Here is a 57,671-nt window from a genome sequence, read left to right on the forward strand (position 1 = left end):
AGGCAAAAACCACATATTCCAGTCCATAATAGGTGATGGCGCTATTACCTTCTACGATAAGCGCGGTAATGGCCAGCAGATATACGATGACAAAACCAGCCGCATAATTTTTCAGGCTGCCGCCCGATAAGCGGATGGCCAGCCCCGAAAGCAGCAGGAAGATCAAACCGGTTTGTATGATCAGTAAAATATTCTTCCCCGACAACACTTTATTTACCAGGTCGCTGCTGTTTTGCCATTGATAGCCGGGTAAAGGCAATGTAAAACCGGTCACAAAAATGGTCAATGCCAAAATAGTCACAATGACGATACTGCCGATAATGATGGCCCAGATGTCTTCGGAAAGATCATCCAGTTTAGTTTTCTTTACAGGAAGCGGTTGACTGGTTTCATTGGCTGTTGTGCTGTCAGCGGGTTGGTACGACATGTTATAATTATTTATCAGCTGTTCAGGAATCCCGCAAACAATTTACATAAAGTTTGTAGTCTATCATTTAAATGGACTTGCTAATAATTGTATTTTAATGCCCCGGGCCTGCGTTATTTCTCTTTGTTGTATTTATTGCGGGCCACTTCCCTTAAACGGGCAGCAGGATCTGCCTTCACCAAATTCGTACACTTTTGTTGTAAAAATGCCCTGGCCAGGCTGCTACTTTTGATTTTACAGACCGGTTGCCAATATACCACCCGGCATACAACTCTTTCATTTTGAAATGGTATCTGCCAAATGAAAAGCATTGTAATAATTACTGCCCCGCCTATACTAATAATAAGCCCGAAAAAGATAAATTCGCGACCATTACATAATATCAGAAAGTTTACGGCTTTTTCGGCTTGGTTTAAACTATAAAAAAATGAGTGCATCTACTTCACCGGCTGTATTTCACAAAAAGATCACTGGCGCAGGAATCCTGATCGCTACCGGCATTGTGTTTGGCGACATTGGTACATCTCCTTTATATACATTGAACGCGGTTTTCCATGACCGGGTTATTACCGAAGACGTGGCCCTGGGTGCCTTATCTGCCATCTTCTGGACCCTCTTTTTTCAAACAACATTGAAATATGTGATCATTACCCTGCAGGCTGATAACAACGGCGAGGGTGGTATCTTCTCCTTGTATGCCCTTATCCGCCGCTTCTGGGGAAAATGGTTATTGATACCGGCTATGGCCGGTGGCGCTTTTTTAATGGCCGATGGCATTATAACGCCGCCCATCTCAGTGGCTTCGGCTATTGAAGGGTTGCAAAAAATAAATCCGGAGATCAATACAGTGCCCATCGTGATCGTGATCCTGATCCTGCTATTCGCATTTCAACAGTTCGGCACTGATAAGATCGGTAAAATATTCGGTCCCGTTATGGTGGTGTGGTTCACATTCATTGGCGTGTTGGGTGTTATGTCGCTTAGCCATGCACCTTCTGTATTAAAAGCCCTGAACCCTTATTACGCCTATGTGATGTTGAAGGAAGTGCCCGGCAGTTTCTGGTTGCTGGGAAGCATCTTCCTGTGTACGACCGGTGCCGAAGCCTTGTATAGCGACATGGGACACTGCGGCCGGAATAATATTCGCATAAGCTGGATCTATGTCAAGATCATGCTCATTCTGAGTTATGCCGGACAAACAGCCTGGTTATTACAACATACCGGCCAGGAGCTGGATGGCATCAGTCCATTCTACCATATTGTACCCGAAGCGATCTATTTACCGGCATTGGGTATTGCCACCCTGGCTACCATTATCGCCAGCCAGGCCCTGATCAGTGGTTGCTTTACGCTGGTAAATGAAGCCATCCGCCTGGATATATGGCCCCGTCATCGCGTATTGTTCCCCGGGCATATAAAAGGACAGTTATACATTCCTTTTTTGAACTGGTTACTGATGGCGGGTTGTATTGGCATGGTATTACATTTCAGGGAGTCAACTAAAATGGAAGCGGCTTTTGGTTTAAGCGTTACGCTTACCATGCTGATGAGCACCGTGCTCATCAATTTTTACCTGTATACGAAACGGGTACCAGCCGTATGGGTGGTGCTGGTGACCGGTTTGTTCGTAGTGATCGAATTGTCTTTCCTGGCTGCCAACATGCAGAAAATAAAAGAAGGCGGTTATATTACGCTCATCATCGGTTCCATCCTTTTTTTCATCATGTATGTATGGCGCAAGGGCCGCCGCATTACCAGTGGGCTGAAGAAAATGGTGCCGATAGAAGATTATATTCCGCTGTTAAAGCGGCTGAGCATGGATGAAAAGATCACCAAATATGCTACCAACCTGGTTTATCTTACCAGTTCGGGCACTTCGCGCAAAATTGAGAAGACAGCCATTGATTCTATCCTGTCGAAGTCACCTAAACGGGCCGATATTTACTGGTTTGTGCACGTGAATGTGCTGGATGAACCCTATGCCATGCGTTACCGCGTTGATACGATTGTGAAAGACGATATCTATTTCATAGAATTCAACCTCGGTTTTCGGATAGAACCGCGCATCGATTATTATTTCCGGCAGGTAGTAAGTGAACTGGTGAAAACCGGCGAAGTGGACGTGTCGGACAGAAGTGAGCAATTGTACCAGGAAAGCAAGATCGGCGATTTTCGCTTCCTGGTGATGGAAAGCTTTTTGTCGTATGAGAACGATATGCCTTTCTGGAAGAACTTTCTGATGAAAAGTTATTACAACCTCAAATACCTCGGTGTTAAGGAATCTATCAATTTCGGCCTCGACCCCAGCAACGTTACCATTGAAAAATATCCCATGGTGGTAAATGCCGTTCAGCCGCAGCCGCTGGAGAGGCAGAAGTGATGATCAATAGAAAGTGCGTCCCTTGTCAAAGAACTTATCCATGGCTGATGACACAAATCTAATGCAACACCGGACCCCTTTGTTCAAAAATGTAACGCTGCCCGGAAACTGATGTGGCGGGCTTCTCAATGGTGTGACGTTTGGTCATTTTTCCTCGAAAAAAAGTTTTCAGATGTGACGGACCGGGGAAAACGGTGTGACGAATGGTCGAGATCGTGGGACGTTTGGCAGTGAAACATCCGTTTCTCCTCATTGCTTCCTCGGCTTGTCCCCAATGCCTCCTCATTGGGTCCTCGGAGCCCGAGGAAGCAAAGAGGACCCAAAGAGGAGAATACGAGGTTTCATCGAGGTTCCATTGAGCAAAAATCTCTTCATCCCTGAAGCAGTCGACAGTTTTAAAGAATATCTGGAAAAGCGGTTTACAAGTAATGTGTTTGTGCTGGCGTGCCAAATTATAGTTCCGGAGATGCTGCTGAAATGAAAAAGTCCCCCGACATTCGGAGGACCTTTTCTATACCTATGAAGACTAATTCCTTATTTGTATATCAATATGGCAAGCGCCGTACCATGCCCGTCATAAAAAGGGAACAGACAGGGCACTTATTCACCATTTCACACACGACTACCTGATTTCCAACTGCTTGAAATCATTTACGGGAGCATGAAAATAGATAAAATGTTACAAATACACCAGCGTAAGACTACGCAAAATGGTTTCAAAACCGGAATTAACACATCTTTTTGGGAAATTAAATCAACAGTTACCCTATTGTTTTGAGTTATACACCCCATATTTGTGGGCAAACCATAATCTGGTTGTAAACGGGGCATACCCCCTTTCTTATTATTTTTGGCCATCAATAACAAGCAATGACGTTAAGTATTACCCTGATCATTATTATCATTACAGTTCTGGTTTCAATTGCAGCATTTACCAACGATAAAGTATACAACGATTTCATATTTGACCCGCCAGCCGTCACCTACAACAAACAATGGTATCGTTTTTTGACCTGCGGCCTTATTCATGCCGATTACGGCCACCTGTTCTTCAATATGTATGCATTTTACATGTTTGGCGATAATGTGGAAGAGAATTTTATCCTCCTGTTTGAACAAAAAGGAAAACTGTTTTACCTCTTGTTATATGTGACGTCGCTTTTTGCGTGTTTAATACCTACCTATCTCAAACATAAAACTGATAATTATTACCGCAGCCTGGGCGCTTCCGGCGCCGTGTCGGCCGTGATCTTTGCATATATCATGCTGAATCCGCTGCAGAAGATCGGACTGATCTTTTTACCTCCGCAATGGGGTTTGCCGGCATTTGTTTTTGGCTTTCTGTATATCGTGATCTCTTCTTACCTCGATAAGCGGGGCGGTGGAAATATCAATCACTCCGCGCATATCTTTGGCGGCTTATATGGGATCGCCTTTGTGATCGCCACCAGTTATCTGTTCTCTGATTATCCCGTACTGGAAGCGTTTATAGAAAAAGTAAGGAATTTTACGAACAGGTTTTAGGAAAGCAACAGGTTACAGGTTTCAAGTTACAGGTTTCAGGGTCTTTACAATTCGGGCACCCGACACAACCGGCAACTCGCAAACCGGCAACCGGTAACTGGCAAACCGGTAATCGGCAACCGGTAACTGGCAAACCGGCAACCGGTAACCTGTAACTGGTAACCGGCAACTGGCAAACCGGTATCAGCTTTTTTCAAATTGTATCTTAAGAATCTTTTTCGTAGCATCCGTGATCTTAAACCGGTCATCTATGCGCAGTCCTACCACCCAAACGATCTTTTTATTACTTTCAAGCACCCATACCTTCTCCTTGTCTGTGAGGGATAGCTTCTGATCAATGAAGAAGCGGGCCAGCTTCTTTTTCTTTCTTAAACCCAGCGGATAAAAATAATCGCCTTTTTTCCATCTGCGCAGGAGCAGCGGAAATTGAATGGCAGACCTGTCTATCAAAGCAGTTGCGGCGTCAGTGAATATTTGCAGATTTTTATTGGCTAACTGCTCAAATAGCAGGGTTCCGTTCTCAAACACTATTTTACGCTCTTCTTCATCGATGACCATCGTTTGCGCCTGTTCCGATTGAACCGGGGCAATGATGAGCCAGCGACGGTTCCTGATAATGCGATGGGTAGCCGATTGCACATAACGTCCCGATTCGCTGTCCAGTAAACGGATCACTTCTTCTACCTGTGCCGCGGAATAGCCATACTCTTTTATGATCTCATATACGATAGTATGTAAGGGCTGGGATTGCTGCAGTTTAAGTACAGGGATGTGTACTTCCTGGCCTTTATATTCCAGCAGCTTTTTCTTATGCTCGTGTACAGCCTGATCATACAACAATTCCATTTCAGCAAAACGCCGCAGGTTGGCAGCCAGGTTGTTTTCTGCTTCGGGAAAGATCTTTTGCACCAGGGGAATGAGCTGGTGGCGGAAGTAATTGCGGGAATATTTGTCAAGCGCATTGGAGCTGTCTTCCACCCATTGCAAATTATGCTCTATGGCGAATTGCTGCAACTCCTGTTTGCGGGCAAACAGCAAGGGCCGAACGATCTGTGACTGCTTTGGTAACATACCGCGTAAGCCATGTACACCGGTGCCGCGGAAGAAATGCAAAAGCATGGTCTCTATGTTGTCATCGAGGTGGTGCGCTGTGAGCAGGCAACTGGCGAGTGGCGCCTGGCGAGTGTGCATTTCACCTTGCAGCAATTCCCTAAACCAACTATACCTGAGGTCCCGGGCTGCTTCCTGTATCGATAACTTATGGCTTTCTGCATAAGCCTGCGTATCGAATTCTTTTATGAAAAATTGAACATTGTATTTTTCTGCCAGTTCCCCTACAAAAGCCGCATCGCGCTCGCTTTCTGCTCCTCTTAATTTGAAATTACAATGGGCTATTATAAACGAAAACCCGCACTGTTTGCACAATTCGCAGAGGACCACCGAATCAAGACCACCACTTACGGCCAGAAGTAATGTATCTTTCGGCGAAAAAAGACGATGATCCAAAATGTATTGCTGAAATCGTTGCAGAAAATGCATGCAGAAAATTAAAAGCTCAATGAGAAAAACCAAATCTCAAAATCAATAATCGGAAACCGGAGATCAAAAAGTGAGTTCCTCATACGCACTCCTGAGCTCACCGTAGGCATGTTTATCACCGGCTTTTTGCGCCGCCGTCATTCCCTTTTCATACCACTGTATCGCCGCCTCGGTTTCGCCCGTGCGTTCGAGTAATTTGGCCAAATGATAATAAGAACCAATATAACCGGGGTCCTGGGTAAGTATTTCCTCAAAAACAGTGCGGGCCGTTTTATCGTCGCCCACTTTTATATATTCCAGCGCCAGTGCATGTTTTAGAAAATTGTCTCCCGGGGTGGCCTGCAGGAACTCCTTTAAACGGGTTATGCGATCCATATTCCTCAATTAAAAAATCCATAAAATATCAAAATGTATCTTTATGGCACTTATATTTGTATACACGATGGTTGCATAAACAACCAATGAATCAAATTAAAACAATTGCCAATGAAGATCTTAGTTTGCATCAGCAAAACGCCGGATACCACGGCAAAAATAGCTTTCACCGATAACAATACGAAATTTGCACAGGACAACGTACAATGGATCATCAATCCATATGACGAATGGTATGCGCTGGTTCGCGCCATTGAACTGAAAGAAAAAGATCCTTCTACTGTTTTACACCTCATAAATGTAGGTGGCGCCGATGCCGAGCCGGTGATCCGCAAGGCACTGGCCCTGGGTGGCGATGAAGCCATCCGCGTGAACACCAGCAGCACCGATAGTTTTTATATTGCGTCCCAGATCGCGGAAGTAGCGAAGCAGGGCAATTACGACCTTATTTTCACCGGCAAGGAAACCATCGACTTCAATGGTTCTTCTATCGGCGGCATGGTGGCCGAACTGCTCGATATGCCTTATGTTTCCCTGGCCATAAAATTTGAACTGAATGGTACTACCGCTACCATTACCCGTGAAATTGAAGGAGGCGAAGAAGTTTGTGAAGTGAATTTACCCGTGGTGGTTAGCTGTCAGAAAGGGATGGCCGAACAGCGTATCCCAAACATGAAGGGTATTATGAGCGCCCGCACCAAACCTTTAAAAGTGCTGGAACCCGCTGCGGCTGATACCCTCACCACGGTATCGAGCTTTGGCTTGCCGCCGGCTAAAGCAGGCGTGAAACTCATCCCTGCCGAGAACGCCGCCGACCTGGTACGTTTATTACACGAGGAAGCCAAGATCATCTAAGGTGCTGATGTGCTGATTAGCTGATATGCTAATTGGCCCGGCAGCCGGATAACTATTAAACTTCCGTTGCGTCGCACTCTTGTACGTTCGGTTCTTTATTCATCAAAAACAATTTGCTGAAGACTGCGTTTTTTCCATTAGCGCATCAGCAAATTAGCTAATTATCAAACTATGGTTTTAGTTTTTATAGATCAGGCCGATGGCCAGGTAAAAAAAGCTTCTTATGAAGTATTAAGTTATGGCGCCAAAGTAGCTGAACAATTAGGTACTAGCGCCGAAGGCGTGGTTTTGGGATCCGTGCCCGCAGATCAACTATCGGCCTTAGGTAAATATGGGGTAAAAAAGATACACCATGTGGCCAATGATGCCCTTAATCACTTCGATGCGCAGGTCTTTACCAAGGTTATTGCGCAGGTGGCGCAGGCTGCCGGCTCAAAAGTCATTATCTTTTCGAACAACGTTGATGGTAAAGCTATTGCTCCCCGCCTGGCAGCCCGCCTCAAGGCCGGACTGGTTCCCGGCGCCGTTGCCCTGCCGGAAACTGCGAACGGATTCACGGTAAAGAAAAACGTTTTTTCAGGTAAAGCCTTCGCCAACTATACCATCAATTCCGATATCAAGATCATTTCGCTCAATCCCAATTCCTACCAGGTAACGGAAGGCAGCGGCACCGCTGAAGTGGCTCCTTTCAATGCTACGGTAGATGCGCCTAAAGTGAAAATAAAAGCGGTGAAGAAGGCTTCCGGCGAAATTCCCTTAAGCGAAGCCGAAGTAGTGGTCAGTGGCGGCCGTGGCCTGAAGGGCCCCGATAACTGGAGTTTGATCGAAAACCTGGCCCATGCGCTGGGTGCAGCAACTGCCTGCAGCCGGCCGGTGGCTGATGAACACTGGCGCCCGCACCATGAACATGTTGGGCAAACCGGTCTTACTATTGCGCCTAATTTATATATTGCAGTTGCCATTTCGGGGGCCATACAGCACCTGGCCGGTGTAAACCGCAGCAAGGTGATCGTTGTTATAAACAAAGACCCCGAAGCCCCCTTCTTTAAAGCAGCCGACTATGGTATTGTGGGCGATGCGTTTGAAGTACTGCCCAAGATAACGGAAGCGGTAAAAAAGCTGAAAGGGAAATAAGCCGAATGAGTCAGGGAGTCAAAAGAGTCAAATTGGTCAAACAGGTCAAAAGAGTCAAATGAGTCCGATGGGTCAGATGACTCAGGGAATCGCAAGAATCAGGAATAAAAAACAAGCGCTAAATTACTATATGATTGATATGACTGCTTTTGACTGCTTTAGGCTCATTTTTTGAATAAAAACCCTTAGTTTCGTGCTTTCGTTATGAAGAAAATAGAGTTGGAAATAGTTGCCTTGTCACATAGCATCACGCAAACGCATTCGTATGCTGTTGTGTTGGGAGAAGTAAACGGATTGCGCCGGCTTCCAATTGTTATTGGCGGCTTTGAAGCGCAGGCAATAGCTGTGGCGCTCGAAAAAATGCATCCCAGCCGTCCGCTTACACATGACCTGATGAAGAATTTCATGAATGCCTTCAACATCGATCTGCAGGAGATCGTCATCTGCGACTTACAGGAAGGCATTTTTTATTCGAAGCTGGTTTGTGTAAGTGAGCACGATACTGTAGAAATTGATTCCCGAACATCCGATGCGCTGGCCCTGGCCGTCCGCTTCGGATGTCCCATTTATACCTACGACAATATTCTGGAAAGTGCCGGTATATTGATGGAAGATCCATCGGGCAAGAAAAAACAGCCCCGAGAAGCGGTAGCTGCCGAATCTTCCGCCGGTACCGATGACTTAAAAACGCTTACTCTCGATGAGCTGAACACCCTGCTGAACGAGGTGCTGGAGCAGGAAGATTATATCAGGGCCATTGCGATCCGTGATGAAATCAACAGCCGCAAACGCAATAGAGGATGATCGCAGATTGCTGATCTCCGGATTTCGAGATTTTAAATACGTGAAACATCATAGCTGATTTCAGGATTTTGAGATTTCGAGATTTCAAGATGCAAATCTCAAAATCATCAGATCTCAAAATCCCAAAATCTCTTCCCTTGGTCGTTTTTCCCAATTGTAAAATAAACCTGGGTCTTCATGTGACCCGCAAGCGCGAAGATGGTTACCACGACCTGGAAACCATTTTCTACCCTTTGCCTTTGCGCGATGCCCTGGAGATCGTAACTCGTCAATCGGCAATCGATCATGCCGCCACCGAAACCAGCTCACAAGAACAACCGGGGCCGGTTACACTGCATATGAGCGGCCTGCCCGTGCAGGGCAAACCAGAAGACAATCTTTGCATCAAAGCTTATCACCTGCTCAAAAGAGATCATCCACAGTTGCCTGACGTTCACCTGTACCTGCATAAAGCCATTCCCATGGGCGCCGGCCTGGGAGGCGGCTCTGCTGATGGCGCATTCACCCTGCAATTACTGAACGATAAATTCCAGTTGAATGTATCGCGCGAAAAACTGCTCGATCTTTCCCTGCAGCTGGGCAGTGACTGCCCCTTTTTTATTATCAACAAACCCTGTTATGCAAGCGGCCGCGGTGAATTGCTACAGGGTATCCAGCTCAATCTGTCGGCTTACTCCTTTCTTGTAGTGCATCCGGGTGTTCACATAAATACCGGCTGGGCTTTTTCACAACTCTCCCCTGCCCCATCACCACAACCATTACAGGAAATCATTCAACTACCGGTTAGCGGCTGGCGGGCTGCACTTAAAAATGATTTTGAAGCCCCGGTATTTATGCAGTATCCCGACCTCAAGGCGATCAAAGAAAAACTCTATGAGGCCGGCGCCCTGTATGCATCCATGACGGGCAGCGGCTCCTGTTTTTTCGGCATCTTTCCCAAACAGCAACTGCCTGCCATCCAATGGCCTGCGCATTATGCAGTATTTAACCTCGCATGATTTGTCTATTTACTTAGTGGCTTAATACATTCATCATTTTAACGCTCGCCTGAAATTGATTATATTTGCAGTATTAAATCTATTGCTATCAACAGCAAGGCGCACATATTACACTTTCTTCACAGTAACCTCGATTTTCTGAACCATCGAGGATAAATTAACCGGTCCCGACACTGTCGGGAGGTTACAGCTATTGTATCTGCTGATCTTACTAGTATCCTGACTTCTATTTCAACATTCATCGCATAATTCTATTCATTCCATTACTTATGGTTTACACGTTATCTGACAAAACGAAACATTACCTCGATCTTGAAGAAAAATATGGCGCACACAATTACCATCCCCTGCCGGTAGTACTGCAAAAAGGCGAAGGGGTGTATGTATGGGATGTTGATGGCAAACGGTATTACGATTTCCTGAGCGGTTATTCTGCCGTGAACCAGGGACATTGCCATCCAAGGATCATCGCGGCCTTTATGATGCAGGCCCAACAGCTCACGCTTACCTCACGGGCATTCTACAACGATGCACTGGGCGAATATTCCGCATTCATCACGAATTATTTCGGCTACGATAAGGTGTTACCTATGAATACCGGTGTGGAAGCCGTTGAAACCGCTATCAAACTATGCCGCCGCTGGGGATATGCCGTAAAAGGCATTCCTGACAACAAGGCGAATATCATTGTATGCAGCGAAAATTTTCATGGCCGTACCAGCACCGTTATCTCCTTCAGTACCGATCCTTCATCACGCAGCCGCTTCGGCCCCTATATGCCGGGCTTTACGGTTATTCCCTACAACGACCTGCCCGCTTTGGAAAAAGCTTTACAGGATCCGAATGTAGCCGGTTTTCTGGTGGAACCCATTCAGGGGGAAGCCGGGGTGGTAGTGCCCGATAATGGTTACCTGGCGCGTGCAAAACAATATTGCGAAGCGGCGAATGTACTGTTCATAGCCGATGAAATACAAACCGGTCTTTGCCGTACCGGCGAAATGCTGGCCTGTGATCATGACAATGTACAACCCGATATCCTGATCCTGGGCAAAGCCCTGAGCGGTGGCACCATGCCGGTATCGGCCGTGCTGGCGAATGATCCTGTTATGCTTACAATACAACCGGGCGAACATGGTTCCACCTATGGCGGTAATCCGCTGGCATGCCGTGTAGCCATTGAATCGCTGCGGGTGCTGAAAGACGAGCACATGGCAGCCAATGCCGCGGCCATGGGAGAGCTATTAAGAAAAGAATTACAGCACTTGCAATCACCCTACATTTCAGTAGTACGCGGCAAGGGGTTATTGAATGCCATCATTATTGATCACCCAGACAAGAACGCCGCTTGGAATTTATGCCTCACTTTAAAAGATAATGGATTGCTGGCCAAACCCACCCATGGCGATAAGATCAGGTTTGCACCGCCGTTGATCATTAACAAAGAGCAGATAATGGAGTGTGTTCAGATCATCAAAAAAAGCCTTGAGAGCTTTGAGAAAAGTTATTGAGTTATTTAGTTATTCAGTCTCGCGATTAATTGTAAACGTAAAAACTTAGGAACCCAATAACTTAAGAACTTAGGAACTTAAGAATTCAGGAAGAACTTAAAACTATGAACTTTGAACAATGAACGACCACCAGGAAGAACATTTAGAGAGCGCTGAATGGCTTAGAGATATTGTGATCGGCATGAGCGATGGCCTTACCGTACCATTCGCACTGGCTGCGGGTTTAAGTGGTGCCGTACAGTCAACCGGCATCATCATTATTGCAGGTATTGCAGAAATTGCCGCCGGTTCCATTGCCATGGGACTGGGCGGCTACCTGGCTGGCAAAACCGAAATAGACCATTACAACAGTGAATTGAAAAGAGAGCACGAAGAAGTAGAGTTGGTTCCCGAAAAAGAAAAAGAAGAAGTGAGGGAATTTTTCCAAAACCTGGGATTAAGCGAAGAAGTGCAGCAAAAGGCCGTGGAAGAAATAGCGCAGGATAAGCAGAAATGGGTCGATTTCATGATGAAGCATGAACTCGGGCTCGAAAAGCCCGACCCGAAAAGGGCAACCAAGTCGGCTTTGAACATCGGTCTATCATATGTGATAGGCGGACTGGTTCCTTTAAGTCCGTATTTCTTCATCGATACGCCTGTTGAAGCATTGAAGATCTCCTCACTGGTCACCCTGCTGTGCCTGTTTACTTTTGGCTATTTTAAAAGCCGTATGACGGGTGTACATCCCTGGGCAGGTGCATTAAAGGTGATGCTGATAGGTGCTGTAGCAGCCAGTGCAGCCTTTGGTGTGGCAAAGATCTTTGAAGGGTAATGATCAGTGCTGCTCTGTTGCCTTCAATTTCATATCAGGAAATAAAGACATTGCCATCATCAGAATGGCAGCCAGTAACATGATCCATAATCCGGCTTTTTTATCCGGACAAATACCGCGGTAACAGCCGGAATAAACAATAAAGCTTTTTATGGCAAAAGCCAGGGTGATCGCGCACATGAACATGTTCCATCGTTTGGCCCAGATCCGTTGCACGGCAAAAAATATAATGGAGATGGCCGATAATACGATAAACACGCGCCCGGGTTTTCCGTATACATTATTTTCAGTAAAGAAGCCGGTAAAGTTTTTATCAAGATCAGGATGGTAGGTCCAGGGGAAAAAACCAGCAATAACAAGAATAATAGCCGCTGCAATACCTATCCATTGTGAATATTTCATACCAGTTCTTAGTTTTAATAGAAAGGGAGCGCAAACATACTAAATTCAATTTACTTCGGGCAGGAAGGCCGGAAACCTGCCTTTCAACGCTATTGTAAGCATCTGCGGTCCTGGCGGATTCGACGCAAAGCGTTTGCCGCCGTTACAAGGTACTTATGACCTCTACTTCCTCTTTTTCCACAGCTTCTGCCCTTGCCCGCTGGAAGATGATATTTCTTCCCAACATCAGCACCGTGAATGCCGTAATGGCGCAAAAGGCCATTACACCGGTCATAGGTAATGCGGTATTGTTTTGCAACACACTTACCAGGGCCGATGCACAGGCGCCAATGCTCATTTGTATAGCACCCATCAGTGCAGAAGCGCTGCCGGCATTATGGCCAAAAGGCGCCAGCGAAAGCGCCGATGAATTGGGAAAGGTGAAGCCCTGGCAACACAAAAAAAGAAAGATCAGAAAAATGGTCAGAAAAAGATCGCCCCAGCCGGCCAGCGTAATGATCACCAGCACCAGGCCGATGATACTTTGACAGGCCAATGCCACTTTAATGATCTGTTCACTGCTATAACTGCGCAGCAGCACGCTGTTGATCTGCGTGGCGCCGATGAGCCCCATGGCGATCAATGCAAATATCCACCCGTACTGTTTTTCAGTTACATGAAAAATACCCATGAACACCGAAGGCGACCCGCCTATATAAGCGTACAGGCCGGCAGCGGAAACAGCGGCGGTCAATGCATAGGTATAAAATTGCGGATGCACAATGATGCTTGCAAAACTATTGAGTATCCGTTTTGGCTTCAGGGAGAAATTCGGATCAGGCTTTTTGCTTTCGGGTAACAGGAAATATATCCCGGTGAGAATGATCACTGCTACGATCATCAGCAGCACAAAGATCCAGCGCCAGCCGGCTACCGCTGTGACATAACCACCAGCTGTTGGCGCAATAATAGGCGATACGGCCACCACCAGCATCAGCATCGAAAATACCCTGGCATTTTCTTTTACTTCGAACATATCGCGCACCATGGCGCGTGCGGCTACCATGCCTACACAACCACCCAGCGCCTGCAACAGGCGGAAACCGATCAGCATTTGCACCGATGCCGACATGGCGCAACCCAGTGAAGCCAGTAAATAAATAGTAAGTCCAATATACAAGGGTCTTTTTCTACCAAACCGCTCGAGCAGGGGGCCATATATCAATTGCCCCACAGAAATGCCGATAAAAAAGCTCGATAATGATAACATCACCTGTGATACAGTTGTTTGCAGTCCTTTGGCAATATCCGGAAAGGCCGGCAGATACATATCTATTGAAAAAGGCCCGATGGCCGATAATAAACCCAGAATGAGGATCAGATAAAATTGCTTGTTGGGTTTTTGGTTATTCATACAGGCAAAGCTACAAAAATGAAGCCCTGCCTCATAGACCTTAAGATCGCAGCCACATTTTGAGCAGGAGAATTCGTGACAAACTGCATTTTTCAGGGCTCTTGGTTAATGGTAATTTACAGTGTCAATTACCATTAACCATAAGTATTCGTTAAGGCTCGCCTTATCCTTTCGAGTGGTGTTCTGTCTTCTCATTGTGATGTTCTTATTTATGTAAGACCAGCTTTGTAAAGGCAAACCCAAAAGGGTCGCTTAACAGCGATCCTTTTTTCAAACGCTACTATTAACCGTTTCGGATACGCGAAGAACAACAGCCGTTTTTTGTGAGTTAAAAGGATCGCGTTCCCGCGATCCTTTCTGTATAACGGCACCAAATGAATAACCACAAACTGAGATGACAGCGCCGATATTTGTAATAATCAGAAAATCAATTCAGTCTAATATTTATTTTGATTTCAATTATTAATGCCTGATACATAAAGTCCTAATAACTCCACACAATTCCAGGCGGAACAGATTTTGCAACTGATAGGGAAACATTGTTCACTAAAATGGAATAACCATGAAAAGAATGCTTTTAATTCTCATGTCAACATTTTTAACCATTACCGCATTGAAAGCGCAGCAACCCGAAGTAATAGCAAAAGATAAAGCCGGATGGAGCAAGATCGGGGATGCGAAAGTAGATTTCAAATCAGACAAGGATAAATTCATTTTAATTGGTAAAGATAAATTTAAGGCGCTTCAGGTAAGAAATCAGGATGCCGCCGTTCATATTGAAACGATGATCGTGGAATTTGAAGGCGGTACCAAAGAAGAGATCTCACTGGCCTCTGAATTAAAGTCAGGAGAAAAGAGCCGGGAAATTGAATTGAAAAATGGCAATACAGAGATAAAGAATGTGACATTCTTATATCGCACCGCCGGAGAATCGGGTAAGAAAGCCAAGATAGAGCTATGGGGCTTAAAGTGATAATTTAAGATTATCAGTTTATTACTTTACTAACAGCAGTCCCGGCCTTACCGCCGGGACGCTCTTTTTATTGAGTGTACCGGGAAGCTGGCTGTAATGGGAATTGATAAATAAAATAGCCCCGCTAATTTCTATTGGGGCCAAGAATTTCATTAACTACTTTCCGCAGTTCGTCTAGTGAAGGCGGCTTTAGAATATACTTCAACGCACCCGCTTTAACAGCCTGTTCCATGTGGGCCGGCTGGCCTGCCGTTGAAAATATGATCACCGGGATATGATGCAGGGCCACTTCCTTTTTAATGTTTACAAGGCAGGAATGCCCATCCATTTTAGGCATATTCATATCCAGTATGATCAGGTCCGGCAGATCAGTTTCATTCCGCAGGAACTTTAAGAGCGCATCACAGGTCTGGAACCAGGTAAGTTTTACGGCGTTATCTGTTTCCTTGAGGACTTTTGAAAATAAAAAAAAGTCATCAGGATCATCCTCGGCCATACATATGTGTCGGATCTCTCCATGCATGTTTTTGAGCTGGTTTGGTAAAATAAAAAGGGGGCACATATAGACATAAGGCCCCGCTCATCCATTCAATAAAAAACCGGTGTAGTAATGCAAATCGTGTTCCATGGAATCTGTTGTGGGGTAGTAAAGAAAAAACCCCGGCATTAAGCGGGGTTCACCGTTTTTGTACCCTGAAGTAGAAAATTCATAGGCAGCTGGCAAGAAAACATCGCTCAATAGCTACCAATACGCATTTTACCGATCATTCTCAACAAGTTTTTGGTCTGCATTACCTGTAACGCCCTTTTTCCGGGAGGTAATTTCCTCAACGAGGGCATTGATAATTGCACGTTGTTGCTCCACTTCTTTTGAATTGCCACTAATAAAAGCCTTGGTGTACTTTTGCGTTTCTTCTGCCAGCAAATCAATTAATGTCTGCAATTCTATTTGCTGGTAGTTTTGATACATAATCCCGATTCACCACAAACTTGAATCCAGTTTATTGTAAATTATTGCCACAGCCTTCTAATAAGTGTTAGCACTTATATTACAATAGGTGTTTTTATAAAATTACAGTTCGGAGACCGAACGAAGATCAGATACGCAGCAATAAAAAAAAGGGCAAGTAGAAACAAACCCTTTTTTCTGTAGACAAACTAATTGTCACTAGAGAACCCTATTATAATACATAAGAACTTCATCATTTTGGCTCAAGCGCTCGTATCAATCGTTCGTGCAGGTCTTTTAAATGGTCTGTTGAGGCAGCATCGGGGTTAAGCGTTATGGCGCGTTTAAGATCGGCCGCCAGTTGCCGCGCGTTGGCCTTCACTACAGAGCTGGCTTCATTTTCAGCAGGGATAGCCGTTTGACCCGGTGGCAGCAGGGTCAGCAGTTTAACAACATACGTTTTTTGCAGATTACGCCGGTTGAGGGAGATCGCCTTACCAGCAGCTAATTCAGAAAAAATGCCTTTTTTCAGATCGGCAAGCATCTCTCGGGCCGTATATGCTTTTACGGGCGCCTGCGCCTCCTGGATACCAAGGCGCAAAATATATTTTGCATCGAGCAACTGAATAAGGATCGACCGCTGCACATTTTCAACACTGCTGAAGCTGGTTGATGTGAGATTGTATAATTGTTCATTGCGCAGCCATTCGGGCGTAGCAAACAGTTCCTTTTGCAAAAAGGCCATGGCGCGCTTTTGCTTTTCTTTGGGCACAAAGCTATATACATCGCCCGCTTGTTCAACCGTTTTTGGTGTTGTAAGCACACCGCCAATGTTCATGAGCACATGCCCCATGTACCGTTGGAACTGGCGTACCAATTCTTCATACATTTCGCCTGCCCGGGTATAATCTTCATCGGGCTCCTGCGTCCATTTAATAAGATTGGGAATTATTCTTTTCAGATTTTTGATCCCATAGGCGCTGGCCAGCATGGCATCATCGCCCAGGTCTTCGTTCTGGTTCCGGGGATCGAGGGCTGTAGTGGGCTCGCCCTGTACAGCTTCGATCCCGAAAAAGTATTGCGGGCCTTCTTTTAATTTATTGACGATCCATTTATTCAAAATACTTTTTTCCTCGGCCGCAGTTTTGTTACCGGGTATCATGCGGTAACCCCATTCGATCGCCCATTTGTCGTAGTCGCCAATGCGGGGGAAGATCCCCTTTGCAGTAATATGATCTTCCGGCTGGGCTACATAATTGAAGCGGGCATAATCCATAATGGAGGGCGTATGGCCATGCGCTTCCACCCATTTTTTATCGCGCAGCTTCTCCACAGGCACAGTAGATGAAGCGCCCCAGTTGTGCCGCAAGCCCAGCGTATGACCAACCTCGTGGGAAGAAACAAAACGGATCAGCTCACCCATCAGGGAATCGTTGAAATGCGGCTTGTTGGCCCGGGGATCAATAGCGCCCGCCTGGATGAAATACCACTTGTACAAAATGTCCATAACATTATGATACCAGTTGATATGCGTTTCGAGTATTTCGCCGCTGCGCGGGTCTTTTACACTGGGGCCGCTGGCATTCGGAAAATCAGATGGTTTGTATACCAATGCAGAGTGCCGCGCATCATCAATGCTCCAGGTGCTGTCTTCTTCTCTGGCAGGCGCTTCCCTGGCCATTATGGCATTTTTAAAACCAGCCTTTTCAAAAGCTGCCTGCCAGTCGTTCACCCCCTGAATGAGGTAAGGAACCCATTTTTTCGGCGTAAGCGGATCAATATAAATAATGATCGGCCTTTGTGGCTCCACCAGTTCACCGCGATTGTATCTTTCAACATCTTCCGGCTTTGGTTCCAATCGCCAGCGCCAGATATTACTGATCTTTTTTACACCCTGCGGATTGGCATCGAAATCAACATAATCGGTTGGCCATAATCCGAAGAAACCCACCCGTGCATCGTATGGTCTTCCCTTCATCGGTTCTTTGGGAAGCAGCACGATAGAGTTGTTATATTCGAATGTAACGGGCGTTACCATTGTACTCCCTGGCTTGGGCATCCCGTATGTTTTTACAGTTTTAATTTCTATATTCATCGGAAAGGCCCTGATGGTATCGATATAACTTCTGTCGGGCAGTACAGCACCCAGGTTGGTATACCCTTTCAGGTCGCTGAGATAACCAAACACCGCATTATCGCTGTTCAGATAATCAGTCACATCGATCACCGTTGCATTCTTTTCCTTGTTGACCGTTTTAACGGGGAAGGATGCATAAATGGGTTGAATATTATTGCTCTCTACCAGCTTCGACAAGCCGTTTGCTGAACTGTCGCCTGACCGTTCCCTGTAAGAGACCATCTTCAGCATGATCTTATTATTTGGCGCTTTTTCGAAACGGATCACACTCTCCCCTATCCAGTCGCCGGAATAGCTCATCAAGCGATTCAGGGGATGCCGGAACTGGGAGGAAGAACGCGATATGCGGTTAACGGTTAACAGATCACGGCCCAGGATGGAATCGGGCAATTCAAATAAACAGCGGTCATCTATCTTATGCACATTGAAGAACCCGGTAGCCGTTTTAGCATCGGCGGTAATTATATCTTTATATGGCTTGAGGGCATCCGGTTTAGGCAATGTTTTCAGTAAAGCAGCTGCAGTGTCAGCCTTTTTGCTTTTGGCGGTGTCGGCTTTCGGCGCTTTTTGCGCAATGGCTGAAAGCCCCAGGACACATAAACAACAGACCAGTAAAGGAAGCTTTTTGTTGATATCCGTAAACATGAATTTTTGTCTTTATAAAATGATATGGCAATGCATTCGAATGCTAACGCGCTATGGTATTTAAACCATGATATGGAAGTCTCATCAATTATTGATAACCAAAAGTTTGTTCAAGCCGGGGATTGTTTTGTATATCCGAGAGCGGGATGGGCCACCATGCTTTATAACTGATCCAGTTACCGCCCCTGGTTGCACTGATCTTCGTCATCAGGGGGTCGAGCATACCCGTACGGCGCAGATCGAAATAGCGGTGGCCCGACTCTGCAAAAAACTCTACCCGCCGTTCTCTTTGAATGGCGCCCATTATTTCCGCCTGGGTGCCAGCGGTGGAAGCCGGCAAACCAGCCCTGGTGCGAACAGCATTGAGGTCGGCCAGCGCGCCAGTAAGATCATTCAGTTTTGTTCTGGCTTCAGCCCTGATGAGGTATTGTTCTGCCAGGCGCAGCATCACCACAGTTTCCTGGGCGGTGGTGTAATTGCCATTGGCCTTGTATTTATGGGCAAAATAATATACGGCTGCGGGCGTAGATGCGCTGGCCGGCACCGAATCAATACCCACCCAATGGGTATAACGCAGATCATTGGGCTCAAATGCCTTCACCAGCGAATCACTCAACGCTACCGAAACAAATGCCGCTATTGGCGTTCTGCCTTTGGGGATAATATAGGTATGAACATCTTTCACTTTGTAGTTAGTCGTTGCGTTCTGCACCGGCACAATGCCCCAGATGATCTCTTGTGAATTGACTAAAAATGCCGACGCCGGTTGCACCAGCTGGTAAGTCGCATTGGCGATCACATTCCCGGCGCGATCAGCCGCATTTTGCCAGTCGCCCCTATACAGATATACCCGCGCCAGCAGGGCTTCAGCGGCAGAACGGTTGGGCCTTGACCTGTTGTTGTTTACAACGAGCCCGTTATTATCCCTGTATTGAACGCTTAACAAAGATTCCGCCTCCTGCAGATCAGCTATGATCTGGTTATATACATCATCCTGGGAGCTGCGGGCCAGGCCATTATTATGCAGGTAGTCTGAGCTTAATACCAGGGGTACGTCCCTATACATATTGGTAAGATAGAAATAGATCAACCCGCGAAGGAAATAAGCTTCCCCCAGCCACTGGTCCCTGTAAGTAAGATTGCCGGCCGGCGTTAGTCCTTCAATGGCCAGGTTAACCGAATACAGCTGTTTATACAAAGAGACCCAGGCGCTGGAAACATTGCCTAACGAACTGCTTACGCTGTTGGAATACAGGGCGATGTTGTTAACGTTGGCAGAGTAATTCGTAAATTCATCTCCATAGATGCCCGACAGATACGCTATGCCATTTGGCCCGTCAAAATTGCCCTGCAGGTACAAATTCACATATATGCTGTTCAAGGCAGCGGCCGAAGAATAATCATTTTCAAATACAGCACTGCCTGCTATGGAATTGATCGGTACAGGCACCTGAAGATATTTTTTACAACCCGCTGAAACCATCAGTAAAAGAAAGCAACAGCTTACTAATTTGCCCCGCAGCATGGATCTATATTGAAGTGGATGTTTCATGATTCAATGATTTTAATAAGTGACGTTAATGCCCATGGTATACACCCGCAATGGCGGCATCCGGTTGGCCTGCATATTCTCCGGATCGAGGTTGTCATACTTTGAGATAGTATACAGGTTCTGTCCTGCTACGTATACTGACAAACCAGCCATTCGCGCCTTTTGCAGGAGCCTGGCGGGCAAGCGGTAACTAAAGCTCAGGTTCTGCAAACGTGCATAAGTGGCATTACTGTAGGCTCCTGTGCTATTCACGTAGAGGCCTTGTGTAAGACCAGCTACAGGCGAAGTACTTACTTTAGGCACCCTGGTAACATCACCCGGTTTCCTCCACCGCTGATTGGAAATATCCAATGGATAATTGCCAACCTGGAAACCCATTGGCAGGCTGTTGAATGCGAGGTATTCGGGCCCCATCCGGTTCGTTATTGTAACGGAGAAGTCCATACTGAAATTCTTATAGGTGAGCGAGTTCAGCACACCGCCATAATATTTGGGCGCGAGGTCAACGAAAGCAACCCTGTCTTTGACCGGGTCAAGCTGAACCGGACTGAGGAAAGGTGTAAATTCACCTCTCACGCCCTGGGCATTGTAAAAATTGTGTGTTCCCGTGGCAGGGTCAACACCTGCATAATTGTACAACTTAATGCCAGTAATTGGTTTCCCGATCTCGTAGTTCACATTTGTGACCAGGTTCTCAATGCCTGGATAGGCTTTCAGTTTTGTACGTGGCAATGTCAGGTTGATGCGGGTGCTCCAGCTGAAATTCTTGTTACTGATATTTTTTGTATTGAGTGTTATCTCTGCTCCATAGCTGTGAATATTGGCCGGCGAATTAATGGTGAATGCGGTGAAGCCGGTAATACTGGCCAGGGGCTGGCTGGTTAACTGGTCGCCTACCCTGTTATGATAATACATGGCATCTATGTTGATCCGGCCTTTCAGCAGATCTATTGTAAGGCCGGCTTCCATATTCTTATTGGTTTCCCAATGCAGGTAAGGGTTCGCGAGATTTTGGGGGGTAAGCGAAATTCCACCTCCATACGAATTGGTGGAAAGCCCATAGGTATTGATGTAATTATAAGGACCAATGGAACTTCCGCCCACCAATGCGTACCCTGCTTTCAGTTTCAGGAACCCTATGATGTTCTTCAGCGGTTCAAACCAGGGTTCTTCGCTAAGGATCCAGGCGCCGCTGACAGATCCGAAATTGCCGAACTGCTTATTATTTCCAAACACAGACGAACCATCACGGCGGCCGTTAAGGGCAAGAATGTACTTATCGGCCCAACGGAAATTCAGAATGGCAAAAGCCCCAATGTATCGCCGGGGCAGGATCCTGTAAACGGTAGAAATATTGGCTGCGCTTGCATTGGCCGGACTCATCAGCAACTGATCGGTAGGATAGCCATTGCCACTGATAAAGGTGGTGTGTTCTTCCGCATCGCGCAAACTGCCGCCGGCAGTAAGGCTCAGGCGGCCTTTGCCCCACAGTAACTGATTGTATTCAACCCGGGGATCGGCGCTGAATGTTCGCAAGCGGTACTGGTTAACCGAACTGTAGGTTTGAGCGGTAGTAAAGGTTACCGGGTTAAAAAAAGAAGAAGGTTTGGCGGCAAACTCTTTTGCGGTCAACAGGTTAAACCCACCTGCCAGAATGAAGTTGAGCCCTTTTACAGGTGTAAAGGTCATACTGGTATTCGCCACCAGGTTATCGGTGGCATTACGATAAATAGAATTCAAGACAGCTGCCGGGTTGGTTGGATTGTTCTCCCAGTTCAACTTTCCGTCTTCCAGGAAAGGATAGGGCGCATTAGGCGCCATGGTCAAACCACCGGAGCCCACAAAATCAACTGGCACCATATCATCTACATTGGTAGAATAACTTCCCGATAATACGGCAAGGAACTTCCTGTCATTGGTGGCCGTATTGATGTTGAAGTTCATTCCACCTGCTCTTACCGATCCTTTACTTCGCTGTATGTTGCCAATGGTACTGTAGTTGGCGCCCAATAAATAACTGGCATTGGATGATCCACCGGTATAAGTGGCGTTCAACCTTGTGGTAGGCGCTTTTTCACCCAGGAAGAAATCCTGCCAGTCTGTTGACTGGGTGGTATCCCAGGTACCATTAAGATCATAATCGATAGCACCCGGTGTTGATCCACCATTCGCCAGGGCACTGCGGCGCATCTCCAGGTATTGCTCCGTATTCATCATTTCCGGCATTTTACCTACCTGTGAAAAACCATAACTGGCATTGACGCTCACAGTTGGTTTACCGGCTTTTGCTTTTTTAGTGGTAATGAGAATAACGCCATAAGCGCCGCGGGACCCATATATAGCGGTAGCATCGGCCCCTTTTAATACATTAATGGACTCGATCAACGATGGATCGAGATAGTTCAGGGCATTGCCGAAAAATTTCGAATTGCCGAAAGGTGGGAAATTTTGCATGGGCAGATTACCAGAGGCAGGATATTCCACGCCATCGACAATATATAAAGGTTGTCCGCCCTGCGGAATAATAGAAGGAGAAGTTCTGGCTGTGCCTGCGAGGGTATTCACACTCCGGATCTGCACCTGGAATGCACCGTTGGGCATGCCGGATGTTTCTGATATGAACATACCGGCCACCCTTCCCTGCAAGGCCTGCAGCACATTGGGCACGGGATTACGGGCAATCTCCTTTGAATTGATAGTAGTGATATCGCCGGTATTATATCGCATGCTGGTATTGGAATAGGCAATGGTTTGCACTTCATCGAGCACGCTTACCGCTTTCTTCATTACGATGAGCACACCGGTTATCTGACCGGGCACTTTTATTTCTTTTGCTACTTTTTCATATCCTATGAAAGATACTTCAAGTATGTAAATGCCATCTTCAAATTCGCCCAGCTTAAATTCACCTTTTTCATTAGTGACACCTATGTTCTTAAGCTTGCCTTTTTGTAAAATACGAATGGAAGCACCGGCCAGCTGTTCTCCACTTTCACCTAACACCCGTCCGGTTATCCTCACCGGTGCCCACACAGGCACCTGCGGGGGAGCCTCAACAACAGGTGGAACCAGTTTAGCTTTTATCACCACGACATTACCAATCACTTCGTACGAAAAGGGCCTGTCTTTAAAGCATTGGTCCAATACCTGCTTAAGACTTTTATTTTTTACAGTAATGGTAACCGGTGCTGCTGTTTGCAGCAGTTCTACCTTATAATAAAAGCTTACATTGGCCTGCTTCTCGATGGATTGCAGCACCTTTTCAATAGGTGCGTTCCGTTCGGAGAGCGTAATGCTTTGCGCTTTTCCTTTTGCGGCAACCTGCAGGCAGGCGCCCAAAACCAGGATGGCGGTGAGTCTCATGATTTTTAGCAGTTTGTTGACCAAAGAATGGCCCGTTGCATCCCGCGCAAACGCGGGATCACAAAGTAAAATTGACATAACTTTGTCTAGTTTTGGGTTAATTGATAAAGCAGTCTTTAGCGAGATATTTGTTATATCAGGTTAACTCATTATGACCTGGGTCGCCTTCCACGCGATCCGGGTTTTTTATTAACCTGTCTGGTTAACTTATTTTGTAATGATGATCTTTTTATTTTCTATCCGGAACTCAATACCACTGGCTTCTATGATCTTTAACATTTCACTGGCCATTACATTGCGCGGAATCTTTCCCCTGAAATGACCTTCCGGCACCGGGCCCTCATACACCACTTCTACATCATACCAGCGCTCAACCTGTTTCATGACGGTTTTTATATCGGCATTGTTGAAACGGAACAAGCCATTCTTCCAGGCAAGGACTTCTTCTATATCGGGTGAATGGTCGATCGTCAATGGAGCATCCCCGGCGGCAATTGCCTGTTGCCCGGGTTTAAGGATGACTGATGCTGCTTTGCCGGTTGCCGGTTGGCGGCTGCTGACTTTTACCTTGCCTTCGATCAAGGTGATCTTTTTGGCCGGTTCATCTTCATAAGCATGCACATTGAAGTGCGTGCCCAATACCTGGATCTCCGCTCCGTTGGTTTGCACCTTAAATGGCTTGCTGGCATTACGCGCCACTTCCAGATACACTTCACCGGAGATGGATACTTTTCTTTCGTCACCGGTAAATGAAGTTGGATAGGTAACTGATGAAGCCGCATTCAGCCAAACCTTTGTACCGTCTGATAATGTCAGCTGGTACTGGCCGCCGCGCGGCGTACGCAGGGTGTTGTACAGGGGCTCGCTATTGCCCTCCCGGTTAGCCGGGAGGGAATATGCGAGTGAACCATCGCCCGATTTGCTGATCGTTGCTACTCCCTGCTGCGCCAATTTTCCATTGGCTGCATTGTCGAGAACAATGGTTGAATTGTCGGCCAATGTCAGAATGGCCTTGTTCCCGCCGGGTGAAACATCTTTCTTGATAGTGACAGGCCTGGTTGGCAGCTTAGTTTCCCGGGTACGAATTAACCAAAATCCAGCTGCTCCCGTTATCAAAATAATGGAAGCAGCTACAGCAATGCGCATCCATCTTCTCTTCAAAGAGTACATTCCAATTACGGGTGTCTCATAGGCATGCGTTCCGGGTAATGCCAGGTTGGGCAGTGAATATTTATCAGGGTGAACTTCCAGTCCATCCCAGGTTGTATTGAATAGTTGGGTGATCGCTTCTTCATTCGCCTCATCAACTGCACCCAGTTCATTGACCAGCATTTCCAGCTCCTGTGGGCTACACTGGTTTTGGATGTATTTATTATACAGGTCATCAAGTTCTTCCTTACTTAGTGCCATTACTTTTGTATTAAATTATACCGCCCTCGCTACAGATACGCGCGGGCGATAAGAGAATACTAGTTCTCTTTAAAAAAATTTTATTAAATAAATGCTGCAGCTTGCGAGGCTTCCGGTTAGCAGTTTCCAACTGCCGGTGGCAGGTCGCAGATTTACCGGTTGCCGCCAATTGTTTAACACCTTTATGCTTTTGATTTTTGCCTTTTTGCCTTGATGCCTTTTAGTTATTAATTAGCCGAGCCTGCGATAGATACAGATCGCCAGGATAAGGCAGGCAAGGTCGGTGTGACTGGTGATGTAGTTCCGGATGAACTGAATAGCTTCTGTCATATGATTGCGCACCGTATTCTTGCTAATGCCCATTTGCAGGGCAATCTCCTCATAGCTTAAATGTTGTTCGCGGCTAAGGGTATAAGCCATGCGCTTTTGCTGGGGAAGTTGGTCTATGGCCTGCCGGTACAGTTTATTCAGCTCTTTTTGCAATAGTTCATCTTCATTCGTATTGCGCAAGGCCTCCATATTGCTATACAGGTTTTGCTGAAGTTGCCGGTCGAGTTTTACCTTTCTGAAGAAACTGATGATATAGTTGTAGGTGATCTTTTTAATGTACGGGATGAGTGGATACTCTGTATTGATCTGGTCCCTCTTTTCCCAAAGTTTTACAAACACTTCCTGGGTAGCCTCTTCTGCTATTTCCTTTGATTTGGTGAGTGTAAAAGCAAAGGCAAAGATCCGGTCTTTATACAGATCGTATATTTCTGAAAAAGCCTCGGCATCCCCATTAATAACCTGCAACAGCAATCCTTTTTCACTATATGATACTTCAGGCTGCACGGCTATTCCGGTATTTTTTCGTGTTTTTATATCAGGAATGTTTAGGTGATTGATCAGTCAGGAACAACTAATAATCAACAAGATAGTTTATAATAAATAATAATACAAATATAGGCATTCCCTACTTTGCCATTTTCAGCCGACAGTCAATTTGACCCGGAAAAGCAATAAAATTGAACGAATTGATAAATTGAACGCCTGTTTCATGGCCGAACTTTATTACAGCATACTTATCAGAAGCTAAGGAAACCAAAACTAACAGTCATGAAACCATCCGGATCGATCAGCCGCCGGCAATTCATTCGGTCTACAGCCCTTACCACCGGCGGGCTCATTATAGCATTCCATGTACCGGCAGGCATTCGCAAAGCGGCAGCGCTTACAGAGACCAGCCTGTTTATGCCAAACGCATTTCTTCGCATTGGGGCCGACGACTCGGTAAAAGTGTTGCTTTCGCATTGTGAAATGGGCCAGGGTATCTGGACTTCCCTCTCCATGTTAATAGCGGAAGAACTGGATGCCGATTGGCATAAACTACAGGTGGAGCATGCTCCTGCCGACACAGCTTATTATCATACCATTTATGCAACACAGCGCACAGGAGGTTCAAGCAGCTTATATTCTGAATTTGACCGGTATCGCAAGGCAGGCGCCACCGCCCGTCACCTGCTTGTGCAGGCTGCCGCCAATCGCTGGAAAGTGAATAGCAATGAATGCCGCACTGAAAACGGCTACGTGATCAGTGGCGACAAAAACGTCAGGTATGGAGAACTGGTACAGGAAGCATCGGCCCTGCCTGCTCCTGCCGACGTTCCCTTAAAAGATCCGGCCAGTTGGAAGATCATCGGAAAAGAAAAAATAAAAAAGCTCGATTCGCCGGAAAAAATAAATGGCAAAGCTGTTTTTGGAATGGATGTGCATATTCCGGGCATGTTAACCGCTATGGTGTCGAGGGTACCGGTATCGGGCGCCAGGGTTATCCGGTACAATGAAGCTGCTGCCATGGCAGTTCCCGGCGTTCGGCAGGTGGTAAAAATACCCACCGGCATTGCTGTGCTGGCCGATGATTTTTGGGCCGCTAAAAAAGGCCGTGAAGCTTTGAAGGTACAATGGGATCTCGGTGAGGCAAGCCATCTTAACAGCGATTCCCTGTTGACTGAACTGAAAGCCAGGGCCGATAAAGGAGGTACTGCCGCCACCAATGCCGGCAATCCCGATGAAACATTTTCAAAAAGCAAATACAAGCTGGAAGCCGAATACTACCAACCCTTTCTTGCCCAGGCGCCCATGGAGCCCCTGAACTGCACGGTGCAGTTAAGTGCTGATAAATGCGAAATATGGACAGGTACGCAAACGCAAACCGATGATCAGCGGGCTGCCGCTCAGATCACCGGATTGCCGATCAATAAGGTATTTATAACCACCTGCTTCCTCGGTGGTTCTTTTGGCCGCAGGAATATTACCCGCTCTGATTTCGTGCGCGAAGCAGTAGAAATAGCCAAAGCTACCGGCAAGGTGGTAAAAACAGTATGGACACGCGAAGATGATATTCAGGGCGGCATGTACCGGCCAGCCTTTTTACACCGGTTTAAAGTGGGGCTCGATGCCAGTGGCATGCCGGTTTCCTGGAAACAGATCAGCGTAGGCCAGTCTGTTATGACCGGCGGTCCATTTGAAAAAGTAGCCGTTATCAACGGCGTTGATATGTTCTCTATAGAAGGCATGCAAACTGCGCCCTTTGTAAAAAAAATAAAGGATCAAAAAATAGAATTAAATACGCCTACCTGGCCGGTACTCATCGATAACTGGCGGGCGGTAGGACTGAGCCATACCATTTTTGCCATGGAAAGCCTCATTGATGAAATGGCCTACGCAGTAAAAAAGGATCCCGTCGCTTACAGAAGAATGCTGTATAAAGATGTGCCCCGCCTCCTGGGCGTATTGAACCTGGCGGCTGAAAAAAGCAATTGGGGCTCGCCGCTGCCGAAAGGCCGCGGAAGAGGCATTGCCGCGTACGAAGCGGTTGCCAGCTATGTTGCCCTGGTGGCTGAAGTGTCTGTATTAAAAGACGGATCAGTAAAAGTGCACAAAGTGACCTGTGCCGTCGATTGCGGTTTGGCCATACATCCCGACGGTGTGGTGGCGCAAATGGAAGGCAGCATCGGATATGGCTTATCAACGGCGCTCTACAGCGAGATCACCTTCAAAAACGGGCAGGTGCAGCAGAAGAACTTCTATAACTATCCCATCCTGCGCATACATGAAATGCCCGAGGTAAATACATTTATAGTTCCCAGTAATGAAAAACCCGGTGGTATTGGTGAAGCATCTGTGGGGCAAATGATGCCGGCATTGACAAATGCCATTTTCGCCGCAACAGGTAAACGCATCAGGAACTTACCGATAAAAAAAGTGAATACAGGTACCGCATAACGTTATTACCATGCGGTTTGAAATTCTTTCCTCAATTGCTTCAATATAAAACCATTGCCATGATACAACTCACAGTGAACGGTAAACAATATGAAGTAGATGTATTGCCCGACATGCCGATCTTATGGGTCATCCGTGACAAGCTGAAACTAACCGGAACAAAATTTGGCTGTGGAGCTGCACAATGTGGCGCCTGCACGGTGCATCTCGACGGACAGGGCATCCGATCATGTATTTCACCGGTTTCAAGGGCCGTTGGCAAAGAGATCGTAACCATTGAAGGATTGCAGCCATCCCTGAGCAAGCCGTTGATGGAGGCGTGGACAGAAATAGATGTGCCGCAATGCGGCTACTGCCAAACAGGCCAGATAATGGCAGCAGCGATCCTCTTGCGGGAGAATAACGATCCGTCTGACCAGGATATCGACAATGCCATGTCGGGCAATATCTGCCGCTGCGGAACCTACCAACGCATCCGCAAAGCCATTCACCTTGCAGCTGAGCTAAAAAGATCTGCTACCTGACCAGTTGTTCATCTTAAAAAAAGGGCTATGAAAAATTTCCATTTCACGCTATTTCATCATACATGGAAAGTTATCGTCTGTATCGTGCTGGCCATTGCTTCGGTAAACCTGATGTTGCCTGCCCGGCCAACTAACACAAACAGATCTTCGGCTATTGCACCACCAGCCACTATTATGCCTAAGAACAACCCGGCGGCCGACGACAATGAAAAGAAACGCGAACAAGAATCGAAAGCAGCTTTTGCAGAAGCATATACTGTTTTTATGCACCCGCGTTGTATGAATTGCCATCCCTCGGGAGATGTTCCCCTGCAGGGTGATGACAGCCACCAGCACACACAGGGAGTGAAACGAGGGCCTGATGGTAAGGGATTATATGCCCTGAAATGCAGCAATTGTCATCAAAGCGTTGATCTGGAAGGCGAACATCTGCCTCCCGGTCATCCCAATTGGCATTTGCCAACAGCAGCAAGGCCAATGATCTTCCAGGGAAAAAGTCCGAGACAACTCGCCATGAGCTTTAAAGATTCAACATTCACCGGCTTCAGGTCCATTGACCAGTTAGTTGAACATGTTGAACACGACAAGCTTGTTATACACAGCTTTACCTATGGCACCAGGCCACCGCTCACGCACGAAGACTTTGTTGCAAAAGTTAAAGAATGGATCGATAAAGGCGCGGCACTTCCCGACAAATAACATTGATGTGCATTGCTGCCACTGAAATTTTCCTGCTATTAATTTCTTCGCTTTTTATCACCGGTATACACCCGGTGATAAAAAGCATTTTATGTTTTTGCTAAATCTTTTGCATAAAGCATAGACATGCTTTCTTTGTCAAAGAACAAATTATTGTAGTCTCAACACTTTTGATTGTTATTATTTAAAACATTTTTGGTAATTTTATTTACGGTCTTTCTTATTTCAGGATTGCGCAAACACTTATCACTTCCCGTATCTGAACATCCGTATGTGCTATTTCAGAAGCAACAAGAAGAGTCTTATTTTAATACCACATCAAGATGTTAAAGCAATCAACCAAACTGCCCGCTTTTTCACATGTTCCCGATCGATCGCAGAAAATATTATTGTTAAATGGCTGCTCCGCTGTTGCCAGCTATACCGTAACCGGCCATCAGCAATTCCATCTTTGTACTGAAGAAAATACATTGCTGGTTGTGAAGGAAGGCGCCATTAATATCAAGTGTGGCAAGGTAGATCATATGGTGGGTAAGGATCAAATGGCTGCGTTGAAGCATAATACATTGGTAGCATGCAAGTGTTTTGGCCAGCTCGCAGATGAAACAGTAAAAACGGAATATTTGATCTTTTCCTTAAGCCAGCAACTGGTTAAACAATTTGCGGCGCTGGCAGTGCTAAAACCTGCTAATGCAAATGAGGTTTCAGGAATCATTATAACCAGATCAGATCTCAACATCCAAAAATATCTCGATTCCCTGGAACTTTACCTGGACATTTCATCCAAAGTAGATGAAAACCTTACTAAAATAAAATTACTTGAGTTGTTATTCTGTCTGGCCAGCACAGATAGCCCGCTGCTGCCCGTATTGCTATATGTAAAAAGAAGTTTCCGGCCCAGTTTATACGCTATCGTAGAAGAGCATTTAATGAGCGCCATCTCTCTTGATGAGCTCGCTGCTTTATCACAAAGAAGCCTTTCCAGTTTCAGAAGGGAATTTTTAGCCGTTTATAATATGCCGCCTTCCCAGTGGATCAGGGAGCAACGGTTAAAAAAGGCAAAAGAATTATTACGAACCACCAGACTAAGTATAGCGGATATCTGTTATTCCCTGGGATTTGAAAACAATGCCCATTTCTCAAGGCTTTTTAAATCAAAATTCGGTTGTTCTCCATCCGATTACAGGACCCTCTAGGTTATTCAATCATTATACTGCTTTTTTGAACCCGGTCAATTGACGCACCAGCATGTGTTAATTACGATCAGCTGCGACTTTTTCGGCAACGTAAAAAGCGACAATTTATTTTCTATTTATGATTACCGCAAGTATCTACGGAAACGTTTCCGTACAAAAACTGCGCGGTTCGCTTCATTTTCTTCAATTTCAAGCCCTCGTTTCGTCACCTTAATCTTAAAAACAAATGATTGCTATTCGGAAACTCTGCTTCCTGCTGTTCATTTTATGGTTATGTATACCCTATGAATCAGCAGCACAACAAAAAAGAATTTCCGGCAAGGTCCTTAACACCTCCAATTTACCTATGCCGGGCGTTAACGTTCAAGTGAAGGGAACCAATATCGGCACCTTTACTGACACAAAAGGCTTTTTCTCGCTCAATGTTCCAGACACAAAATCGGCTTTACTCGTTGTAAGCTCTGTTGGCTTTACCACACAGGAAGTGGATGTTAGCAACACCAGTGGCGAACTTACGGTGACGCTCGTTGAAGTGCCCACGCAACTTACCGATGTAGTAGTGGTAGGTTATGGAACCTCGCGCAAGAAAGACCTTACCGGATCCGTTGGTTCTGTAGGTTTACAAAGCGTAGAAAAAACGCCTGTATTCGGAACCGGCCAACTCCTGCAAGGCCGTGTAGCGGGCGTTCAGGTAACGCAGACCAATTCTCAACCGGGCGCTGCTTTCACCGTGCGCATCCGCGGTACCAACTCTATCTCTACAAGCAGTGATCCGCTGTATGTAGTGGATGGTTATGCCGGTGCAGATATCACTGCCCTGAATCCAAACGATATTGTGTCTATGGATGTATTGAAAGACGCTTCAGCTACTGCCATTTATGGAAGCCGCGGCGCCAATGGTGTGGTAATGATCACCACCCGAAGAGGCGCAGCCGGCAAAAAAGCCATTACGTTTGATGCGTACACCGGTGTGCAACAGGTGGCCAACAAGCTGGAGATGATGGACGCCCAACAGTATGCGCGCTTTGTAAATGAAGCAGCAGCCAAAAGCAGCCCGGTACTGCCACAACCTTATACAGAGGACCAGATCAATGCGATGGGCAAAGGCACCGACTGGCAGGATGAACTGTTCCGTAATGCCCGCATCTCCAATTACAACCTGGGTTTTACCGGTGGCAATGCAGACTCCCGTTACTATCTTAGTATGAACTATTTCAGTCAGGATGGTATCATCATCGGCTCCGATTATAAACGCGGCACCCTGCGTTTCAACCTCGATAGCAAGATCAGTGAAAAGCTGAAAGTGGGACTTAGTTCACAGGTATCCTACGAATCGCAATTACAGGCGAACGTAAATACCACAGGCGGCAGCGCCGGTGGTACCCTGCTCGATGCTCTACTTTCAAGCCCCATCACACCTGTATACGACAGCACAGGCGCTTATACATTCAGGAATGGCCCGCAACCCTATGCAATTGATGTAGGTAACCCCGTGGCTGCAGCTAACCTGAACAGTGATAAAAACAAGAACACCCGCATATTTGCCAATTTCTTTGCCGAATACGAACCGGTCAAAGGCCTGAAATTGCGCAGCAGCTTCGGCGGCGAATACCGCAATTTCCGTAACGATGTATTCCGCCCCAGTACCTCTTATCTGGGTGCACAGAACAATGGTTATGCCCAGGTAGTTACCAACAATAACTATAACTGGCTTACAGAAAACACACTTACCTACGACAAGGTGTTCAACAGGACCCATTCAATAAATGCAGTGGCGGGTGTCACCTACCAGGAATGGAAGAACGCTTCTGTTACTTCTACCGTAACCGGCTTATCAACCAATAACCTGCTTACCGACAACCTGGCCATTGGTACTGCCAACAACGGTTCGAATACCAATAAGAATGTGCTGGCTTCTTTACTGGGCCGTATCAATTACCGGCTGCTCGATAAGTACCTGTTCACCTTCACTTTCCGCGCAGATGCTTCTTCCCGTTTTGGTGAGAATAACAAATGGGGCTATTTCCCTTCCGGTGCTTTTGCCTGGCGCGTGAAAGAGGAAAACTTCCTGAAAGAGGTGGATGCCATCAGCGATCTGAAGTTCAGGGCAAGCTATGGAGCTACCGGTAACCAGGAGCTGCCTTCTTATCTTTCCATTAAACAATATACCGCCAATAGCTACGTGCTGAACCGCAGCCGGGTGACCGGATTCTCGCAGAATAATCTGCCCAACCCGGATCTTTCCTGGGAATCAACAAAGGCTTTTGACGTCGGTTTCGACCTGGGCATCCTGGATAACCGGGTGCAGTTCACAGCGGATTATTATGATAAGAAAACCACGAAACTGCTGTTCCAGGTAAGTTTGCCCACGACGTCAGGATTCTCTACTATGACCCAGAACATAGGCAGTGTTCAGAACAAGGGTATTGAATTGGGCATCAACACCATTAATATTGACAAGGAAAAACTCAAATGGTCTACTTCTTTCAATATTTCAGCGAACCGGAACAAGGTACTCGACCTTGGTGATGTGCCTTATCAATTTACCGGTAACGTAAGCTCAAATCTGTTCCCCGGTGGCGGCCGCTTCTCTTCTATCTTACAGGTAGGAAAACCAATTGGTGAATTTTATGGCTACGTGTTCGACGGTATCTGGCAAAGCCAGGCTGATATTACCAAAAGCGGCACCAAACAATCTGTAAAACCCGGCGACCCGATCTACAGAGATCTCAACGGCGATAGTGCCCTGGATGCTACCAACGACAGAACGATCATTGGTCATGCCCTGCCTAAATTCACCTATGGTTTTACCAGCAACTTAACGGTTGGCCGGTTCAACCTGTTTGTGCTGATACAAGGCGTTCAGGGTGTTGATATCCTTAATGAGAACAAGATCGAAATGGAGAATGGCCTTGTTTTCGCCAATAAATTCGCTTATGTAGCCGATCAAAGCTGGCGAGGTGAAGGCACCAGCAACACATTGCCAAGTGTGGTGAGCACTTACCGCCGTAACCTGGGCGTTACCAGTGACCTGATAGAGAATGGCAGTTACCTGCGGTTCAAGACCATTACACTCACCTACGACCTGCCGCTGCCCAAAGTAAGCCCGATCTTTAAATCGGCCAGCCTTTACGCTACCGGCCAGAACCTGATCACGATCACTGATTATTCGGGATACGATCCTGAGGTAAATTCCTATTCCAATACGCAAGGCAATTACACCTCGCTGAATGTTGACTACAATCCTTATCCGAATATCAAAACGTATACAGTAGGTTTAAGGCTCGGCTTTTAATGAGCGCGTGGATCGTATTGCTTACATAAATGAACTTGAACTATTATGAAAAAAAATATTTTTCTTATAGCGGGCGCCGGCCTGATGTTAATGGCCTCCTGCAAAAAACAACTGGAAGAAAAACCTTACAGTTTTTTGAGTCCTACCAATTTTTATAAAAACGCTACGGATGCGCAAACCGCCATTAACGGCGTATTCAGCGCCATGCAGGCACAAACACATTATCAACGTACCGTTTGGCTTATTGCAGAACTGCCGGCAGATCACCTGGTGGGCATTACTACCCAGGAACGTGCCGAACTGAATCAATTCAAATGGACGCCCTCCAATTCAGAGATCGCTAACTGGTGGAGAAGCTCCTATCTGATGATCAGCCGCGCCAATGACGTGATCAAAAATGTGCCGGGTATTAATATGGACGTTACCAATCGTAACCATATCGTTGGGAATGCACGCTTCCTTCGCGCATTGGGTTATTTTGACCTGGTGCGGAATTTTGGCGATGTACCCCTCCTGCTTCGTCCGATAGAAACTGCTGGCGACTCCTTACTGTTCCCTTCAAGAACTCCGGCTCCTGAAGTATATAAGGCCATCATTGAAGATCTGCAATTCGCAGAGGCCAATTGCCTGCCCGAGAACCGCATTCCCGGTGCTAATAAAGGCATGGCGTCTTCCGGTGCTGCAGCCACCCTGCTGGCTAAAGTATACCTGCAAAGAGCGAGCACCAGTTTTGCCGATGCACAGGACAATCAGAATGCCCTCGCTGCCCTCAACAGGGTGATCAATTCCAAAGTATATCAACTGTTGCCAAGATACCAGGATGTATTCGATAATGATAAAAAGAACGGTCCCGAGCATATCTTCTCCGTTCAATTTGGCCCGGTAACTACAGGTATCACATCCAATATCATTTTGCGGATGTTATACCCGGCCCAATTGGGTGGCGCCGGTCCATTTACGGTGAATACCACTTTTTTCCAGAATGGGTATTCCGCGGCTGACAGCATTCGCAGCAGATGGAATATGGCCAACAGAGTGGGAAGTACGGCTGTTGCTCCCTTTGTTTACAAATACCGCGACCCGTCTTATGTAGCCAACAGTAATAACTCGAATGTGAACTGGATCGTGCTGCGCTATGCAGATGTACTGCTGATGCAGTCAGAAGCATTGAACAATATCAATCCTGCCGACCCCGCTAAATTTGCCGGTGTTGATTCGGTAAGATCTAGGGCCGGCTTGAAAGATCCCGCCCAGCAGCTGGACTTCAGCAACACGCCTACCAGGGAAGCATTCATCGACAGCCTGGTAAAAGACCGGGGGCGCGAACTGTTCATAGAAGGTCATCGCAAGTACGACCTGATCCGCCTGAAACGTTATAAGGAAGTGATGGCGCCATTGGGTATCAATGTACAGGATTACCAGTTCCTGTTGCCTATCCCCCAAACAGAGCGGGATGTTAACCGGAACCTTGGCCAGAACGATGTTTATCCAAAATAATTAATTGCGTACCATTTAAACAAACAAGCCTCTCCCGTTGTAAACGGGAGGGGCTTTTTTTTGGTGTTTAACCGTAATTTTGAAATAAATTGTATAAATTACATTATAAAATCGCTTCAAGTATTCCATTCCCTACGCTACAGAACCAGATCCTTCGATAGTTTGCATTCCGGCCTATTATTAAATTAATGAAATGTAGTGGATTATGAGTACATCAACTTCTGTTTTGGAATGTTCGATGAATAAGCAGACCGTACAATGCCTGGTACAGGCCGTACAAAAATTATCCCTTTCGAGAGACATTGAGACGGTAATGTTCATCGTTCGAACCACAGCGCGAAAAATAAGCGGGGCCGACGGCGCAACCTTTGTTCTGCGGGAAAATGATAAATGCTATTATGCCGATGAAGATGCTATTGGCCCATTATGGAAAGGCCAGCGCTTCCCAATTTATAGCTGTATCAGCGGCTGGGCTATGCTTCATAAACAATCGGTTGTTATTGAAGATGTATACAATGATAGCCGCATACCAATAAATGCATACCGCCCCACTTTTGTAAAAAGCCTGGCCATGGTGCCAATAAGAAGTATAGATGACCCAATCGGGGCCATTGGTGCTTACTGGGCCAATCAATATGTACCTACCGAAGAGCAGGTCATTTTACTGCAATCGCTGGCCGATATCACCGCCGTGACACTCGAGAATATCAAGGTGTATAATGAGTTGGAAGAAAGGGTCAAGGAACGCACCCGCGAACTGATCAGTTGTCTTGAACGGGAAAAAGAAATGAGCGCCATGAGAAGGCATTTCTTTTCAATGGCTTCGCATGAATTTAAAACGCCGCTCACCAATATATTGACCAGCACCTCCCTGCTTGAAAGCTACAATAACGAAGGAAAGAATGCTGAAAAAAGGGCCAAACACATCAACCGGATCACTACCTGCTCACAACACCTGGTTGATATGGTGAATGATTTTCTGGCTGCTGAAAAAATTGAACAGGGCAAAACAGACATCGTTTTTGAATGGTTCAATGTGAAGAGATTCATGAAGGCCATTATAGACCAAATGGAAAGCTGCCTGAAAAAAGGGCAAAGTTTGGTGTATACCCATAACGGCGACAGCCATATTTTCCAGGACAAAAGCATCTTGCGCATCGTGTTGCTGAATATATTATCGAATGCCAGCAAATATTCTGATGAAAATAAACCTATTGAAATAAGTACCGCGGTACATGCCGGTGAAATGACCATAAAAGTGAAAGATCATGGCATTGGAATTCCAAAAGAAGATCAGCCCAATATCTTTAACAATTTTTTCAGGGCAGGAAATACAGCGGGCATCCAGGGAACCGGCCTCGGCCTGCATATAGTTAAAAGCTGTATGGAGTTGCTGAATGGCAAGGTTTGTTTCAAAAGCCGGCCGAAACATGGAACTACATTCACCATTACCTGTTCTAACCCCAGGCTGAAAAATGTAGTGATGATCAACAATGCTTCACCGCAATACGTGAATTATATATAGCAGCAGCTTTCATTGTATCGGCCTATATTTACAGGAACATATTTACGATGAAAGCAGAATTCCTGCGCCTGATAGACATACTGGGCACCTGCACCTTCGCCATTTCCGGCGTGTTTGCCGCTATGCAAAAAAGGCTCGACCTGTTCGGTATTCTGATCATTGCGTTCATCACCGCCATTGGCGGAGGTACGTTGAGGGATCTGCTTATCGGAGATCTGCCTGTTAGCTGGATGCGCAGCATCAATACGCCGCTCATTATTCTTGCCAGCGCTGTAAGCGCTATTTTATTCAGAAATGTGATTCACAATTTTCAGCAAACCCTTTTTATTTTCGACTCCCTTGGACTTGGATTTTTTACCGTTCTGGGCCTCCAAAAAGGCATCACATTTGGTTTGCATCCCCTTATCTGTATTGCATTAGGCACCATTACCGGTTGTTTCGGCGGTGTAATAAGAGATATTCTGCTCAACAATATACCCATGATCTTCCGGAAGGAGATCTACGCCACCGCCTGCATCCTGGGCGGGATCATCTATTTCCTGCTACTGGAGTTCAATTTCAATAAGAACTGGTTAGATGTCGTGGTCATGATCCTCATCTTTATCTTCCGCTTCGTCGTTGTGAAATACAATCTGGAGCTCCCTGCAATGTATGGCGACAAAAAAGAACCCGATAAACATTAAAGGATCAGCGCCCTGTCACTTGCCTGCCAGAACGCAACATTATAACAGAAACTTTTACGCCATTGGCAAATGCACATTGGCCTGGCAATAATTCAGGCTTTACCCGTTCAGCAAAGTTCATCCATAAACATAAAATGGCTGGGCGTAATACTTACATCCAGCCATTACTGCATTCATTAACCGGCATTACATGCCCATGCCGCCTAACATACCGCCGGCAACATCTTTCATTTCATCTTCCCAAGCCTGCTCGGCATTATTAAGCGCCCGGTTCAGGGCTGTTATCAGCAGATCTTCCAGTTCTTCCTTTCTGTCGGGCGACATCAGTTGACTATCGATCGAAATGGTCTTCACTTCCCTGGTGCCGGTTACCGAAACCTTTACCAAACCATTACCGGCTTCGCCGTCAACAATAACATCGGCCAGCTTTTGCTTGCCTTCCTGCATTTTCTGCTGTGCTTCCTGCAATTTGCTAAACAGATCTCCGAACATAAGTTAAACGTTTAAGAGAACAAAGATAGAGTATTCATTTAGCATCAATTTCCAGGCCAGCGGCCTCCGCCGGGCGCCATGACTACTTCTCGGATGCCTTGATTATTACTTTTTTATCCATTTATCCGCTTTTATTGCCCTGTTTTTCTTTATTTAAATAAAATATAGCACCTTAACTGCTGAAGCTTGTCAATATGAAAAAGATACAAACAACCCTTTTCCTCCTTTTTATTGTTTCGATGGCCTTTGCACAACCCGTAAAGGAACATGGCCTCCTGAAAGTTTCGGGTACCCAGCTTGTAAATGAAAAAGGCCAGCCTGTGGTGTTGCGCGGCATGAGCTTTGGCTGGCACAACTGGTGGCCACGGTTTTACAATGCCGGTACGGTAAGCTGGTTAAAAAAAGACTGGGGTTGCAACGTGGTGCGGGCAGCGATGGGGGTAGAACCTGATGGCGGGTATATAAAGGCTCCGGACTGGTCGAAAGAACGGATCAGGGCGGTGATCGATGCCGCCATCGGGGAAGGTATCTATGTGATCGTAGATTGGCACAGCCATAACATAAGACAGGAGGAAGCAAAACAGTTCTTTACCGAAATAGCCACCACCTATGGTAAACAGTCGAATATCATTTATGAAATATTCAATGAACCCGAAAGGCAGTCATGGGCAGAAGTAAAAGCTTATTCTATAGAGCTTATCAAAACGATCAGGGCCATCGATCCGGATAATATCATCCTGGTGGGTTCGCCGCATTGGGACCAGGACATTCACCTGGCGGCCGATGATCCTATCCAGGGCTATAACAACCTGATGTATACGCTTCACTTTTATGCAGCCACCCATAAACAATCGCTGCGCGACAGAGGTGATTACGCACTTAAAAAACAGTTGCCGCTCTTTATTTCAGAATCGGCGGGTATGGAAGCAACGGGCAACGGCCCGCTGAACGAAGCCGAATGGAATGCCTGGATCAACTGGGCCGAGAAAAACAAGATCAGCTGGATCACCTGGTCGGTGTCTGACAAAGATGAAACCTGCTCGGTTTTGTTGCCCACGGCCTCATCGACAGGGAACTGGGCCGACAAAGACCTGAAACCATCCGGATTGAAAGCCCGGGAGCTCATTCGAAAATACAATGGGTGGAAGCCCTAAACATACAAGTGCCACACCTTGCGGGTGTGGCACCATTGTTTACCCCATCTCCTATTCTATTTAGCTACGCCTTCCAAACCGCTCGTTCTGGCCAAAGCAATTTCAGCACTTCTATATTCGAATACAGCTTCCAGATAATTCAGTTGAGCGGCCGTTAAAGCCAGTTCTGCATCTGTCAATTCCAGCCTCGAGGTTACGCCTTTCTCGTACCTGTATTGGACGATCTCATAAGATTGCAAAGCCGTTTCCTTCACCTTCAATTGCGTTTGCATTCTATCGTAGCTTTCTTTCAGATCAGCGATCACCTGCTTAACGTTTGTTTTCAATGCCTGTTGTGCTTCTGTAAGCCGGATACCAGACTGCTGCTGTGCCAGCGCTGCCTGTTTGATCTTTGCCTGATTGCTATACCCGGTGAACAGGGGTAATACTACATGTGCGCCTGCAAAAGAGGTGGAAGGCCAGTTGGCATTTACAAAATCAAAGGAACGTGCCTGGCTTGCTATCTGGTACTGCCCGATTACGGAAACCACCGGCAGCCGCGCAGCTTTGGCCAGGGATGTTTGCTGTTCACTTACCTGTTGCTGCAAGGCCAGGGCCTGCAGGTCTGGGCGCTGGCGCAATGCCTGTTCGTATAATTCATTTTCTGTTGGAACCGCCACGGGCGCCTGAACGGCCAGCGAGTCGGTTAAGTGGATCTGCGTGATGGAGTCGGTTCCCATGAGGGTGATCAATTGTTGTTTGCCAACCTCGATGGCATAATTGAGCTTGAGAATATCGGGTTTCAGATTTTGCACAGCCGTGTATGCACGAAGCGTATCTACCCGCAAACCCCGGCCCTGCGCCAGCAGGGACCTTGCATCTGCCAACGCTTTCTCATTACGCAAGAGGCTTTCCTGTTGCAGCTTCACCCGTTCTGCCAGCACCAGTATGCCCAGGTAGGTTTGCTGTACATCTGCCACCAGGTCGATGGATGATTGCCGGTAAGATTCCTGTGATAACCGCTCCTGCAATTGCGCTGACTTGCGCGCAGGAGCCGCAATGGGATTGTATACCGGGTATGTGGCACTGATGGTTCCGGCGAACTGATCACGTCCACCGAAGCGCGCATATGGGATCTTGCTGGCGCTGCCGTTCTCACCAAATCCAAAGAAAGCGGGCAATGCAAAATAATGCAGGTACTGTGCTCCCAGTTGGGCCGAAGGCAATCTAAGGCTTTTCGCCTGCCTTACCTGCTCACGCGCCATGGAAATATCCAGTGAATTTACTTTCAATGCACGGTTATGCTGCTTTGCCAGCAGAACGGCATCTGTTAAACTGAGATTTTTTTCTGGTTGTGCCATGATCGCCAATGGTGCGATCATGGAAAACAAGCTGATGTAGAGAAATGCTGGTGATCTCATGATAAAACTGTATTGGGTTGAAGAGATGGAACAACAGGAGATACTGCAGTTCCGTTTACATCGTTTTGCACGGGCCTGGCCTTGCGGCTGAAATAACTGTATACGGCAGGGATCACGAAGAGCGTAAGGATACCGGCAAACACCAATCCCCCTACCACTACAATACCCAGTGATGCACGGCTGCCGGAAGAATTACCCAGGCTGAGTGCAATGGGCAGCGCGCCGAAGATCATGGCCAGGGTGGTCATCAGAATGGGTCTGAAGCGGGATGCAGCGGCCTGTATAACAGCTTCGCGTACACTCAATCCTTCTTTTTTCCGCTGATTGGCGAATTCCACGATCAGGATACCATTCTTGGTGATCAATCCGATCAGCATGATCATACCGATCTGGCTGAAGATGTTGATGGAGCTATCGCTTACCCACAAACTGATCAGGGCACCCGTTACGGCCATCGGTACGGTAAGCAGGATAATGAACGGATCGATAAGGCTTTCGAATTGCGCCGCCAGTACCAGGTAGATCAGGATGATGGCGAAGATGAAAGCAAATACCAGGCTTGAGCTGCTTTCCCGGTAATCGCGGCTTTGGCCAGCCAGCGTTGTTCTGAACCCTGCCGGCAGTGTTTCTTTGGCAATGCGGTCCATTTCATCCAATGCCTCACCCATGCTTACCCCAGCAGCCGGCGTGGCCTGTATGGTTACACTATAGCTTTGATTATAGCGGTATATAGCGGGCGGACTGATACCTTCATGTAGTGACACGAGGTTATCGAGCGGCACCATTTCGTTATTAGCAGATTTTAAAAAGAGCGAACGTAGATTTTCCGGCGTCGAACGCTCTGAACGTTCAAGCTGCCCGATCACTTCATACTGGCGGTCGTTGTAAATAAAGTAGCCATAGCGACGGCCGCTCAATGCTAACTGCAACGTACGTCCGATCTCCTGTGTGGAGATGCCTAACTGGGCTGCCCGCTGACGATCGATATTGATACTGATCTCGGGCCTGTTCACTTTGAAATCAGGATTTACGAAGCTCAGCTTTTTACTGCCAACGGTAGCAGCGGTAAGTTTTGGCATTACATCGATCAGGCTTTTCAGGTCAGGCGCCTGTACTACGTATTCGATGGGCTGATTGGAAGCAAAACCACCGATGGTTGGGATCTGGATGGGAATAACGATCACATTTCTGAAACGGCCGCTGGCAGCCACCAGCTTTTCATATACCTGCTGCTGGGTTAAGCCGCTTTTGCGTTTATGCGGATCTTCCAGGAATACCCACTGGAAACCACTATTGGCAGGCTGAACCAGGGTACCCACACCGGCCGCTACTGCTGCATAGGTTACATTGTTGTTAAGATCCGGAATGGAATCAGCCACGTAATTGCTGATCTCTTTCATGGATTCTTCCATACTTTCAAAAGAAGTACCTTCCGGCGCAATGACCGCCAGGCCTACCAGCGACCGGTCTTCCAGCGGAGCCAGTTCGGAGGGCAGTTTCGGCGCCAGCCAGTAGGCAATGCCAAAAGAAAGTATGAGCAACACAAAACCCAGCCAGCGGTAACGCATGAAACCCTTTAAGAGATACTCGTAACCGTTATTCAGTTTTACAAAGAAAGGTTCGGTTTTCCGGTACAGCCAATTATGATGTGCGCCGGCTTTAAGCAGGTAAGCGCTCATCATGGGCGACAGGGTAAGCGCCACGAACGCAGAGATCAATACCGAACCGGCCACTACTACCACGAACTCCTTAAATAGTTTGCCTGTAATACCGCCCAGAAACATGATCGGCAGGAATACCGCGGCCAGCGTAATGGTAGTGGAGATAACCGCAAAATAGATCTCATTGGAACCTTTGCGCGCTGCTTCCAGCGGCGTCATGCCCTCTTCCACCTTCGAGTAAATATTCTCCAGCACCACAATGGCATCGTCTACCACCAGGCCGATGGCGAGCACCAGGCCCAGCAGGGTAAGCACATTGATCGAGTAATCGGCAATGTACATGATAAAGAATGCAGAGACGATAGACACCGGTATGGCTACCAAAGGGATCAGCGTACTGCGCCAGTCGCGCAGGAAAATGAAAATGATGATGGTCACCAGGCCGAATGCGAGGATCAGGGTTTCTTCTACTTCAGAGAGGGAATTCTTTACCGGTACGGTGAAATCTTTTCCCAGCCTGATATTGTATTCTTTTGGCGCCGTTTTAATGATCTCTTCAAATCGTTTGTTGAATTCATCAACAATGGCGAGTGAGTTGGCGCCGCGCTGCGGTTGCACCCCGGTTCCTACACCATAACGGGCAGTCTTACCTTCGGCCACGATCATGGCGGTACGCTCGTTCTGTGAGCTCATAATGGCCTGGCCAATATCCCGGAAACGAACAATAGCGCCGTTCTTTTCGCTGATGATCATATTATTGAAATCATCTTCGGTAACCAGCCGCCCCATGGTTCGAAGGGTCATTTCCGTTTGCTGCCCTTCAATACGTCCGCTCGGCAGGTCTACGTTCTCGCGTTGCAAGGCAGCCTGGATATCGGCAGGGGAAAGTCCATAAGAAGAAAGTTTCACCGGGTCCATGCGCAGGCGCATGGCACGCTTGCGGCCTGCATAAGATTCCACCAGCCGAACGCCGGGAATGGATTGCAGGCGTTCCTTGATATTGATATTTACGAAGTCGGTAATATCTTCCAGGCTTTTTGTATCGCTTTGTACCGTGAGGAAGACGAGGAATTCAGGCGGGCCCGATTTTTCGACGATCGTTGGTTCAATATCTACCGGCAACTGCTGGCGTGATTTGGAAACCTTATCACGCACATCATTGGCCGCAGCCTCGAGGTCTGCATTCATATTGAACTCAACGGTGATGATGCTCACCTGTTCGCGGCTTACCGAAGACAGCGCGCGGATGCCATTGGCCTCGGCGATGGCTTCTTCCAGCGGTTTGGTCACCTGCGACGCTATGATATCGGCGCTGGCGCCCGGATAAACGGTTGTTACGGTCACAATGGGTGAATCGGTGACGGGGTACTCACGGGTACCCAGGAACGTATACCCCACTATGCCAAATAAGATCAAAAGAACTGACATCACCCCCGCCAGTACCGGCCTGGAGATGCTCATTTGTGAAATGGCGCTCATATAATTAATTAAAATTGGTCAATAGAAGGTTGTGCACAATGAGATCCACTGCGCTACCATATCTGCAATAAGTTGCTACAATAAGAGAACGGGATAAAAACCGGGGTAGGGAACGGGAACTATTTCAGGTTTACGACACGAACGTCTGCACCAGGGGTAAGGCGTAACTGGTTACTGATGATAACGGTATCGCCTGGTTGAACACCCTTGGTAACCTGTACGCTCTCGGCATCGCGTTGTCCTACTACCACCGGTGCTGCCTGTGCTTTACCATTCTTCAGCAGGTATACAGAATATCCCTGGGAAGAAGGCATAAGGCTTTGGCTCGGGATCTGCAGGGCGTCATTGGCCGTTCGCAGGGCGATAGACAGATGGGCGCTTTGACCGGCTACCAGTTTGTTCTGCGGGTTCGGCGCAATCGCTCTTAAAAGTAAGGTCCTGGTGGTGGGGTCAACAAAAGATTCTTTGGATATGACCGTGGCACTGTAACGTGTACTATCGCCTTCTACCTTGAATTTTTGCAGGCTGCCGGGTTTTACCAGGTTCGCATATTTCTCGGGTAAAGAAAATTCCACTTTAACCTGGGCATCATCTACAATGGTAGTGAGCGGTGTATTCGGCGAAACCAATGCGCCCGGATAGGTACGGATGATCCCGATCCTTCCGCGAAAAGGCGCCCGGATACGGGTTTTGTCGATAGTCGTTTGCAGCTGCCTGATCTCCGCTTTCAATACAGCCAGGTTGGTGGCAGCCTGGTCATAATCCTGTTGCGAAGCAGCGTCATGTGCCAGGAGGTCTTTGAGACGGGCTTCATTCAGCGCTGCCAGTTTCTCCTGCTGCCGCAGCCTTTCCAACTGGGCCTGCAGGTCTGCATCGTCTAACTGGAACAGCAGATCGCCTTTGTTCACAAAATGACCTTCTTTTACCGGTACGCTCACCACTTTTTTGGTCAGCTCGCTGGAGATAGACACTTCCTGGTTGGCGGCCAGGGTTCCTGCTATCTCTATCAATTGTTTCACTTCACCGGGTGAAACTACATAAACGTCGGCCGGAATACCCGGCGCTGCTGCAATAGCTGTAGCGGCTGCTGATTCGGTTTGGTTAGCCCGGCTGGTGCATGCATCTAACAGGATCACCGCAAAAAATAATAATAACAAGGATAAACCCGAAACAATGGATGCCGGGGTCAATGCGGGTGCAAAGCCTGTCTGTTGCTTTTCTTTGATTAGTCTGGTCGGTAATAAACGGTTCATAATGCTGAATTTAAATAGACATATCGAAATAAATCGATGTATTTTATCCAAAAAAATCCTTTTGCAAGGATTGAATTCGACCACAAACCTATCGAAACATTTCGATATGTCAATTAATTTTCACAAAAATTTTTTTTACACCTTCAGCGCAACCAGGAATTTAACATATTGGTCGATCATCTTATTGTTCATGCTGTATTTCATTTCACGGCCTTCTTTTTCAGCAATGATCAGTTCTGCATCCGTGAGTAGTTTAAGGTGGTGTGAAATAGAAGGCTGCGCAAGATCAATGATATCGCTTATGTCTGAACAATACATGCAGGTTTGTTTGGAATGCAGGGACTTCAGGATCTGCAGCCTGTTAGGATCTGCCAGCGCTTTTGAGATCTTTTCTACTTTCTTCAGTTCCATAAAATTTACTTACAAGTTATAAAACAGGGGGCCCCGATAATTGGGTTCAACCCGCTTTTGCCTATCGTACACAAGCAAAGTTAGCTAAAAGAAGGCATCTACCATTTCGCCCTTTCATACTGCACGGGCCAGTCGGTATTTTCTTTCAACTCATGCGCAGCCTGCAGCGGGAAATAGGGCTGGCGAAGCATTTCGCGCGCGATGATCACCATATCGGCATCTCCATTAACAAGAATGGTCTCTGCCTGTACAGCGGTAGTGATCATTCCAACGGTACCCGTAAGCATACCGGTCTCTTTTTTGATCCGCGAAGCAAAAGGCAACTGGTAACCTGGTCCGGCAGTGATCTTCTGGTAGTTAACCAGGCCGCCTGAAGATACATCCAGGAGGTCTACCCCATGCTGCTGCAGGAGGCGGGCCAGCTGAACGGATTCATCTATATTCCAGCCACCCTCTGCCCAGTCGGTAGCAGATAAACGTACCAGTAAGGGCAGCTCATCCGGCCACACGGTTCTGATGGCAGCAATGATCTCCAGCAGCAGGCGGGTACGGTTTTCGAAGGAACCGCCATAAACGTCGCTGCGTTTATTACTCAGGGGCGACAGGAACTCATGTAACAGGTAGCCATGAGCGCTATGGATCTCGATCACTTTAAAGCCTGCCTGTAAGGCGCGTTCAGCAGCGGCCTGAAAGTCGTTTATGATCTTTTGAATGCCGCTGGCATCCAGGGCAACAGGCATCGGGTAATTGTCTGCAAAAGCAATGGCGGAAGGCGCCACCACCTCCCATCCTCCTTCTTCAATAGCCACTTTGCCACGGCCCTTCCAGGGAACATTGGTACTTGCTTTCCGGCCGGCATGGGCTAATTGGATGCCGGGTACAGCACCCTGTGCGGTCATAAAAGCAGTGATCTGTTGTAATTTCTCCAGGTGTTCATCTTTCCAGATGCCCAGGTCAAAGGGCGAGATGCGGGCTTCCGGAGAAACCGCGGTAGCTTCGGTAATGATAAGCCCCGCTCCTCCTACAGCGCGGCTGCCTAAATGCACCAGGTGCCAGTCGGTAGCAAACCCGTCTACCGAAGAATACTGGCACATGGGTGATACCGTAATGCGGTTCCTGCACTGTACAGATCTTAGTTGAAGCGGCGTAAATAGTTTTGACATACCGGACAATTGGATATAAAAGTAATGAAAAGGCTAAAAGAAAGGCCATCCGCCAGTTGGCGAATGGCCCGGTCGCTATATGTTGTCTGAAAAATTAATTAGATTTTCACCTTCACCACACTGTTGATAAACTCTTCAATATTGGTGTAGCCATCGCCATCCCGGTCTTTTACCGCATCAGCCGCATCATTCGGGTTTAATTTGTGGGCTGTTTCCCAACTATCGGGCATACCGTCGTTGTCTTTGTCTTTATAAGGCGTGCCTTTATATTCAGGATATCCGCCCACCTGGCTGGGGTGTGTTATAATGCCTTTCTTATACGAATCTGCAGGCAGGCGGCGTTTCACGAATTTACCAACCGCATCGGCATGATGCCCTGTTTCGGTATAATAGATCTTATTTTCCTTTACCTGCTTTACAATACGCTGGTCAACCGCATCACGTTTGGGTAAAGTGGCTCCGGCATTTTCAAGTACGTAGTTGTAAGCTTCCTTAGCCAGCATGATGGTGATCTTCGGCATAGGAAAAGGGGTATCAACGCGGATCTGGGAAGTGTATTCACCTGCGTCGGGCAGTTCACGCACCTGTACACCGCCGGCCCAATTGTTCTTGGTAACGGCTTCGTTGCCTTCTACAATATTACCAGCCACATAAGCTTTGCCAAAACGCTCGGCATTTGCCTGGTCACGGCCCGATTCAGGTTTCAGAATGCGATGCCCGATCGGTTTATCGGTCGGCGTCATAGGGCCTGGTTTAAAATAATTGTTAATAAAGTTGAACAGGGAGCGGTGATCACCGCCATCGGCGCTGCGGTTCCACCAGTTAAACACTACGTTGTTCACAAAATTAAAATCACCGTCCATCCCGATCGATGGGCTGCGGCTGATATTGCTCGACCACAGGTTCCGCATGAAACCGCTATTGTGGCCACCGATCGTGCTGCCGAAAGCGTGGTTATAGGTATCGAGCCCTTCAGAGAAGATACAGTTCGACATGGTGATATTCACGGTTGGCAATTTTTGCGGCTTCGATCCATCGCCTTTATCATATACGTGCCGGTACATACTCATATTCTCATCGAGTCCCCAGCTGGCCGAAACGTGGTCGAAGACAATATTACCCACTCCGTTTCCACCCAGGGCATCATCGCGGCGGGTAACCTCGGTGGCTCCGCGGCGAAAACGCATGAAACGTACTACCACGTCATGTGTGTCGATCCATACCGATTCATCGGCAATACAAACTCCATCGCCAGGAGCGGTTTGTCCGGCAATGGTAATATAAGGTGCACGTATAATTACGGGGCTTTTTAAATGGATAATACCGGCAACATTGAATACGATAATGCGTGCCCCACCCTGCTCACAGGCTTCGCGGAATGATCCCGGACCACTGTCGTTCAGGTTGGTCACTACATATACTTTACCGCCTCTGCCGCCAAAACTATAGGCGCCACCCCCTTCAGCGCCGGGGAAGGCAGGGATCTTTGCCTGTGGCAGATCAGACGGTTTGGAAGCCCAGGGGATATAGGGCTTTCCATTTTTTGCATCCGCTTCAATAATAGGCAACGCTTTTGCCCATGCTTCATCGGATCTCTTCCTGAACTCTTTCATTACCTGGTTGGCCGAATCTTCCAGCGCCGGAGGAATGGTCGGATACTGGGCTCTTGCAATCGTGCCCAAACCTAAACAAGCTAATGCCAAAACGGAAACCCGCAGGTTTGTTTTCATGTCTGGTAAATTTTGTGTGTTATTATACAAGAGTCAATTATACATTTTTAGGTTGCATACATAGTATTACTATTTAGCCATAGCAAATAAATGTACTTATTCCTTGCGACCCAGGCATCAGCATCCTGCACTGTCCTGCCTGGTAAAAGAACAAACATCTGCGGGCACATAATAACTGTCTCATTAACGGCTAATAGATCATACTGTAGGCACGAAAGAACTTTGGATGCCCCGCTAGTTATTACTACGTAAAAATGGTTCTTGCCAGATTCTTTCTGAAATAAGAACAACACAAAAGCAGTTTATAGAGCAGAACACACGAAATCAAAAAAAGCAACGAACACCCTAGTGAAGAACATTAATCCCTGTACTCATCGATATGCATAATGCAGGAATGTTGGCCATGACCGGTAAGTAAGATGCAGTATCAAACATTAATTAAAAACCCTAAATGAAAACTCAAATGCGTACCTCAAGAAACTTTATTCAGAAAAATCAACGTGTACTGGCCGTATCCCTTTTACTCGCCTCCTTGTATTCTTGTAAGAAAGATGTTATGGAACCCGCTGCCGTATCCACTGCCGAAAACATGAACAAAACGGTATCTACTGAATCTATTGCCAACCTGTTGTATAAAGAGAATGCAGATGGAACCTGGTTCAATAATACCTATGGAAAATTGCAGGCGGCAGCTTCGTACTCTATTACTGCATCAACCAATCAGTTTTACAACGGTACCAAATCAGTTCGCTTTGAATTAAGAGATACCGATCCTGAAGTACAAAGCGGAACAAGAGCCGAGATCACTTTCCCCATCGCAACAAATAATAACCGCTGGTATGCTTACTCTTTGTTCGTACCCAGCGCCGACTATAAAATCGATGCTACTGACGATGTGATCACCCAATGGCACCAGGGCGGCGGCACCACCCCATCGCTTTGCTTACGCACAAAATCCGACAGGCTTTATCTGCGCGTAATGGATACCTGGATCGATATGGGTGCATTGGATAAAGATAAATGGCATGCATATGTATTGCACGTGAAGCACACGGCCGGCTCAGACGGTTTGGTGGAGATCTGGCGCGATGGTCAAAAGATCGTGAATCACAGCGGCCCCAACAGCTACCCCATTAACGGCACCTATCACCTGCCCTTCTGGAAACTGGGTATTTACAAATCATACTGGAATGGCACCCGTACATCTACTACCAACAAGCGTGTACTTTACTTCGATGATATCAAAATGGGCAATGAATACGCTACCTATAATGAAATGGTGCCTGTTCCCAATGCCACAGTACCTACTACCACTACAACCACTGTCACTACTGCCACTACAAGCGCTACGTCAAGCATCACTAGCTTTAAACTGGTTAACTCGGCTACCGATGCAGATGTAATGACCATTACCAATGGACAAACCATCAGCCTGAGCGCCCTGAAACTGGAAAATGCAAACATTCGCACGGTGATGTCTACTACAACCGTTGGAAGTGTAAAATTTGAATTAAGCGGCAAACAAAGCAAGAGCTATACCGATAACAAGGCGCCCTTTGCACTGCATGGCGACGATGATAATGGCAACTTCTATTATGGTAACTGGGCTCCCCCCGCACTGGGCACCTATACCTTAAAAGCTACTCCGTATTCAGCGGATGGTGCCAGCGGCACAGCCGGAACCTCAAAAACGATCACATTCACTATCGTAAAATAATGAGATATAATTAAGAAAAAGGCGGTTCCGCTTACAAGTGGAACCGCCTCTTTTTTTTAAAAAAAGTAGTAAGCCGTTAGTCAGGGTTAAACTTAACAATTACCCCCTGCTCATTTTTACCGGCTTCACTTGAAATATACAGCTCTCCTTTTGAATTGAAGCATAAACCCTCCGGCTGTGGAAAGGTCTTCTTGTCTAACTGAATTCTGGATGTTATTGTACCTTTTGCATCTGCAATGAACAATCTTGAAGATGGGCCGTCGAGGATATACAATTCATTGCTTTTAGGATCTATTGCAATTCCCGAAGGTTTGATCTCATCGTTGCCCTTTTTCTTTTTCTTGCCTTTGTCTTTATCGTCCTTTTCTTTATCATCACTCTTGTTCTTATCCTTTTCCGCGTCCTTAGCATCTTTGTCATCACCATTCACGGTTGATTCAATATAAAATACGGCATTTTTGTTCATCTGCCTGCTCTTCAGATCGAAGCTATAAATACCTTTCTTGTCTTTTTCCGTAAGGTCTTTTTCTTTTACCCCTATGAGCAGCCTGTTGTTGGCACTGTCGAAACATAAAGACTCCATGTCATTTTCAGCTTCAAATGGCAGATGAAAGGTTTTAACCAATGGCTTTTTGCCCGCTTGCGGTTGCACTTCATACAAAAGACCATCCGACCGCAGTACATACCAGGCGTTCTTTACCATGGCCAGCCCCTCGTAATCGCCTTTTTCTGCAAACTGGATCTTCTCGTCAATGGTTTTGTTCTGCAGGTTATAGATATAGATAATGCCGGCATTATCCTGAATACAGGCCATGCGGTTATCATCCTGAAACACATTTGCGGAGATCTCTTTTAATTCTTCCGGCAACAGCCACTCCTGCCTGTCGATTGCCGGAACGGGTTTTGTGGTATTCGCATTTGCGGCCATTACTTCCGTTGGTTGTTTTGGCGTGGGTTTGAAAACATATTTCATGTAATAATAGAACGCCCCTATAACCACGACAACGATAGCGATCATCCAAATTGCTTCTTTCTTTGACATACAAACAGTTTTAGGTCGGTGTTAAACATTGTTCTGCCATTAAATGCGGTCTTCCTTCCCGTAACGGTTAAAAACATTGTTCCACGTTCATGGCTCTCCTGCCAGCCTGCAGATATACAGGAATTTATTAATGCGACATACGTTTTCAGTTTACTTCAGTCCTGCCCGTAACCGGCCGCACGGAATAGTTATTGCGTCAAATTATGTCAGATTGCACTGTGAGCAAAAACATTCCCATCATTTATCATTCACACAAAAATAATAGCTGTATGGAAAGTAACATTCAGGAAAACAAAAATTCAATGTTGCAGAACTTTTTCGTGACCTCCTTACAGGAGCTTTACTGGGCGGAAACCCACCTGGCGCAGATGCTTAACACGATGAGTACTGCAGCCACCAATACCCAATTGAAGGAAGCATTTATTGAGCATATGGAAGAAACAGAACAGCATAGACAACGGCTTGAGGAAGTTTTTTCGCAGTTAGGCATTGAGCCCAGAACCCAACCTTGCATGGGATTGCAGGGTCTTTTTGACGAAGGATGGAAAGTGATAGACGAAACAGAGGAAGGGTCTTCGCAGCGCGACGTTGCCCTGATCATTGCAGCTCAAAAAGTGGAACACTATGAAATTGCTTCTTACGGCAGCCTGATCACACTGGCCAGGACCATGGGTCAAAATAAGGTCGCTGAATTACTGGTTCCCACATTGGAAGAAGAAAAAGAGGCCGACCTCACACTGACCACCATTGCTGAAGCAGGCATTAATACAGAAGCCAGCCAGGAAAAAATGAACGCTTAACGCGTGCAAAATAAAGATGGCCATTATGCCGGAGACGATGCAAAACGCCAACATTCATTCGAGGCGTTTTGCATTGATTCCGGTAACAATCTTGTTGTAACCTTCAGGTAAGATTTTAGTCCCTCCGCTTAAGCATCTTCAAGCCAGAAATAAGCATGAACATGGCAGCGCCTATCATCAGTGCGCCCCTTACTTTATTTTGTTTAGGTGTTGGCAAAGACCGCATTGCTTTTTTTGCGCCCTTTTCTACAACCCGGGTACCTACCATTTCAGCGGCTGAAGCAGCCATTTCTTTCACTTTCATAACTATATTTTTTTTGAATTAAAAACGATTAGGAGCAGGCTGCTTATTTAACTAAAAAAATACTGCCAGCTTTCCCGCATGTCCGGGAACTCTGTTGGTCCTGTTCACCTGACCTGCTCCCTTCTTTCAGGTAAGTATTGCTGAAGCATTTGCCAAAACCAGTGAAGTATTTCACTGCAGGAGCAGTTTACTTTGATGTACATACATTAGCTTATGAACTATAACGATTGCTTCTTTTCTATAAGGGCCTTTGCAGCCTTATGGAAAACCAAATGGATGATGAAACTGCCTCCATTATTTGTTTTTGCAGCCTTACAGCTTCCGGCTAAAAACTATGCACAGCAGACTCCTGATCAAACACCTGCTGCCAGCGCCAGGTTTAAAAAAGTTGCAGGTGTGGTGCAAACGGAAAATGGAACCGCTGTTCCCGGGGCTTCCATAAAAGTAAAAAAGACAACGAGGGGTACAAGTTCCGACAACGAAGGCCGGTTTTCCATTGAGGTGGCGGAAGGTGAAATACTCGAGATCTCCGCCATAAATTATGAACCGGTTGACATTACCATTGGCAGTACATCCCAGGTTAGTGTAACCTTGAAGCACAGTGACGCTGTTCTCGGCGATGTGGTCGTTATAGGTTATGGTACAAGAAGACGCCAGGACGTTACGGGCGCTGTGGTGAAGGCCAACCTGCAGGTGCAAAAACAATCGCCCAACTCGAATGTTATGTCGGCTTTGCGGGGAACCGTTCCGGGGCTTACGGTTGGACAAACAACCCAGGCGGGCAGTGACCCTTCACTTATGGTTCGGGGAAGAAACTCCATTTCCGGCACTACAGCGCCGCTCATAGTACTGGATGGTCTCATATACAGAGGATCTATCACTTCCATTAACCCTTCAGACATTGCCAGCATCGACCTGCTCAAAGATGCAAGCGCCGCCGCTGTATATGGCTCCCAGGCCTCCAACGGGGTTGTGCTCATTACTACTAAAAGCGGTGCAAGCGGGGTAGATAAGATTTCGGTTGATTATACCGGTTCTTATTCCATCCAGGAGATGACCAAAAAAGAAATGAAGCCCATGACCGGCCCCCAGTACATACAAAAAATTGGCGACTGGTACCTGGCTGAAAGCAGGGACCCGAACGATCCTACCCAAATGAACCCGAACTGGGACCCCAGCACCAAACTGGCAGCAGTGGAAGCCGGCAATTATAAGAACGGCTATACGGCAGACTGGTGGAGTTTGCTTACAAACCCCAGCCCCCGCATTCAGAATCATTCCATTGGCGTCAGCGGCAGATCAAAGAAGACAAAATTTTATGTTGGCTATGGTTATTTCGATCAAAGGAATTTGATTTTGAATGACAACTACAGAAGGCACAGCCTGCGGTTGAACCTGGATACAAAGGTGCTCGATTGGCTTACGATCGGGGCGCAAACGGGATTATCCATTAACGACTACAGCGGCGTATCCCCCACCTTTTCAGATATCATGTACTTAAAGCCTTACACCCTGCCTTTTGATCCCACAACCGGCGAGATGTTACCCTTTTATGCAAACACCACTACGCCCACGGTGCTGGAAGTGCTCAAAAGATCGCAGGACAAGGACAGGAACCTCAACTTCATTGGTAATGTTTACGCCAGTGTAGACATTCCCCATGTGAAAGGGCTGAACTACCGGGTGAATTTCGGGAACAATTACATCTACTACAACAGATTTAACTACAATGCGCCCACAGTGGAAGCAACGGCGTATAAAACATACCAGACCGATTATTTTCTCACAATTGATAATATTCTCACCTACAAAAGGGAATTTGGCCTGCACGGCGTTGACCTGACCTTGTTATATGGTGCAGAAGTGAACAAACACGAAGGCTCCAGTACCTCGGCCTCCGGCATTCTCAATGGCGCTTTGTCGTACAACAGGCTCGATGTGGGCGATGCGGCGCGGCTCACCGTGTCGAACGATGGGAATTTATTACCCTGGAAAGAACAGGCGGTGTACCAGATGGCGCGCGCTTCCTATTCTTTTGATGGAAAATACATTCTCACCGCTACGGTAAGAAGGGATGGTTTCTCCGGTTTCTCCAGCAGGAACAAGACCGCCACATTCCCTTCTATCGCTTTTGCCTGGCGCGCCAGCAATGAAGATTTTATACAATCATTCAAATGGATAAACGATTTGAAACTCCGGGTATCCTATGGGTCTACCGGTAACAGAACAGTCGGCCGTTATCAAACCCTTGCCCAAATGAGCGTTGGATTGGCGAACGGCTACTTATTCGGCAGTTCAGGCGGTGGGCAGCTTGGCTCCTTTCTTTCACAGCAGCCCAACCCGAATCTGAAATGGGAGACCACCAACTCGATCAATACCGGTATCGACTTTTCATTCTTCAACAACCGCCTTTCCGGATCATTGGATCTGTATTTCTCCCAGTCAAAGAACCTGCTGAACGCCCGGGCTACGCCAACCATAACCGGCTTTTCTACTTACCTGATCAATATTGGTAAAATCCAGAACAGGGGCCAGGAGTTGAATATCACCGGTGTTCCGGTTGCTGCCAAGGATTTTAAATGGGACATAACGGTGAACTTTTTCAGGAACAGGAATAAGATCCTCGATATTGACGGCACAGGCAAAGACCTGATCAATGGAGCAGATCCTATCCTGAGTTTCTTTACCGGTGAGCCATATGGTGTCGTGTATGATTATAAGATCGCCGGTATGTACCAGTTGGGAGAAGATATTCCTTCCACTTTGGCAGCACAGGGCTTCAAGGCAGGTCAATACAAGATCGAAGAGGTTAAAAAAGACGGCGTAATTACACCCGACGACAAACAAATAATAGGCAGACTGGATCCCTTATACAGTGTTGGCATTTCGAATAGTGTTACCTGGAAGAACCTGAATGTAAAATTCTTTATCAATTCCATCCAGGGTGGAAAAAACGCATACCTGGGTAAGCCGGGCGCCATGTTGCAGAACCCTGACAATATCAGGAATAACAATGGCTTTGTATTTGATTACTGGACGCCTAATAACCCCGGCGCCAGCTACAGAAGTATCGCAACTTATGTAGCAACCCTGGGCGAAAATTTCTGGCACTACATGCCAAGAAGTTTTGTTCGCCTGCAGGATGTGACGCTTACGTACAATCTGCCAGATGCTTTGCTGAGGCGGATAAAAGGTTTCAAAGCAGTAAGCGTTTACGCCAATGCTCAAAACCTGCTGACCATTACCAAATGGGACGGCTGGGATCCGGAAGCCAATCCAGCCGCGAGTCAAAGAACATCGCTTGGCCAAAGAGTTCCCGGAGGACTCGGCTTAGACCCGAACGGGTATCCGGTGATGAAGAATTATTCTTTGGGATTAAACTTATCATTTTAAGGGTAAAACCGTGGCCGGTTCAAACCACAACGGTTAACACCAGGCATTAAACTGTAAGACATGAAAAAATTAGTTATCAGTATATATATACTTACAATAGGCACAACTTTGTTTTCCTGTAAAAAGAGTTTCCTGGACGAAGACCCATTGTCGATTTACACGCCGGATAACTCTTTGCAAACGGCCGCTCAATTTCAACAGGCGATCAATAATGTGTATAACGGCGTCCGGAATATTTACATGGGAAATATTAACCTCGACACTTATTTTGGTTTGTATTATGCCACCGATTTTGCTTTTAATGCTACAGACTATGAGCCCGCTGCAAAATTGAATGCCTATAAAGCTACCATGGTACCCAGTTATTTTATTCCTCAAAATATCTGGACCGCCTATTACAAGATCATTACCAATGCCAACCTGATCATTGCCAGGGTACCAGGCGCCACACAGCTTTCTGATGCTGAGAAGAATAGTTTCCTTGGGCAGGCGCTGTTTTTCAGGGCTTTTGCATACAAGATCCTGGCGAACTTATTCGGTGGGGTGCCTCTTGAGCTGAATGAACTTAATGAGCCGAGGTATGATTATGTACGGGCATCGAGGGAAGAGGTATATCAACAATGCAGAAAAGACCTGGAGCAGGCAACTGCATTATTAAAGAACATCAATGAAGTAAGCGATGGTGCCGTAAACAAGCAGATCGCCCAGCACATACTTACTGAAGTGTTGATCTCCTTAAAAGATTACGATGGCGCAATAGCCAGCGCTTCCAGCGTGATCAATTTTCCCGGTGTGGCGCTGATGACAAGCCGATTTGGCAGAAGGGCCAATACGCCGGGTGATGTATATCGTGACTTATTTGAGTACAACAATCAAAATTACAGTACAGGCAACCGGGAAGGGCTGCTGGTCATTCAAACTGCCCTGAATAACCCGGCGGCTGTAGGCGATCAAACAGCATGGGCAATAGTACCCAGCCTGGGAGGCTTACGGATCACTGAAACAGGAACCAATACCAGGAGAAATGTTTTGTATAACGGAAACTTCGTTGACAGCATTTCTTCCAATGGTGTGGGATGGATCCGCCCGACATCGCATTTCCTGTATGAAATATGGACACCGGGTGATATTCGTAATTCTTCCTATAATATTGTCAGGGACATCCGTATCTCCGGTGTTGCTTCAACTTCTCCCGATTATGGCAAATGGTATGTAAAAGATGGTTACAAGGCCAAAACATTAGCTGCGGATTTCAGAGACACCATCCGTAATTTTTACCCGGTGATCAGAAAGGCATCTCCTTCTGCTGGTGACTTTGTTGCAGTTGCGGGTCCGGCCGTACAAACCAATATGACCAATCCCTTTGGCGGTTTCCTGTTGAATGGCGCTTCGAGGCTCTTTATGCAAAAATATATGGCGCGCCTGGCAGAAACTTACTTACTGAGAGCTGAGGCATATTTGGGAAAATTGCAACCACAGAACGCAGTTAATGATATAAACGTACTAAGGAACAGGGCTAATGCTACACCTGCCACAGCCGCAGAAATGAATATGGATTATATCCTCGACGAGCGCCTGCGCGAGCTGTACCTGGAAGAATTCCGGACGGTCACGCTTACACGCCTCGGATTATTATACGATCGCAACAAAAGATACAATCCGAAGTCGGGGCTAACCATTGAAGCATACCATAACTTGTGGCCCATACCTGCCACTGAAATAACTCAGAATACCGGTGCAGAACTCCGGCAAAACGAGGGATACCAGTAGCCGATGGCAATAGGCAACAGGCAATAGACAACAGGCA

Annotated in this window: 43 protein-coding genes; 22 read left to right on the forward strand and 21 right to left on the reverse strand. The window is 46.8% G+C overall.

The genetic code is table 11. The features are described from left to right. The coding region (locus JT717_RS19775; RefSeq protein WP_205512769.1) for a hypothetical protein at window positions 1-427 on the reverse strand (427 nt) is incomplete at its 3' end. A gap of 427 nt (window positions 428-854) precedes the next feature. Between JT717_RS19775 and JT717_RS19780 the strand changes: the two genes are divergently transcribed. Both JT717_RS19780 and JT717_RS19785 read left to right on the forward strand, forming a co-directional pair. Then, entirely contained in the window at window positions 855-2,807 is a 1,953-nt protein-coding gene (locus JT717_RS19780) for a KUP/HAK/KT family potassium transporter (protein WP_205512770.1), read from the forward strand. An 870-nt stretch (window positions 2,808-3,677) separates the two neighbouring features. Beyond that, window positions 3,678-4,331 carry a rhomboid family intramembrane serine protease gene (locus tag JT717_RS19785; protein ID WP_205512771.1) on the forward strand — a complete coding sequence of 218 codons (654 nt, stop codon included), beginning with the start codon at window positions 3,678-3,680 and terminating at the stop codon, window positions 4,329-4,331. Window positions 4,332-4,514: 183 nt separating this feature from the next. On the opposite strand, the gene tilS is transcribed toward JT717_RS19785, so the two are convergent. Together tilS and JT717_RS19795 are read right to left on the reverse strand one after the other, a co-directional pair. Continuing rightward, window positions 4,515-5,870, reverse strand: a complete 1,356-nt coding sequence (gene tilS, locus JT717_RS19790) for a tRNA lysidine(34) synthetase TilS (protein WP_205512772.1) — start codon at window positions 5,868-5,870, stop codon at window positions 4,515-4,517. A 63-nt stretch (window positions 5,871-5,933) separates the two neighbouring features. Beyond that, window positions 5,934-6,245 (reverse strand): tetratricopeptide repeat protein, encoded by a 312-nt coding sequence (locus JT717_RS19795; RefSeq protein WP_205512773.1) that lies wholly within the window; start codon window positions 6,243-6,245, stop codon window positions 5,934-5,936. A 111-nt stretch (window positions 6,246-6,356) separates the two neighbouring features. Here JT717_RS19795 and JT717_RS19800 point away from each other — a divergent pair, with 111 nt between their 5' ends. From JT717_RS19800 to JT717_RS19825, 6 genes are all read left to right on the forward strand, one after another. Continuing rightward, a complete protein-coding gene (locus tag JT717_RS19800) occupies window positions 6,357-7,100 on the forward strand; it encodes an electron transfer flavoprotein subunit beta/FixA family protein (protein ID WP_205512774.1) in 744 nt (247 codons plus the stop codon). Window positions 7,101-7,271: 171 nt separating this feature from the next. Continuing rightward, window positions 7,272-8,234, forward strand: a complete 963-nt coding sequence (locus JT717_RS19805) for an electron transfer flavoprotein subunit alpha/FixB family protein (protein WP_205512775.1) — start codon at window positions 7,272-7,274, stop codon at window positions 8,232-8,234. 204 nt (window positions 8,235-8,438) lie between these two features. Continuing rightward, window positions 8,439-9,038, forward strand: coding sequence for a bifunctional nuclease family protein (locus JT717_RS19810; protein WP_205512776.1), 600 nt, complete (start codon window positions 8,439-8,441; stop codon window positions 9,036-9,038). Window positions 9,039-9,175: 137 nt separating this feature from the next. Then, complete coding sequence (gene ispE, locus JT717_RS19815) at window positions 9,176-10,036, forward strand: 4-(cytidine 5'-diphospho)-2-C-methyl-D-erythritol kinase (protein ID WP_240348290.1); 861 nt, start codon at window positions 9,176-9,178, stop codon at window positions 10,034-10,036. A gap of 269 nt (window positions 10,037-10,305) precedes the next feature. Next, a complete protein-coding gene (gene rocD, locus JT717_RS19820) occupies window positions 10,306-11,544 on the forward strand; it encodes an ornithine--oxo-acid transaminase (protein ID WP_205512778.1) in 1,239 nt (412 codons plus the stop codon). Between the two features lie 118 nt (window positions 11,545-11,662). Next, window positions 11,663-12,355, forward strand: coding sequence for a VIT1/CCC1 transporter family protein (locus JT717_RS19825; RefSeq protein WP_205512779.1), 693 nt, complete (start codon window positions 11,663-11,665; stop codon window positions 12,353-12,355). A 3-nt stretch (window positions 12,356-12,358) separates the two neighbouring features. Here the strand turns inward: JT717_RS19825 and JT717_RS19830 are convergent, their stop codons facing one another. After that, window positions 12,359-12,757: a hypothetical protein gene (locus JT717_RS19830; RefSeq protein WP_205512780.1), complete on the reverse strand. Its 399-nt coding sequence runs from the start codon at window positions 12,755-12,757 to the stop codon at window positions 12,359-12,361. A gap of 142 nt (window positions 12,758-12,899) precedes the next feature. Beyond that, window positions 12,900-14,150, reverse strand: a complete 1,251-nt coding sequence (locus JT717_RS19835; RefSeq protein ID WP_205512781.1) for a multidrug effflux MFS transporter — start codon at window positions 14,148-14,150, stop codon at window positions 12,900-12,902. 586 nt (window positions 14,151-14,736) lie between these two features. On the opposite strand from JT717_RS19835, the gene JT717_RS19840 reads away from it, so the two are divergent. Next, window positions 14,737-15,123: a DUF2541 family protein gene (locus JT717_RS19840; protein WP_205512782.1), complete on the forward strand. Its 387-nt coding sequence runs from the start codon at window positions 14,737-14,739 to the stop codon at window positions 15,121-15,123. Window positions 15,124-15,247: 124 nt separating this feature from the next. Here the strand turns inward: JT717_RS19840 and JT717_RS19845 are convergent, their stop codons facing one another. The 7 genes from JT717_RS19845 to JT717_RS19875 all read right to left on the reverse strand — a co-directional run bounded on the left by JT717_RS19845 (window position 15,248) and on the right by JT717_RS19875 (window position 26,013). Then, window positions 15,248-15,646 carry a response regulator gene (locus tag JT717_RS19845; RefSeq protein WP_205512783.1) on the reverse strand — a complete coding sequence of 133 codons (399 nt, stop codon included), beginning with the start codon at window positions 15,644-15,646 and terminating at the stop codon, window positions 15,248-15,250. A gap of 234 nt (window positions 15,647-15,880) precedes the next feature. Beyond that, window positions 15,881-16,093: a hypothetical protein gene (locus tag JT717_RS19850; RefSeq protein WP_205512784.1), complete on the reverse strand. Its 213-nt coding sequence runs from the start codon at window positions 16,091-16,093 to the stop codon at window positions 15,881-15,883. A gap of 232 nt (window positions 16,094-16,325) precedes the next feature. Then, the gene (locus tag JT717_RS19855) at window positions 16,326-18,854 is read right to left on the reverse strand and encodes a zinc-dependent metalloprotease (RefSeq protein WP_205512785.1); all 2,529 of its coding nucleotides are present in this window, start codon (window positions 18,852-18,854) and stop codon (window positions 16,326-16,328) included. 88 nt (window positions 18,855-18,942) lie between these two features. Then, on the reverse strand, window positions 18,943-20,406 hold the full coding sequence (locus JT717_RS19860) for a RagB/SusD family nutrient uptake outer membrane protein (RefSeq protein WP_205512786.1): 1,464 nt from the start codon (window positions 20,404-20,406) through the stop codon (window positions 18,943-18,945). Between the two features lie 12 nt (window positions 20,407-20,418). Then, a complete protein-coding gene (locus JT717_RS19865) occupies window positions 20,419-23,769 on the reverse strand; it encodes a SusC/RagA family TonB-linked outer membrane protein (RefSeq protein WP_205512787.1) in 3,351 nt (1,116 codons plus the stop codon). A 207-nt stretch (window positions 23,770-23,976) separates the two neighbouring features. Then, window positions 23,977-25,179: a FecR family protein gene (locus tag JT717_RS19870; RefSeq protein WP_205512788.1), complete on the reverse strand. Its 1,203-nt coding sequence runs from the start codon at window positions 25,177-25,179 to the stop codon at window positions 23,977-23,979. Between the two features lie 231 nt (window positions 25,180-25,410). Continuing rightward, window positions 25,411-26,013: an RNA polymerase sigma-70 factor gene (locus JT717_RS19875; RefSeq protein WP_205512789.1), complete on the reverse strand. Its 603-nt coding sequence runs from the start codon at window positions 26,011-26,013 to the stop codon at window positions 25,411-25,413. 264 nt (window positions 26,014-26,277) lie between these two features. Here JT717_RS19875 and JT717_RS19880 point away from each other — a divergent pair, with 264 nt between their 5' ends. The 8 genes from JT717_RS19880 (at window position 26,278) to JT717_RS19915 (ending at window position 37,865) form a co-directional block, all read left to right on the forward strand. Beyond that, window positions 26,278-28,446, forward strand: coding sequence for a xanthine dehydrogenase family protein molybdopterin-binding subunit (locus tag JT717_RS19880; RefSeq protein WP_205512790.1), 2,169 nt, complete (start codon window positions 26,278-26,280; stop codon window positions 28,444-28,446). A gap of 59 nt (window positions 28,447-28,505) precedes the next feature. Then, on the forward strand, window positions 28,506-28,970 hold the full coding sequence (locus tag JT717_RS19885) for a (2Fe-2S)-binding protein (protein ID WP_205512791.1): 465 nt from the start codon (window positions 28,506-28,508) through the stop codon (window positions 28,968-28,970). Between the two features lie 27 nt (window positions 28,971-28,997). Further along, window positions 28,998-29,669, forward strand: a complete 672-nt coding sequence (locus tag JT717_RS19890; RefSeq protein ID WP_205512792.1) for a hypothetical protein — start codon at window positions 28,998-29,000, stop codon at window positions 29,667-29,669. A 323-nt stretch (window positions 29,670-29,992) separates the two neighbouring features. Continuing rightward, the gene (locus JT717_RS19895; RefSeq protein WP_205512793.1) at window positions 29,993-30,865 is read left to right on the forward strand and encodes a helix-turn-helix domain-containing protein; all 873 of its coding nucleotides are present in this window, start codon (window positions 29,993-29,995) and stop codon (window positions 30,863-30,865) included. Between the two features lie 226 nt (window positions 30,866-31,091). Beyond that, window positions 31,092-34,160 (forward strand): SusC/RagA family TonB-linked outer membrane protein, encoded by a 3,069-nt coding sequence (locus JT717_RS19900; RefSeq protein WP_205512794.1) that lies wholly within the window; start codon window positions 31,092-31,094, stop codon window positions 34,158-34,160. 45 nt (window positions 34,161-34,205) lie between these two features. After that, a complete protein-coding gene (locus JT717_RS19905) occupies window positions 34,206-35,657 on the forward strand; it encodes a RagB/SusD family nutrient uptake outer membrane protein (protein ID WP_205512795.1) in 1,452 nt (483 codons plus the stop codon). Window positions 35,658-35,862: 205 nt separating this feature from the next. Beyond that, window positions 35,863-37,182, forward strand: coding sequence for a GAF domain-containing sensor histidine kinase (locus tag JT717_RS19910; protein ID WP_205512796.1), 1,320 nt, complete (start codon window positions 35,863-35,865; stop codon window positions 37,180-37,182). Between the two features lie 47 nt (window positions 37,183-37,229). Continuing rightward, window positions 37,230-37,865, forward strand: a complete 636-nt coding sequence (locus tag JT717_RS19915) for a trimeric intracellular cation channel family protein (protein ID WP_205512797.1) — start codon at window positions 37,230-37,232, stop codon at window positions 37,863-37,865. Window positions 37,866-38,051: 186 nt separating this feature from the next. Here JT717_RS19915 and JT717_RS19920 read toward each other — a convergent pair whose 3' ends face one another. After that, window positions 38,052-38,357: a YbaB/EbfC family nucleoid-associated protein gene (locus tag JT717_RS19920; RefSeq protein ID WP_205512798.1), complete on the reverse strand. Its 306-nt coding sequence runs from the start codon at window positions 38,355-38,357 to the stop codon at window positions 38,052-38,054. A 194-nt stretch (window positions 38,358-38,551) separates the two neighbouring features. On the opposite strand from JT717_RS19920, the gene JT717_RS19925 reads away from it, so the two are divergent. Beyond that, the gene (locus JT717_RS19925) at window positions 38,552-39,511 is read left to right on the forward strand and encodes a glycoside hydrolase family 5 protein (protein ID WP_205512799.1); all 960 of its coding nucleotides are present in this window, start codon (window positions 38,552-38,554) and stop codon (window positions 39,509-39,511) included. A gap of 56 nt (window positions 39,512-39,567) precedes the next feature. Here the strand turns inward: JT717_RS19925 and JT717_RS19930 are convergent, their stop codons facing one another. From JT717_RS19930 to JT717_RS19955, 6 genes are all read right to left on the reverse strand, one after another. After that, window positions 39,568-40,911 carry a TolC family protein gene (locus JT717_RS19930; RefSeq protein ID WP_205512800.1) on the reverse strand — a complete coding sequence of 448 codons (1,344 nt, stop codon included), beginning with the start codon at window positions 40,909-40,911 and terminating at the stop codon, window positions 39,568-39,570. Next, a complete protein-coding gene (locus JT717_RS19935) occupies window positions 40,908-44,051 on the reverse strand; it encodes an efflux RND transporter permease subunit (RefSeq protein WP_205512801.1) in 3,144 nt (1,047 codons plus the stop codon). Before JT717_RS19935 ends, JT717_RS19930 begins: the two co-directional genes overlap by 4 nt. Window positions 44,052-44,170: 119 nt before the next feature. After that, window positions 44,171-45,304, reverse strand: coding sequence for an efflux RND transporter periplasmic adaptor subunit (locus tag JT717_RS19940; RefSeq protein ID WP_205512802.1), 1,134 nt, complete (start codon window positions 45,302-45,304; stop codon window positions 44,171-44,173). A gap of 135 nt (window positions 45,305-45,439) precedes the next feature. Further along, window positions 45,440-45,715 (reverse strand): ArsR/SmtB family transcription factor, encoded by a 276-nt coding sequence (locus JT717_RS19945; protein ID WP_205512803.1) that lies wholly within the window; start codon window positions 45,713-45,715, stop codon window positions 45,440-45,442. A 98-nt stretch (window positions 45,716-45,813) separates the two neighbouring features. After that, entirely contained in the window at window positions 45,814-46,878 is a 1,065-nt protein-coding gene (locus JT717_RS19950) for an NADH:flavin oxidoreductase/NADH oxidase (protein WP_205512804.1), read from the reverse strand. A 98-nt stretch (window positions 46,879-46,976) separates the two neighbouring features. Further along, complete coding sequence (locus JT717_RS19955) at window positions 46,977-48,608, reverse strand: pectate lyase family protein (protein ID WP_205512805.1); 1,632 nt, start codon at window positions 48,606-48,608, stop codon at window positions 46,977-46,979. A 463-nt stretch (window positions 48,609-49,071) separates the two neighbouring features. Here JT717_RS19955 and JT717_RS19960 point away from each other — a divergent pair, with 463 nt between their 5' ends. Beyond that, window positions 49,072-50,325: a polysaccharide lyase family 20 protein gene (locus tag JT717_RS19960; RefSeq protein WP_205512806.1), complete on the forward strand. Its 1,254-nt coding sequence runs from the start codon at window positions 49,072-49,074 to the stop codon at window positions 50,323-50,325. Window positions 50,326-50,401: 76 nt separating this feature from the next. On the opposite strand, the gene JT717_RS19965 is transcribed toward JT717_RS19960, so the two are convergent. Continuing rightward, window positions 50,402-51,367 carry an SdiA-regulated domain-containing protein gene (locus JT717_RS19965; RefSeq protein WP_205512807.1) on the reverse strand — a complete coding sequence of 322 codons (966 nt, stop codon included), beginning with the start codon at window positions 51,365-51,367 and terminating at the stop codon, window positions 50,402-50,404. Between the two features lie 269 nt (window positions 51,368-51,636). On the opposite strand from JT717_RS19965, the gene JT717_RS19970 reads away from it, so the two are divergent. Continuing rightward, window positions 51,637-52,167 carry a YciE/YciF ferroxidase family protein gene (locus JT717_RS19970; RefSeq protein WP_205512808.1) on the forward strand — a complete coding sequence of 177 codons (531 nt, stop codon included), beginning with the start codon at window positions 51,637-51,639 and terminating at the stop codon, window positions 52,165-52,167. 115 nt (window positions 52,168-52,282) lie between these two features. Here JT717_RS19970 and JT717_RS19975 read toward each other — a convergent pair whose 3' ends face one another. Continuing rightward, entirely contained in the window at window positions 52,283-52,471 is a 189-nt protein-coding gene (locus tag JT717_RS19975) for a hypothetical protein (RefSeq protein WP_205512809.1), read from the reverse strand. A gap of 213 nt (window positions 52,472-52,684) precedes the next feature. On the opposite strand from JT717_RS19975, the gene JT717_RS19980 reads away from it, so the two are divergent. Next, on the forward strand, window positions 52,685-55,864 hold the full coding sequence (locus tag JT717_RS19980; protein ID WP_205512810.1) for a SusC/RagA family TonB-linked outer membrane protein: 3,180 nt from the start codon (window positions 52,685-52,687) through the stop codon (window positions 55,862-55,864). A gap of 60 nt (window positions 55,865-55,924) precedes the next feature. Continuing rightward, a complete protein-coding gene (locus JT717_RS19985) occupies window positions 55,925-57,634 on the forward strand; it encodes a RagB/SusD family nutrient uptake outer membrane protein (protein ID WP_205512811.1) in 1,710 nt (569 codons plus the stop codon). The last annotated feature ends 37 nt before the right edge of the window (window positions 57,635-57,671 follow it).

Origin of the sequence: Longitalea arenae, from assembly GCF_016924755.1 — a bacterium.
In the GTDB taxonomy this organism is placed as follows: domain Bacteria; phylum Bacteroidota; class Bacteroidia; order Chitinophagales; family Chitinophagaceae; genus Niastella; species Niastella arenae.

Bases quoted from the DNA above. Each gene is read 5' to 3' on its own strand.
- JT717_RS19975 (WP_205512809.1), bottom strand. From the start codon at position 52,471: ATGAAAGTGAAAGAAATGGCTGCTTCAGCCGCTGAAATGGTAGGTACC.
- JT717_RS19960 (WP_205512806.1), top strand. From the start codon at position 49,072: ATGCGTACCTCAAGAAACTTTATTCAGAAAAATCAACGTGTACTGGCC.
- JT717_RS19895 (WP_205512793.1), top strand. From the start codon at position 29,993: ATGTTAAAGCAATCAACCAAACTGCCCGCTTTTTCACATGTTCCCGAT.
- JT717_RS19915 (WP_205512797.1), top strand. From the start codon at position 37,230: ATGAAAGCAGAATTCCTGCGCCTGATAGACATACTGGGCACCTGCACC.
- JT717_RS19935 (WP_205512801.1), bottom strand. From the start codon at position 44,051: ATGAGCGCCATTTCACAAATGAGCATCTCCAGGCCGGTACTGGCGGGG.
- JT717_RS19930 (WP_205512800.1), bottom strand. From the start codon at position 40,911: ATGAGATCACCAGCATTTCTCTACATCAGCTTGTTTTCCATGATCGCA.
- JT717_RS19920 (WP_205512798.1), bottom strand. From the start codon at position 38,357: ATGTTCGGAGATCTGTTTAGCAAATTGCAGGAAGCACAGCAGAAAATG.
- JT717_RS19955 (WP_205512805.1), bottom strand. From the start codon at position 48,608: ATGAAAACAAACCTGCGGGTTTCCGTTTTGGCATTAGCTTGTTTAGGT.
- JT717_RS19970 (WP_205512808.1), top strand. From the start codon at position 51,637: ATGGAAAGTAACATTCAGGAAAACAAAAATTCAATGTTGCAGAACTTT.
- JT717_RS19980 (WP_205512810.1), top strand. From the start codon at position 52,685: ATGAACTATAACGATTGCTTCTTTTCTATAAGGGCCTTTGCAGCCTTA.
- JT717_RS19860 (WP_205512786.1), bottom strand. From the start codon at position 20,406: ATGAAACATCCACTTCAATATAGATCCATGCTGCGGGGCAAATTAGTA.
- JT717_RS19830 (WP_205512780.1), bottom strand. From the start codon at position 12,757: ATGAAATATTCACAATGGATAGGTATTGCAGCGGCTATTATTCTTGTT.
- JT717_RS19910 (WP_205512796.1), top strand. From the start codon at position 35,863: ATGAGTACATCAACTTCTGTTTTGGAATGTTCGATGAATAAGCAGACC.
- JT717_RS19845 (WP_205512783.1), bottom strand. From the start codon at position 15,646: ATGCATGGAGAGATCCGACACATATGTATGGCCGAGGATGATCCTGAT.
- JT717_RS19890 (WP_205512792.1), top strand. From the start codon at position 28,998: ATGAAAAATTTCCATTTCACGCTATTTCATCATACATGGAAAGTTATC.
- JT717_RS19905 (WP_205512795.1), top strand. From the start codon at position 34,206: ATGAAAAAAAATATTTTTCTTATAGCGGGCGCCGGCCTGATGTTAATG.
- JT717_RS19880 (WP_205512790.1), top strand. From the start codon at position 26,278: ATGAAACCATCCGGATCGATCAGCCGCCGGCAATTCATTCGGTCTACA.
- JT717_RS19985 (WP_205512811.1), top strand. From the start codon at position 55,925: ATGAAAAAATTAGTTATCAGTATATATATACTTACAATAGGCACAACT.
- JT717_RS19855 (WP_205512785.1), bottom strand. From the start codon at position 18,854: ATGTTTACGGATATCAACAAAAAGCTTCCTTTACTGGTCTGTTGTTTA.
- JT717_RS19785 (WP_205512771.1), top strand. From the start codon at position 3,678: ATGACGTTAAGTATTACCCTGATCATTATTATCATTACAGTTCTGGTT.
- JT717_RS19965 (WP_205512807.1), bottom strand. From the start codon at position 51,367: ATGTCAAAGAAAGAAGCAATTTGGATGATCGCTATCGTTGTCGTGGTT.
- JT717_RS19825 (WP_205512779.1), top strand. From the start codon at position 11,663: ATGAACGACCACCAGGAAGAACATTTAGAGAGCGCTGAATGGCTTAGA.
- rocD (WP_205512778.1), top strand. From the start codon at position 10,306: ATGGTTTACACGTTATCTGACAAAACGAAACATTACCTCGATCTTGAA.
- JT717_RS19835 (WP_205512781.1), bottom strand. From the start codon at position 14,150: ATGAATAACCAAAAACCCAACAAGCAATTTTATCTGATCCTCATTCTG.
- JT717_RS19865 (WP_205512787.1), bottom strand. From the start codon at position 23,769: ATGAGACTCACCGCCATCCTGGTTTTGGGCGCCTGCCTGCAGGTTGCC.
- JT717_RS19800 (WP_205512774.1), top strand. From the start codon at position 6,357: ATGAAGATCTTAGTTTGCATCAGCAAAACGCCGGATACCACGGCAAAA.
- JT717_RS19810 (WP_205512776.1), top strand. From the start codon at position 8,439: ATGAAGAAAATAGAGTTGGAAATAGTTGCCTTGTCACATAGCATCACG.
- JT717_RS19870 (WP_205512788.1), bottom strand. From the start codon at position 25,179: ATGGCACTAAGTAAGGAAGAACTTGATGACCTGTATAATAAATACATC.
- JT717_RS19850 (WP_205512784.1), bottom strand. From the start codon at position 16,093: ATGTATCAAAACTACCAGCAAATAGAATTGCAGACATTAATTGATTTG.
- JT717_RS19945 (WP_205512803.1), bottom strand. From the start codon at position 45,715: ATGGAACTGAAGAAAGTAGAAAAGATCTCAAAAGCGCTGGCAGATCCT.
- JT717_RS19805 (WP_205512775.1), top strand. From the start codon at position 7,272: ATGGTTTTAGTTTTTATAGATCAGGCCGATGGCCAGGTAAAAAAAGCT.
- JT717_RS19780 (WP_205512770.1), top strand. From the start codon at position 855: ATGAGTGCATCTACTTCACCGGCTGTATTTCACAAAAAGATCACTGGC.
- JT717_RS19925 (WP_205512799.1), top strand. From the start codon at position 38,552: ATGAAAAAGATACAAACAACCCTTTTCCTCCTTTTTATTGTTTCGATG.
- JT717_RS19950 (WP_205512804.1), bottom strand. From the start codon at position 46,878: ATGTCAAAACTATTTACGCCGCTTCAACTAAGATCTGTACAGTGCAGG.
- JT717_RS19795 (WP_205512773.1), bottom strand. From the start codon at position 6,245: ATGGATCGCATAACCCGTTTAAAGGAGTTCCTGCAGGCCACCCCGGGA.
- JT717_RS19885 (WP_205512791.1), top strand. From the start codon at position 28,506: ATGATACAACTCACAGTGAACGGTAAACAATATGAAGTAGATGTATTG.
- JT717_RS19940 (WP_205512802.1), bottom strand. From the start codon at position 45,304: ATGAACCGTTTATTACCGACCAGACTAATCAAAGAAAAGCAACAGACA.
- JT717_RS19840 (WP_205512782.1), top strand. From the start codon at position 14,737: ATGTCAACATTTTTAACCATTACCGCATTGAAAGCGCAGCAACCCGAA.
- JT717_RS19900 (WP_205512794.1), top strand. From the start codon at position 31,092: ATGATTGCTATTCGGAAACTCTGCTTCCTGCTGTTCATTTTATGGTTA.
- tilS (WP_205512772.1), bottom strand. From the start codon at position 5,870: ATGCATTTTCTGCAACGATTTCAGCAATACATTTTGGATCATCGTCTT.